This is a genomic window from Ketobacter sp. MCCC 1A13808 (assembly GCF_009746715.1).
In the GTDB taxonomy this organism is placed as follows: Bacteria; Pseudomonadota; Gammaproteobacteria; order Pseudomonadales; family Ketobacteraceae; genus Ketobacter.
In genome coordinates this window covers 1-57,671 of record NZ_VRKW01000012.1, presented here as the reverse complement: position 1 = coordinate 57,671, position 57,671 = coordinate 1, and the positions used below count along the sequence as shown (strand labels likewise).

The 57,671-nt window shown below is 50.9% G+C and carries 53 protein-coding genes and 1 pseudogene (1 of these 54 running past the window's edge); 23 read left to right on the top strand and 31 right to left on the bottom strand.

Going from position 1 to position 57,671, the window contains the following annotated elements:
* Positions 1-337, bottom strand: the start of a protein-coding gene (locus FT643_RS18255) for a dihydrolipoyl dehydrogenase family protein (RefSeq protein ID WP_317622064.1). 1,124 nt of this gene lie to the left of the window's left edge; 337 of the gene's 1,461 nt are visible here — the first part of the coding sequence; the start codon lies at positions 335-337; the stop codon falls past the left edge of the window.
* Positions 334-1,017 (bottom strand): TVP38/TMEM64 family protein, encoded by a 684-nt coding sequence (locus FT643_RS23950; protein WP_317622063.1) that lies wholly within the window; start codon positions 1,015-1,017, stop codon positions 334-336. Before FT643_RS23950 ends, FT643_RS18255 begins: the two co-directional genes overlap by 4 nt.
* 60 nt (positions 1,018-1,077) lie before the next feature.
* On the opposite strand from FT643_RS23950, the gene hemB reads away from it, so the two are divergent.
* Positions 1,078-2,091 (top strand): porphobilinogen synthase, encoded by a 1,014-nt coding sequence (hemB, locus tag FT643_RS18250; RefSeq protein ID WP_156872854.1) that lies wholly within the window; start codon positions 1,078-1,080, stop codon positions 2,089-2,091.
* A gap of 16 nt (positions 2,092-2,107) precedes the next feature.
* Positions 2,108-4,237: a polyphosphate kinase 1 gene (ppk1, locus tag FT643_RS18245; protein ID WP_156872853.1), complete on the top strand. Its 2,130-nt coding sequence runs from the start codon at positions 2,108-2,110 to the stop codon at positions 4,235-4,237.
* A gap of 47 nt (positions 4,238-4,284) precedes the next feature.
* On the opposite strand, the gene FT643_RS18240 is transcribed toward ppk1, so the two are convergent.
* Genes FT643_RS18240 through FT643_RS18225 form a run of 4 tightly spaced genes read right to left on the bottom strand, consistent with a single transcriptional unit; the run spans position 4,285 to position 8,548 of the window.
* Positions 4,285-4,689 carry a GFA family protein gene (locus FT643_RS18240; protein WP_156872852.1) on the bottom strand — a complete coding sequence of 135 codons (405 nt, stop codon included), beginning with the start codon at positions 4,687-4,689 and terminating at the stop codon, positions 4,285-4,287.
* Positions 4,690-4,691: 2 nt separating this feature from the next.
* Complete coding sequence (locus FT643_RS18235) at positions 4,692-5,861, bottom strand: glycosyltransferase family 4 protein (protein ID WP_156872851.1); 1,170 nt, start codon at positions 5,859-5,861, stop codon at positions 4,692-4,694.
* 13 nt (positions 5,862-5,874) lie between these two features.
* Positions 5,875-7,308 carry a flippase gene (locus tag FT643_RS18230; protein ID WP_156872850.1) on the bottom strand — a complete coding sequence of 478 codons (1,434 nt, stop codon included), beginning with the start codon at positions 7,306-7,308 and terminating at the stop codon, positions 5,875-5,877.
* 7 nt (positions 7,309-7,315) lie between these two features.
* Positions 7,316-8,548 carry a polysaccharide deacetylase family protein gene (locus FT643_RS18225; protein WP_156872849.1) on the bottom strand — a complete coding sequence of 411 codons (1,233 nt, stop codon included), beginning with the start codon at positions 8,546-8,548 and terminating at the stop codon, positions 7,316-7,318.
* 369 nt (positions 8,549-8,917) lie between these two features.
* Here FT643_RS18225 and FT643_RS18220 point away from each other — a divergent pair, with 369 nt between their 5' ends.
* Positions 8,918-9,808 carry a radical SAM protein gene (locus FT643_RS18220; RefSeq protein ID WP_156872848.1) on the top strand — a complete coding sequence of 297 codons (891 nt, stop codon included), beginning with the start codon at positions 8,918-8,920 and terminating at the stop codon, positions 9,806-9,808.
* A gap of 53 nt (positions 9,809-9,861) precedes the next feature.
* Here the strand turns inward: FT643_RS18220 and FT643_RS18215 are convergent, their stop codons facing one another.
* Positions 9,862-10,590: an NYN domain-containing protein gene (locus FT643_RS18215; RefSeq protein WP_317622062.1), complete on the bottom strand. Its 729-nt coding sequence runs from the start codon at positions 10,588-10,590 to the stop codon at positions 9,862-9,864.
* Positions 10,591-10,827: 237 nt separating this feature from the next.
* On the opposite strand from FT643_RS18215, the gene katG reads away from it, so the two are divergent.
* Positions 10,828-13,038, top strand: coding sequence for a catalase/peroxidase HPI (gene katG / locus FT643_RS18210; protein ID WP_156872846.1), 2,211 nt, complete (start codon positions 10,828-10,830; stop codon positions 13,036-13,038).
* A 121-nt stretch (positions 13,039-13,159) separates the two neighbouring features.
* On the opposite strand, the gene FT643_RS18205 is transcribed toward katG, so the two are convergent.
* The 4 genes from FT643_RS18205 to FT643_RS18190 form a co-directional block, all read right to left on the bottom strand.
* Positions 13,160-13,993 carry an SDR family NAD(P)-dependent oxidoreductase gene (locus FT643_RS18205; protein ID WP_156872845.1) on the bottom strand — a complete coding sequence of 278 codons (834 nt, stop codon included), beginning with the start codon at positions 13,991-13,993 and terminating at the stop codon, positions 13,160-13,162.
* 193 nt (positions 13,994-14,186) lie between these two features.
* Positions 14,187-14,702, bottom strand: coding sequence for an SRPBCC family protein (locus FT643_RS18200; RefSeq protein ID WP_198043668.1), 516 nt, complete (start codon positions 14,700-14,702; stop codon positions 14,187-14,189).
* A 39-nt stretch (positions 14,703-14,741) separates the two neighbouring features.
* On the bottom strand, positions 14,742-14,915 hold the full coding sequence (locus tag FT643_RS18195) for a hypothetical protein (RefSeq protein WP_156872844.1): 174 nt from the start codon (positions 14,913-14,915) through the stop codon (positions 14,742-14,744).
* A gap of 232 nt (positions 14,916-15,147) precedes the next feature.
* Positions 15,148-16,659 carry a Ppx/GppA phosphatase family protein gene (locus tag FT643_RS18190; protein WP_232340328.1) on the bottom strand — a complete coding sequence of 504 codons (1,512 nt, stop codon included), beginning with the start codon at positions 16,657-16,659 and terminating at the stop codon, positions 15,148-15,150.
* A 240-nt stretch (positions 16,660-16,899) separates the two neighbouring features.
* Between FT643_RS18190 and trxA the strand changes: the two genes are divergently transcribed.
* From trxA to FT643_RS18175, 3 genes are all read left to right on the top strand, one after another.
* Positions 16,900-17,223 (top strand): thioredoxin TrxA, encoded by a 324-nt coding sequence (gene trxA, locus FT643_RS18185; protein ID WP_156872843.1) that lies wholly within the window; start codon positions 16,900-16,902, stop codon positions 17,221-17,223.
* 431 nt (positions 17,224-17,654) lie between these two features.
* A complete protein-coding gene (gene rho / locus FT643_RS18180) occupies positions 17,655-18,914 on the top strand; it encodes a transcription termination factor Rho (RefSeq protein ID WP_156872842.1) in 1,260 nt (419 codons plus the stop codon).
* A 31-nt stretch (positions 18,915-18,945) separates the two neighbouring features.
* Positions 18,946-19,959, top strand: coding sequence for a 2Fe-2S iron-sulfur cluster-binding protein (locus tag FT643_RS18175; protein WP_156872841.1), 1,014 nt, complete (start codon positions 18,946-18,948; stop codon positions 19,957-19,959).
* Here the strand turns inward: FT643_RS18175 and FT643_RS18170 are convergent, their stop codons facing one another.
* The 8 genes from FT643_RS18170 to FT643_RS18135 form a co-directional block, all read right to left on the bottom strand.
* Positions 19,960-23,466 (bottom strand): ATP-binding protein, encoded by a 3,507-nt coding sequence (locus tag FT643_RS18170; RefSeq protein ID WP_156872840.1) that lies wholly within the window; start codon positions 23,464-23,466, stop codon positions 19,960-19,962.
* A gap of 123 nt (positions 23,467-23,589) precedes the next feature.
* Positions 23,590-25,698, bottom strand: a complete 2,109-nt coding sequence (locus FT643_RS18165) for a diguanylate cyclase domain-containing protein (RefSeq protein ID WP_198043667.1) — start codon at positions 25,696-25,698, stop codon at positions 23,590-23,592.
* Between the two features lie 150 nt (positions 25,699-25,848).
* Positions 25,849-27,117: a heme biosynthesis HemY N-terminal domain-containing protein gene (locus tag FT643_RS18160; protein WP_156872838.1), complete on the bottom strand. Its 1,269-nt coding sequence runs from the start codon at positions 27,115-27,117 to the stop codon at positions 25,849-25,851.
* On the bottom strand, positions 27,114-28,391 hold the full coding sequence (locus FT643_RS18155; RefSeq protein ID WP_156872837.1) for a uroporphyrinogen-III C-methyltransferase: 1,278 nt from the start codon (positions 28,389-28,391) through the stop codon (positions 27,114-27,116). The genes FT643_RS18160 and FT643_RS18155 overlap by 4 nt, the downstream gene beginning before the upstream one ends.
* Before the next feature lie 8 nt (positions 28,392-28,399).
* The gene (locus tag FT643_RS18150; protein ID WP_198043666.1) at positions 28,400-29,167 is read right to left on the bottom strand and encodes a uroporphyrinogen-III synthase; all 768 of its coding nucleotides are present in this window, start codon (positions 29,165-29,167) and stop codon (positions 28,400-28,402) included.
* Between the two features lie 16 nt (positions 29,168-29,183).
* Entirely contained in the window at positions 29,184-30,119 is a 936-nt protein-coding gene (gene hemC / locus FT643_RS18145; protein ID WP_156872835.1) for a hydroxymethylbilane synthase, read from the bottom strand.
* A gap of 56 nt (positions 30,120-30,175) precedes the next feature.
* Positions 30,176-30,928, bottom strand: coding sequence for a LytR/AlgR family response regulator transcription factor (locus tag FT643_RS18140; RefSeq protein WP_317622066.1), 753 nt, complete (start codon positions 30,926-30,928; stop codon positions 30,176-30,178).
* A 142-nt stretch (positions 30,929-31,070) separates the two neighbouring features.
* Entirely contained in the window at positions 31,071-32,141 is a 1,071-nt protein-coding gene (locus FT643_RS18135; RefSeq protein ID WP_156872833.1) for a sensor histidine kinase, read from the bottom strand.
* A 115-nt stretch (positions 32,142-32,256) separates the two neighbouring features.
* Between FT643_RS18135 and argH the strand changes: the two genes are divergently transcribed.
* Positions 32,257-33,663: an argininosuccinate lyase gene (gene argH, locus FT643_RS18130; RefSeq protein ID WP_156872832.1), complete on the top strand. Its 1,407-nt coding sequence runs from the start codon at positions 32,257-32,259 to the stop codon at positions 33,661-33,663.
* Between the two features lie 286 nt (positions 33,664-33,949).
* Positions 33,950-35,719 (top strand): SLC13 family permease, encoded by a 1,770-nt coding sequence (locus FT643_RS18125; protein WP_156872831.1) that lies wholly within the window; start codon positions 33,950-33,952, stop codon positions 35,717-35,719.
* 31 nt (positions 35,720-35,750) lie between these two features.
* Here the strand turns inward: FT643_RS18125 and FT643_RS18120 are convergent, their stop codons facing one another.
* The 4 genes from FT643_RS18120 to FT643_RS18105 all read right to left on the bottom strand — a co-directional run bounded on the left by FT643_RS18120 (position 35,751) and on the right by FT643_RS18105 (position 39,486).
* Positions 35,751-36,122 carry a hypothetical protein gene (locus FT643_RS18120; RefSeq protein ID WP_156872830.1) on the bottom strand — a complete coding sequence of 124 codons (372 nt, stop codon included), beginning with the start codon at positions 36,120-36,122 and terminating at the stop codon, positions 35,751-35,753.
* A 251-nt stretch (positions 36,123-36,373) separates the two neighbouring features.
* Entirely contained in the window at positions 36,374-37,078 is a 705-nt protein-coding gene (locus FT643_RS18115) for a spondin domain-containing protein (RefSeq protein ID WP_232340327.1), read from the bottom strand.
* 147 nt (positions 37,079-37,225) lie between these two features.
* Complete coding sequence (locus FT643_RS18110; protein ID WP_156872829.1) at positions 37,226-38,761, bottom strand: sensor histidine kinase; 1,536 nt, start codon at positions 38,759-38,761, stop codon at positions 37,226-37,228.
* Between the two features lie 20 nt (positions 38,762-38,781).
* Positions 38,782-39,486: a response regulator transcription factor gene (locus FT643_RS18105; RefSeq protein ID WP_156872828.1), complete on the bottom strand. Its 705-nt coding sequence runs from the start codon at positions 39,484-39,486 to the stop codon at positions 38,782-38,784.
* A 172-nt stretch (positions 39,487-39,658) separates the two neighbouring features.
* Here FT643_RS18105 and FT643_RS18100 point away from each other — a divergent pair, with 172 nt between their 5' ends.
* On the top strand, positions 39,659-40,261 hold the full coding sequence (locus tag FT643_RS18100; protein WP_156872827.1) for a DUF4136 domain-containing protein: 603 nt from the start codon (positions 39,659-39,661) through the stop codon (positions 40,259-40,261).
* A 25-nt stretch (positions 40,262-40,286) separates the two neighbouring features.
* On the opposite strand, the gene FT643_RS18095 is transcribed toward FT643_RS18100, so the two are convergent.
* A complete protein-coding gene (locus FT643_RS18095) occupies positions 40,287-41,336 on the bottom strand; it encodes a phospholipase A (protein WP_156872826.1) in 1,050 nt (349 codons plus the stop codon).
* 98 nt (positions 41,337-41,434) lie between these two features.
* On the opposite strand from FT643_RS18095, the gene FT643_RS18090 reads away from it, so the two are divergent.
* On the top strand, positions 41,435-44,287 hold the full coding sequence (locus FT643_RS18090; protein WP_198043665.1) for a class I adenylate cyclase: 2,853 nt from the start codon (positions 41,435-41,437) through the stop codon (positions 44,285-44,287).
* Positions 44,288-44,303: 16 nt separating this feature from the next.
* Here the strand turns inward: FT643_RS18090 and FT643_RS18085 are convergent, their stop codons facing one another.
* Positions 44,304-44,930 (bottom strand): glutathione S-transferase family protein, encoded by a 627-nt coding sequence (locus FT643_RS18085; RefSeq protein ID WP_198043664.1) that lies wholly within the window; start codon positions 44,928-44,930, stop codon positions 44,304-44,306.
* A 129-nt stretch (positions 44,931-45,059) separates the two neighbouring features.
* Here FT643_RS18085 and FT643_RS18080 point away from each other — a divergent pair, with 129 nt between their 5' ends.
* The 12 genes and pseudogenes from FT643_RS18080 (at position 45,060) to FT643_RS18030 (ending at position 53,710) form a co-directional block, all read left to right on the top strand.
* Complete coding sequence (locus FT643_RS18080; RefSeq protein WP_156872823.1) at positions 45,060-45,503, top strand: winged helix-turn-helix transcriptional regulator; 444 nt, start codon at positions 45,060-45,062, stop codon at positions 45,501-45,503.
* A gap of 86 nt (positions 45,504-45,589) precedes the next feature.
* A pseudogene (lptM, locus tag FT643_RS24100) lies at positions 45,590-45,673 on the top strand (LPS translocon maturation chaperone LptM); the annotation flags it as partial.
* Positions 45,674-45,856: a hypothetical protein gene (locus FT643_RS18075; RefSeq protein ID WP_232340315.1), complete on the top strand. Its 183-nt coding sequence runs from the start codon at positions 45,674-45,676 to the stop codon at positions 45,854-45,856.
* Positions 45,853-47,097, top strand: coding sequence for a diaminopimelate decarboxylase (gene lysA / locus FT643_RS18070; protein ID WP_156872821.1), 1,245 nt, complete (start codon positions 45,853-45,855; stop codon positions 47,095-47,097). The genes FT643_RS18075 and lysA overlap by 4 nt, the downstream gene beginning before the upstream one ends.
* A gap of 5 nt (positions 47,098-47,102) precedes the next feature.
* A complete protein-coding gene (dapF, locus tag FT643_RS18065) occupies positions 47,103-47,933 on the top strand; it encodes a diaminopimelate epimerase (RefSeq protein ID WP_156872820.1) in 831 nt (276 codons plus the stop codon).
* Positions 47,930-48,625, top strand: a complete 696-nt coding sequence (locus FT643_RS18060; RefSeq protein WP_156872819.1) for a DUF484 family protein — start codon at positions 47,930-47,932, stop codon at positions 48,623-48,625. Before dapF ends, FT643_RS18060 begins: the two co-directional genes overlap by 4 nt.
* A gap of 14 nt (positions 48,626-48,639) precedes the next feature.
* Positions 48,640-49,530 carry a tyrosine recombinase XerC gene (gene xerC, locus FT643_RS18055; protein WP_305047360.1) on the top strand — a complete coding sequence of 297 codons (891 nt, stop codon included), beginning with the start codon at positions 48,640-48,642 and terminating at the stop codon, positions 49,528-49,530.
* Positions 49,523-50,233 (top strand): HAD family hydrolase, encoded by a 711-nt coding sequence (locus tag FT643_RS18050; RefSeq protein ID WP_198043663.1) that lies wholly within the window; start codon positions 49,523-49,525, stop codon positions 50,231-50,233. Before xerC ends, FT643_RS18050 begins: the two co-directional genes overlap by 8 nt.
* Positions 50,234-50,320: 87 nt before the next feature.
* Positions 50,321-50,833, top strand: coding sequence for a sigma-70 family RNA polymerase sigma factor (locus FT643_RS18045; protein WP_317622061.1), 513 nt, complete (start codon positions 50,321-50,323; stop codon positions 50,831-50,833).
* A complete protein-coding gene (locus FT643_RS18040) occupies positions 50,833-51,771 on the top strand; it encodes a FecR domain-containing protein (RefSeq protein WP_156872816.1) in 939 nt (312 codons plus the stop codon). Before FT643_RS18045 ends, FT643_RS18040 begins: the two co-directional genes overlap by 1 nt.
* A 129-nt stretch (positions 51,772-51,900) precedes the next feature.
* Positions 51,901-52,251: an STN domain-containing protein gene (locus tag FT643_RS18035; protein WP_156872815.1), complete on the top strand. Its 351-nt coding sequence runs from the start codon at positions 51,901-51,903 to the stop codon at positions 52,249-52,251.
* Positions 52,252-52,321: 70 nt separating this feature from the next.
* Positions 52,322-53,710 carry a TonB-dependent receptor gene (locus FT643_RS18030; RefSeq protein ID WP_198043662.1) on the top strand — a complete coding sequence of 463 codons (1,389 nt, stop codon included), beginning with the start codon at positions 52,322-52,324 and terminating at the stop codon, positions 53,708-53,710.
* 187 nt (positions 53,711-53,897) lie between these two features.
* On the opposite strand, the gene FT643_RS18025 is transcribed toward FT643_RS18030, so the two are convergent.
* The 6 genes from FT643_RS18025 to tnpB all read right to left on the bottom strand — a co-directional run bounded on the left by FT643_RS18025 (position 53,898) and on the right by tnpB (position 57,544).
* Entirely contained in the window at positions 53,898-54,158 is a 261-nt protein-coding gene (locus FT643_RS18025; protein ID WP_156872813.1) for a hypothetical protein, read from the bottom strand.
* A 220-nt stretch (positions 54,159-54,378) separates the two neighbouring features.
* On the bottom strand, positions 54,379-54,606 hold the full coding sequence (locus FT643_RS18020; RefSeq protein ID WP_156872911.1) for a YjbQ family protein: 228 nt from the start codon (positions 54,604-54,606) through the stop codon (positions 54,379-54,381).
* A gap of 49 nt (positions 54,607-54,655) precedes the next feature.
* The gene (locus tag FT643_RS18015) at positions 54,656-55,471 is read right to left on the bottom strand and encodes a hypothetical protein (RefSeq protein WP_156872812.1); all 816 of its coding nucleotides are present in this window, start codon (positions 55,469-55,471) and stop codon (positions 54,656-54,658) included.
* An 18-nt stretch (positions 55,472-55,489) separates the two neighbouring features.
* On the bottom strand, positions 55,490-55,753 hold the full coding sequence (locus tag FT643_RS18010) for a transposase (protein WP_156872811.1): 264 nt from the start codon (positions 55,751-55,753) through the stop codon (positions 55,490-55,492).
* Positions 55,740-57,335: an IS66 family transposase gene (tnpC, locus tag FT643_RS18005; RefSeq protein WP_198043661.1), complete on the bottom strand. Its 1,596-nt coding sequence runs from the start codon at positions 57,333-57,335 to the stop codon at positions 55,740-55,742. Before tnpC ends, FT643_RS18010 begins: the two co-directional genes overlap by 14 nt.
* A 26-nt stretch (positions 57,336-57,361) precedes the next feature.
* Positions 57,362-57,544: an IS66 family insertion sequence element accessory protein TnpB gene (gene tnpB / locus FT643_RS24095; RefSeq protein WP_411267818.1), complete on the bottom strand. Its 183-nt coding sequence runs from the start codon at positions 57,542-57,544 to the stop codon at positions 57,362-57,364.
* Positions 57,545-57,671: the final 127 nt, after the last annotated feature.

Sequence of the window (57,671 nt, the reverse complement as noted above, 5' to 3'; positions counted from 1 at the left end):
GCTGGGTGTAACGTTCGATGGAATCGTGGGGGGCAATGGTTTCAATTTTCTGCTGCACCCGATCCATCACATCGGCAAAGTCAAAATCAACCGTAACCGGCTTGAGCCCGAAATCCGCTGCACGACCCATTTCATGTATTACCGCAGCGCTTCGCAACAGTGCTTTACTCGGCACACAACCGGTATTCAGGCAATCCCCCCCCATACGGTGTCCTTCGATCAGCGTCACCTTGGCTTTCACCGTTGCCGCAATATAGGACGTCACCAGCCCGGCGGACCCGGCTCCGATCACAATCATGTTACGGTCAAATTTTTTCGGTTTTTTGTGTTCAGTCATGGGTTTCGTCGTGCCCGGATCAGGTTGATGACTTTTTTTGCTACCAACGGCAACAAACCTAACGCAATAAAGGACAGAATCAAATCCGCAGACAGAATCCCTTTTAGCGATTCCAATTGTGACAGTTGCGTGCCTGCATTCACATAGACAACCGTACCCGCAAGCATGCCCAACTGGCTGATCCAGTAAAAGCTCCACAACCGGATCGGAGTCAACGCCATCACGATATTAATCAGGAAGAAGGGAAACGCCGGTATCAAACGCAAACTGAACAGATAAAACCCGCCTTCCTCCTCCACACCCCGGTTAATTGCCTGCAGTTGATCGGAAAATTTATTTTGTACCCAGTCCCGCGCCACAAAGCGCGCCAGCAAAAACGCCAGCGAGGCACCAATAGTACTGGCAAACGACGCTATCAACGTGCCTTGCACCACCCCGAATAACGCCCCAGCCGCCAATGTCATTAGGGCTGCTCCGGGCAAAGAGAGCGCTGTTACCAGCACGTACACAGAAAAAAATATCACCGCCACCTGCAACGGATTTTGTTCCAGCGCCTGAGCCCAGGTCGCCTGCTGCGACTGGATATAATAAAACGTAAAATACTGATTCAAATCGAACGTGTACCAAACACCCACCACGACGATTAACAAAACCAGTAAGATCAATCCCTTCTTTGCCATTACCTCTACTCTTTCAGATTCGGTATTATGAGGACTACCAATACCATTAAAGGTTACAAGATGTCAGATAAAACCCTAATCCGGGGACCTTTCCCTGCAACACGGATGCGCCGTATGCGCCGCGAAGATTTTTCCCGCCGTCTGATGCGGGAAACCACGCTAACACCCGACGATCTGATTTACCCCATGTTTGTGCTGGAAGGCACAGGGCATAGAGAAGCAATTCCTTCCATGCCCGGAGTGGAACGGGTTTCGCTCGACATCCTGCAACAAGAAGCCAGATACCTCAATCAATTAGGGGTGCCTGCCATCGCCATTTTTCCGGTGACCTCGGCCGATAAAAAAACCGAAGACGCCAGCGAGGCCTATAACCCCGGTGGTCTGGCCCAAAATGCTATAAAAGCGATCAAAGACGCCGTCCCCGAAATGGGGGTCATCACCGACGTCGCGCTGGATCCGTTCACCACCCACGGACAGGACGGCATTATCGACAAAGATGGCTACGTTCTGAACGATCGCACAGTAGAAACCCTGATCAAACAAGCCGTGTCCCACGCCGAAGCCGGCGCTGATATCGTCGCGCCATCCGACATGATGGACGGTAGAATCGGCTCTATTCGTGAACAGCTAGAAGCATCTGGTCATATAAATGTCTGCATATTAGCCTACTCTGCCAAGTACGCGTCAGCCTATTACGGACCATTCCGGGATGCAGTCGGGTCAGCGGCCAACCTCAAAGGCGGCAATAAATTCACTTACCAAATGGATCCGGCCAATCGCCTGGAAGCACTTCATGAAGTCGCGCTAGACTTACAAGAGGGTGCTGACATGATCATGATTAAGCCCGGCATGCCCTATCTGGATATTGTTCGTGAGGTAAAAGAACAATTTGGAGCCCCTACATTTGTATACCAAGTGAGCGGTGAATATGCGATGCACATGGCAGCATTCGAAAAAGGATGGCTTAGCAAAGAAACTGTCATATTAGAGTCACTAAAATGTATTAAAAGATCAGGTGCCGACGGCATCCTCACTTATTTCGCGAAATCCGCTGCCGAACTGTTAAATTCATAATGGAATCTGTAGAGCCATGACCACCAATCAAATCGCCGCTACCGACGCGGCCAGTCAGAAAATTTCCGAGACCACTGAGCCGGAAATCGACCTTAATGACAGCGCCTATTACGTTAACCGGCACATCGGTCTGCTCGAATTTAACCTCCGTGTCCTGGCGCAAGCGGAAGACGACACTCTGCCACTGCTGGAGCGGCTCAAATTTCTACTGATTTTCAGTAGCAATATGGATGAATTTTTTGAAGTGCGGCTAGCAGGCCTGCAACGGGACATTGCCTACAACCAGGCGCGACCCGAAGCCGACGGCATGCATCCAAAGGACGTGATGCGCACCATCAGCGATAGTTGCCACCGCGCCATAGAACGTCAATATAACTTACTAAATGACGAGCTGTTACCCTTGATGGCACAGGAGAACATTCGATTCATCGCTCGTGATAGCTGGACTGCGCCGCAGGTGCAGTGGATTAAACATTACTTCCGGCAGCAGGTGGCTCCGGTGTTGACCCCCATCGGCCTGGATCTGGCACACCCCTTTCCACGGCTGGTAAACAAAAGTCTGAACTTCCTGGTCACCCTGGAAGGCAACGACGCCTTCGGTCGAAAACTGGGAATGGCCGTGGTACCCGCCCCCAAATCCTTGCCCCGCATTATTCGCATGCCCGATGAAGTCTGTGAGGGGGGCGATAACTTTATCTTCCTGTCTTCCATTATTCATTACCATGCGGGCTACTTATTCCCCGGCATGAAATCCACCGGCTGCTATCAATTCCGCTTAACCCGAAATTCAGACCTGTTCCTGGACGAGGAAAAAGTGGACGATCTATCAGCGGCATTAAAAGGTGAGCTTTACTCCCGCCGATACGGTGAAGAAGTACGTCTGGAAGTCGCCGACAACATGCCCGATGAACTGATTAGCTTCTTACTGAATAAATTCGGGCTGGAAGAATCACAACTCTACAAAGTCACCGGCCCCGTCAACCTGACTCGGATGATGTCGGTGCTGGATGTGGCGAAGACGCACCAGGAGTTCCCGTCCTTCAAACCCAAACTGCCCAATGACCTGAAGCGCAGCGACCGCATGTTCGAAGCAATGAACAGTGGCGACATTCTGCTTAACCATCCCTATGAATCCTTTCATCCGGTGATCAGCTTTTTACGCCAGGCGGCACGGGACAAAGACGTGGTCGCCATCAAGCAGACACTGTACCGTACCGGAACCAACTCAGAAATTCTGGATCTGCTGGTGGAAGCGGCCCGCAACGGCAAGGAAGTCACCGCGGTTGTGGAACTGCGGGCCCGCTTTGATGAAGAAAGCAATATCGAAATTGCAAGCCGGCTGCAAGAAGCCGGTGCCGTTGTGGTGTACGGCATTGTCGGCCACAAAACGCACGCCAAAATGATGTTGGTGGTACGTCGTGAAGGCGCCAAACTCAGGCGCTATGTGCATCTTGGAACCGGCAACTATCATGCGGGTAATGCGCGCCTGTATTCCGATTACAGCTTGCTTACCTGTAATGAAGAACTGGCCGAAGATGTTCACAAGATCTTCCAGGAACTCACCGGAATGGGCCGACCTGCTACCTTGAAGCATCTGTATCACTCGCCTTTTACCCTGCAGCAGGAGTTGCTGGTTCAGAATATCCAGCAGGAATGCAATAATGCGCAAAATGGCCTGCCAGCCAAAATCATCTTCAAATGCAACTCACTGACCGATCAGAAAACCATCCAGGAGCTGTATAAGGCTTCACAGGCCGGGGTAGAAATTAAACTGATTGTGCGCGGCATGTGCTGCTTGCGCCCGGGCATTCCCGGGGTTTCGGAAAACATCGAGGTGCGCTCGGTAGTGGGGCGTTTTCTGGAACACACCCGCGTGTATTACTTTCACAATAACGGTGACTATTCTATTTATTGCGCCAGTGCCGATTTAATGGAGCGGAACCTCTATCGCCGAGTTGAAATAGCCTTCCCGATCATTGATCCGAAACTACGAAAAAGAGCCTACCGGCAAGGCCTGGAAATCTACTTGCAAGACAACTACCAGGCCTGGATTATGAATTCCGACGGCAGTTACACTCGCCTATCCCCGGGTGAAGGTGAAGAGCGGCGGTCCGCGCAGGCTTACCTGGTGGAAAAGTTGAGTTAAGCGCACAATGACAAACGGCGTCGCCTCTACTTCAGGCAAGGTTATCTTCAGCTCTTGATGTAACCTTGCTCAAAGCTAGGCAAATCATCTTTCATCTCAAACCAATTGGCTTTGTCCCTCGTATAAAAATGACACTGCGCACGGGTTTTCAATTCGCCATTCAGAGTACCCGCCCGGACTCTCACCACACCGGGTAATTTCGCTGTTTTGCTCATCACCGGTGAGCCACAGACCCTACAAAAAACTCTTTGCTTTCCAGGTGAAGATTCGTAGGAAGTCAGCAACACACTGCCACTCAGCAGTTTAAAACGGTCTTCCTGCACCGGAATATTGGTGGCAATCGCCGTGCCCTGAGCCTTCCTGCACTGCGTACAGTGACAAATCTGGATGGGCTCCAGCTCACCTACAATCTCAAAACTCACACCACCACAAAGGCAACTTCCCGTGTACATATTTAACTTCCTTCGATTACTTTCAAGTCCGGGATTTTATCAAGGCACACCGTTTTGTAAAGTGCTTCGATTTTTTTCGTTACATTGACCATATCAAACTGCTCACTTTCCATTTTCGCACTTCTAGTAAGCCGTTGGCGTAATTCCGGGTCACCCAGCAACTTCACGATCGCATCAGCCATAGCAGGACTATCTTTAATCGGAACGATCAACCCATTTTCGTCGTTGCGGATGAATTCTGTGGGTCCACCACAGTCGGTTGTAATGAGTGCACAGCCGGAAGCCATCGCTTCGAGTGCAGCCAACGAGGCAGTCTCACGAAAAGAAGCGACGATGAAAATATTCAGCGCGCGATCAATGATCGCCACGTCATCCCGTATACCTAATAGTTGAATATTTTTAGTTAATCCGAGTGCTTTTATCTGTTTGGTTAACCGAGGCCGCTCTTCTCCTTCTCCGATTATGAGCAGTTTAGCCTGCGGAAATTGGGCTACTACCTTTTCCATCGCTTCAATGACGTATTTGTGGCCCTTGTTTTGCTCCAGCATCCCGACCACACCAATCAGCATCACATCGTCAGTAACCCCGATCTCGGTCCTGAATTCACTCGCCTGCGCTGACGTTGTCTTACCGAATCGATCCAGGGGTATACCATTGCGGATGATCGAAACCTTATTTTCCGGTATCTTTTTGCCTTCCACCAGAGTCTGCTTTGCCACCTCGGAAATCGCAATAGCATGATCCGTTTTATAGGCCAAAACGGATTCGATGAGCGTGATATAAAAAGGCAAATTCGGATCCGCCCAATGCTCATGTACGATTACCGCAGTACCGGTAATACCAGCAGCAATCCTGCCTAACGTGCAAGCGGCGTAACCAGACAAATGCAATAGGTCTATTTTAAGTCTTCGGATAATTCTGGTCACTTTCAGAAACGCCATGAAGTTAAACTTATGGCTGTTCATATAGATAACGGTGTGCCCTGACTTTCGAAACAAATGGTCCGCACCGGTATCCCCTCGCAAGGACACAACAGTGACATAAAAAATATTTTTATCTATATTTTCAAGCATCCATGAATAATATCGAGAAGGCCCGTTGATGGTCGCACCATGGAACACAAACTTATCGACTACGATCAAAATATTGATTTTTCGAGCGACTTCATTCATTAGCAAAGCCTCCTTACCTTGTCCTTGCAAAATCTTGAATATCCCTAGGGGATAACAGCCCGGAAACGTAGATTACCGGCACCATCAACGCACAATACAACAACACGCTTAACCACAAATTCAAACCAACGCCCGAAAACTCACAAATCAATAAAATAACGGCGCCGATAGTGATCGCTTTTAGTAAAGGCATCACAAAATCTCTGACCGGCAACTTATCGGCCAATAAAAAAAGCCCGATCATGAGCACCAACACCTCGCTCAGCACCGTGGTTGCCGCTGCGCCTTCTGCGCCCCAGATTGGTATGACAAAAGCGTTTAACACCAGATTGAATATTAGTCCGCCACAACTCAATTTCCACAGCAATTTTTGCCCGTCTATGGAAACCAGCAAATTGAGAAAATAGATGTTGGTAAATACGAAAAAGAAACCCAATGAAAGAATTTCGAATATCCCGATGGCATGCAAGTAAGCTTCGCCGAACACCCACTCAATTACCAGCGGCGCCAATATGAAACTGGCCCCGGATAGAAACACCGCCACAGCGACACAAATTTTTTGCAGGGTAATACTCAGGCGATTATGTGCAGATGAATCGGCCTGATACAGCCTTGAGAGATGCGGCAGCACTGCCTGACAAATCAGGTTCGGGAAAACAATCATGCCTTCAAGCAGGCGATATGCGGCGTTGTAATATCCAACCGCCTGCATGTCTTTCAGGTAGGACAACATTAACGTATCTCCATACCAATAAATTTCCTGCACGATAATAAACGCGCCAAACGGAATCGCAATTTTCTGCGTTTCTATTTGAAACCCGATATTCCATCCGAATTTAAAAGGATAAAGGTTTTGATGCACAAGCAAATACGAAAGCACCACATCCAGAAATTTAAACAGAAAATAACTGAGAGCAAATGCCGTTAGACCCCCACCAGCAAAAAGAGTTGCAGAACAGACCACCAGCAAACCGATGTTGTGAAAGATCTGTGCGCTGGAAGAAAAACCAAATCGCTCGTTAGCCTGAAACAAACCCAGCACCAGCAACTTGAATGACTTCATTATCGAACCGGCCACGATTAACAATATGCACATCAACGCAGTGGACGTGTCTGCACTAAAATAGGCTATCAGCCAGGCCAAGCCGACACCCAGAATTGCACCTGCAATTTTGAAGGTAGTGATATTGTGCAAATAGATTGCACCCAGCTCAGGCTGTCTCGCCACCGTTCGCTTGATCAGCTCTGTGGTACCCATATCCGACAACAAAGCCAGCGTAGCACCCAGTGCCATCGAATACGTCACCAGACCAAAATCCTGCACCGGCAACAATCTACCAGTAACCAGCAACAAGCCCAACAAGAGCAAATTACTGCCGTTGGCTGCAAATGAAAATAGGGTATTCCGAACAAGATTAACGCCGGTTTTTTGCGGATGCTCAGACATGCGCGGCCTAATACATCCCGGTTCTTTTCTTCACGATATTTAAGTATTTTTTTGCCAGGATTTGCAACAATGATTGGCGCCCCTCACCCGGTAACGCAAATAAATACTCGTCATTCATCCGCCGCACGTAAAACGGATCATCACCCACCGTATTGACGGTCGTATTGTTCAGGATACCCCAATGGCAAGCGCGATAATCTGCCAGTTTAGCTGCCTCAACCGCAATAGCGTCGCCCTGATACCAGGGCAGACAGATTTGATCCACTTTGTTCTCCAGGTTTTGCTCTATTATCCGTTTCGACATCGTCAGATCCTGGACCAGCTCTTCCAGCCGCTGGTGGTAGCTGACGATCGTGCCTTTCTCACTTTCCTGTTCCGCTATATTGGTATAGACGCGCATCAACTCTTTACGCCAGTCGGCCGACTGAAAAAAGTGCTTGCCGCCTCGCTCCGTAACGTAGGCCCGACAGGCGGCACTGACCTGGTGATTCGGTATGAAGCGGCGGCGCGCAGCAAAGGATGCGCGGAAAGGATAAATCGGCTCACCGTAGCAGCGGGCATCCAGATCCCATTCCGCGACCTCGTTCGCACCCAGATTGATCAACGGGTTAAAATCACTGAACATAAATGAGGGGTAACGATCGGGATTAACGAAGTCCACGACCTCACTATCGATATACACCGAATGATGCATTCTGGAATGAGACTGAAACTCCAACGTTCCCGCACGACTCATGCGCTTTATTTCGGCCCAGTTACACAACGGTGCCTTCACCTCTCGCCCCAGTATTTCATCCATCGAACGCGTTCCGGCCCACACGTCTTCCAGGGTCGCGCCAACCCCATCGCCTTGTTCCATTGCATCGGATATTGCAAACGCAACTCCTTGAAGCCCGTATTTCTTCAACAACGGGTGCGCCACCGCCCAAAGCGAACCCCAACAATCATCGAAGGTCAGCAAAACCGCCTTGGGGGGTAACCGCTTTACGCCGGTTAAACAAGAAAGAAACTCATCCCCACTCAGGGTTTTATAGTGATTTTGAGCCAGGTGTTTAAGCTGCGCCTCAAAGCTCACCGGTTCCAATCGATGAAAAGTAAAAACCGGAATCTGATCAGCGCCGGGCAGGGTCAGTTTTCGATAAACAAAGCCGGGGTAGCCGCCACTCGCCAGGGCAGTCAGATCGTCCAGATTTTTCCGCAGCGTTTTGCTTGCGATGTATTTTATTTTTTTCAGATCCATTTTTATTCGTATAAACCACCTGGAAGAGAAGCCTAAAATTCAACCAAAAGAGGTCGAGTATTATACGGCCAGTCCCGGTTAAACCGCATAGGCCACTCACTGATTATTTGTGATTTTTTGTGATGATCCCACCGGTCACAGATCATGCCTGCGCGGTTTTCAGCACCGACGCCAATGCGACTGCCCCGCCAACAACCCTATTTTTACGTTCTTCAGACACTCAAGACCCGGCCAATGTTCAATCCGTGTCACCGCGTAGCCTACGGATTCCCATTTCGATAAAGCGGTCGATTCAGTGGTATCATTCCTTAACGGTCGGCAATGCCACTACAATTTACTTTCCTAAGTGTAGAACACGGATTTTTAGAAATGCAGTATTTACCCCTAAACTACATCGAGCCCGTTTTTCGCCCCCCTTCGGAAGCCCATTCCCTGATTCTGCAGGTCACTAACGGTTGCTCTCACAATCAGTGCACATTTTGTGAAATGTACACTGAAGACCAGAAAAAATTCCGCCCCAAATCCGAAGCCGACATCAAGGCAGAGATCCACAAGGTCGCCAGGCTTTCCGTGCGTAAAATCTTTCTGGCTGACGGCGATGCCATGGTGCTTTCCAGTCGCAGACTGACCACTATCCTGAACACAATTCGCGAATGCATGCCGCAGGTCATCCGGGTATCCGCTTATTGCCTTCCCAGCAACATCAAACACAAATCCGTTGAAGAGTTGATCGCATTAAGAGAATCGGGCTTGGGTATGGTTTATGTGGGTTGCGAGTCGGGAGACAACGAAGTCCTGTCCCTTGTAAAAAAAGGTGAAACATTCGATTCATCCAGAGAGGCTCTGGTTAAATTGAAACGAGCCGGTATAAAGACTTCGGTCATGATTCTGAATGGTTTGGGTGGACGAGTCTATTCGGAACAACATGCACTGAATTCGGCACGCCTAATGAATGACGCGCAACCGGATTACCTGTCTACTCTGGTTGTGTCTTTTCCTCAGGGTGAAGAACGATTTCGCGGCGGTTTTAATGGACAATTTGAGCCCTTGGACACGATGGGACTATTCCGGGAAATGCGCACACTGATTGGACAGCTTGAGCTTGAAAAGACCATTTTCCGTTCTGATCACGCATCGAACTATCTCGTACTCAAAGGCGTTCTTGGAAAGGACAAACAACGATTGCTGGACATGGTTGATACTGCGATTCACCAACCCGGCAGAATCCCGTTACGGCCGGACTGGATGCGGGGATTGTAATCCAGGGTATAGACTGATTTCGTCAGATCCGGGCGCATCCTTAGCCGGAAAAACTACGAACTACGCGAATCCCGGATGTACATGGCCGCCCCATCGTTTCTCATATCTATATCAAATAGTTCGGTTGCCCGGATCAGATCGCCTAATTTCTTATAACCATAATTGACAGCCGAAAACGAACTGTTATTGGAAATATAATGTCCGACTCTACTCATGTGAGCCCAGCCATCGTCTTCCGCTGTTTGTTCCACTGCCACCCGGAGTAATCGCACCAACGACGTATCGCCCCGCAGAGCCTTGCGGTTTTTCTTTTGTGAAACCGGTGTCTTACCGACACTGTCCTCATCTTCTATCAAGTTCTCTGTATAGATAAAAACGGAACAGGCATCGACAAAGGGCTGCGGTGTCTTCTTTTCGCCGAACCCGTACACCGGAAACCCACTTTCCAGAATCCTCATTACCAACGGGGTAAAGTCACTATCACTGGTCATCAATGCAAAGGCTTCTACGTTCTTGCTGTACAACAGATCCATCGCATCGATGATCATCGCGGAATCAGTCGCATTCTTGCCTTTGGTATAAGCAAACTGCTGCATAGGCCGAATGGCATTGGGGTGCAGACGACCGATCCAGCCTGATAATGAAGTACTGTTCCAATCACCGTGCGCGTGCCGAACATTGACCATGCCGTACTTAGCAAGCTCCTCCAACACCCCTTCAATCGAATTATGACTGACATTATCGCAATCAATCAGCAAGGCTATCCGGTTTTGCTCAGGCACCATTTTCTCCCTAATTCTTTTGTGGCTGCGGTGACATCCACAGCGAAAACATCAACCTACCATGTATCCTGCCAACTCGATAGACCAAGGCTATCGTTTTATTCATTATTTAATATTTCACCTATAATCTAATCTTGTTATATGGTTATTCACAAGGGCGACGCTGCAATCCCCCACTTAACACTACTTCGGGCAGCACAAATTAAACGACAACGATTACAATACAAGGAGAGAGTCATGGGCAGCAATAATAATGAAACCGCATCCCGGTGCCCGGTCATCCACGGTTCCCGTACCAAACTGGGTGACAAAAGCAGATCCAACCGAGACTGGTGGCCAAATCAGCTAAATCTTAAAATCCTGCACCAGAACGACACTAAAAGTAACCCGCTGGGCGTCGATTTCAACTACGCAGACCAGTTTAACAAGCTCAACCTTGCCGCAATCAAAAAAGATCTGCATGGGCTAATGACCGACTCCCAGGATTGGTGGCCTGCCGATTACGGACACTACGGGCCTTTCTTTATCCGTATGGCCTGGCACAGTGCAGGCACCTACCGTATCGGTGACGGCCGCGGTGGCGCGGGCAGTGGTACACAACGCTTCGCGCCGCTGGGCAGCTGGCCGGACAATGTCAATCTTGACAAGGCGCGCCGCCTTCTATGGCCGATCAAACAAAAATACGGCAATAAGATTTCCTGGGCAGACTTGTTTATCCTCACCGGCAACGTTGCGCTTGAATCCATGGGATTGAAAACCTTTGGCTTTGCTGGTGGACGGGTTGATGTTTGGGAACCGGAAGAAGACATCAACTGGGGCTCTGAATCGGTCTGGCTGGACGACGAACGCTATTCCGGCGACCGTAACCTGGAAAATCCGCTCGCTGCCGTACAAATGGGCCTCATTTACGTTAACCCGGAAGGGCCTAACGGCAATCCAGACCCGAAAGCCGCCGCCGTCGACATTCGCGAAACCTTCAAACGTATGGCAATGAACGATTATGAAACCGTCGCCCTAATCGCTGGTGGCCACACATTTGGTAAAGCGCATGGGGCCGGCGATGCAGCACAAGTGGGGCCCGATCCGGAAGCCGCTCCTATCGAATTACAGGGACTGGGTTGGAAAAACAGCATGGGCACGGGTTTCGGCGTTAACACCATCGGTGGCGGGCCCGAAGGCGCCTGGACCCCGACCCCGATACGCTGGGATAACAGTTTCTTTGACACATTGTTCGGTTACGAGTGGGAACTCACTAAAAGCCCTGCCGGCGCTCAACAATGGAAACCGAAAGGCGACGCGGGCAGAGACACTGTTCCCGATGCGCACGACCCATCCATAAGACACGCTCCGTTTATGGCCACTACCGATCTTGCACTGAGGGAAGATCCTGCTTATCTGAAAATATCAAAGCACTTCCATGAGAACCCAGCCGAACTGGCCGATGCCTTTTCACGCGCTTGGTATAAATTAACCCACCGCGACATGGGGCCTGTTTCCCGCTATCTGGGATCCGAAGTACCGAAAGAAGAGTTAATCTGGCAAGACCCGGTACCCCCTGTTACCCACAAACTGATTAACAAGCAAGATATCAAGGAGCTGAAAAACAAAATTCTGTCATCCGGACTGTCGGTATCCGACCTGGTCTTCACCGCCTGGGCGTCGGCTTCGACTTTCCGCGGCTCGGACATGCGGGGTGGCGCTAACGGCGCCCGCATCCGCCTGGCGCCACAGAAAGATTGGGCTGTGAACCAACCGAAGCGACTGTCAAAGATACTCAAAGCACTGGATGCCATTAAAAGCGACTTCAACAAGTCTCAATCCGGTAACAAAAAAGTCTCCCTGGCAGATTTAATCGTGCTTGGCGGCTGTGCAGCAATAGAAAAAGCGGCGCTGGATGCCGGGCAAAAAATCAAGGTTCCGTTTCAACCCGGCCGCACAGATGCGTCGCAAGAGCAAACCGACATTGAAGCGTTCGAACCACTTGAACCATGCGCTGATGGCTTCCGCAACTTCCAGAAAACCAAGTATGCGGTTTCTGCTGAAGAGCTGTTGGTCGACAAAGCTCAACTGTTGACGCTGACTGCACCTGAAATGACGGTCTTGGTGGGTGGACTGCGCGCACTTAACGCCAACACAAATAAAACCAAACACGGTGTACTCACCAAGAGGCCCGGCACGCTGAGCAACGACTTCTTTATGAATTTGCTGGACATGAGGACGGAGTGGAAACCCACGCCTGACAACGAAGAGGTCTTCGAGGGTATCGATCGCAAGTCAGGAAAAGTCAAGTGGACTGCGACCCGCGCCGACCTGATTTTCGGATCCAACTCACAGCTAAGAGCACTGGCTGAAGTCTATGGGCAAAGCGACTCACAGAAAAAATTCATTAATGACTTCGTGAAAGCCTGGGACAAAATCATGACAGCCGATCGTTTTGACCTGGTGTAAATTCAACTGAAAAAGGCGGTTGCGTTCCAAATCAGGAGGCAACCGTCTGATCCACTGTTAACACTAGGCACTCGCGCCCAAATCCTTCGGGCAGGTTCTATCTATAACCAGAAAAATGCAATCAATCACTAGCACGATCAAAAGCAGTATTAATCATTTCGAAACGAGTTTGTTGAGACTGTCTGAACTGAGGGTGAGTAAGTATATACAACTCATTATTCAGTAAACCCTCCACAACACGCTCCGCAATGAGTTCAACATCCACACCAGTCACCACCACTTCCTTACTCGCTTCACGGGACGGTTTCTGTTTTACCAGGTCATCAAAATAAACCGGGCCACCGTATTGCGGTTGCCGGTTGCGATAACTGTCGTAAATCCTGGTTTTTGCGAAGCCGGGGCACAGCACGGAGACTTCAATTCCGCTATGAGCCAGTTCGCTGCGCCAACTCTCACTCAAACTCACAACGGCTGCTTTGGTCGCACAGTAGGGGCTGGCAAACTCGACGCCTTGCAGCCCCGCCATTGAGGCCACATTCATAATATGCCCACCTTCACCATGGGATTTCATATGCGGTGCAAATACCTGGCACCCATATATCACACCCATTAAATTCACATCGATAATCCAGCGCCACTCTTGTTCCTCAATATTTTGCTGGCCGCCGATGACAGACACGCCTGCGTTGCTTAGCAAAAAATGAACCCGGTCAAATGCAGACAAGGTTGCATCCAGAGCGGCACCCCATTGCTCGCGCGCTGCCACATCCAGAACAACGCCGTCCACTGCAAAACCCTCACCCTTGAGCACTTCAACAGCTTGCTGCAATGTCTCAGCGTTGATATCCGCCAACATGACATTCATGCCTTGTTTAGCCAGCGCGCGGGCACTGTGAAACCCGATGCCATCAGCAGCGCCAGTGATGAACGCCGTTTTGCCCTCTAAATTCCGCATATTCGGTTTGCCTCAATTAAAACTATTCACCCGACAAAACCCGTACAATAGGCTCCGCCTGCTCTTCAGAAAACGGACCATAGCATAGCGAATTATTGGGCTCTAGCATTTGGCAGGAAGGGCAAAACATTGTCACAAACCGCCATCTGCGTGACGGAAAAATTGAAGAATGGGGGCTGGAACGAAATCTTATCTAACTGGTTTTTTGTTCCAAGACGGCTTTCAATCGAGGCAAGCTTTTTTGGGCGCGCTTGGTGATTTCAGACCGGATCAATGGAAGTAACAATGCACGAAATAGAATACCGTGATTGCGGCTATACATTTTCCACTCGAACCGAGACGACAAACCGCATTCGGTGATAGTGATTTCCATACGCGGCATAACAGGCGAAAAATCACCTTCGGTCACAAACAGGGTGGGCTTACGGGATTCAATCACTTGCAACTTTATTTGACGTGATCCACGTAACTGTATGTTTACGGTTTCCAGATAAGTTTTGCCTAACGTTCCATGCGCCTCATTGGCCACCGCCTCAATCGCTATCACGCCCTGGAACCATCGACCAAAATTTTCCATGTTGGAAACATAATCGAATATGAGCGCAGCAGGCCTGTCTATCGAAATAGTTTCTTTGGCTAACACATTCATTGATTGTCCCGGCGCTGAAAACGCAATGCCGCCGCCCTGTGCCGGGCGAAGGTCCGGCACAGGGTCGTCATATCGACTTGTTAGCTGCTCGCAGAGCGTCTAGCAATCCATTTTTAAGGGTTTTGAAAAGTAAGCAAACGGGATAGCGAAGGGGCCGACCAAGCCAGCCATAACCACCCAGAACTGTGGATTACGGTTTTTCGATTTGGCGATTTTATAACAAACTAAAGCGCTCGCAATCGTTGCAAATACAGTAACCAGCAGCATTCCCATACATTCCGTCCTCGACCCCATCAATACCGGGGTTCATATAGTTTTTGTTATGTTCGGACTCTCAATATAACCCAACATTATCGGCCGATCCAAGCACTAATCTGCGGACCTTTTCCGAAGCTTCCGGCGATCAAAATCAGGGCTCCACACCACCGTACAAACTGTTTTTGAATGCTGCTTTAAATTCAGATAGTTAGCCCCTTTCGCCCGGCGTAGGCGCGGCCCGGAGCACCTATTCAAATTCCAGGGTATGCCCGACTTTACTCCATGCATCCTGCTCCTGCTGCAGCTCTGCCAGCAGCAACGGCTGGCTTTGAATCCAGTCAGAGTCAAAATTGATGGTGACGCCATCCTTATTGGTTTTAACCCGGTAATCCGGCATCACCACATCCCGCCGCGACCGGTTAAATACCACCGCAAGACGCAACACCAGCATCAGACGTCTCACTTTCTCCTGCAGATGAGGAAGGATTGGCTCAAATGCAGTATCGCGAAACTTGCGCCGGTGCCCACCCACCAAAGCCGCTATAATCGCCTGGTCCTGATTGGTAAAACCCGGCAAATCAGAATACGTCAGAAGATAAGCGCCATGCTTATGGAAACCCGAGTGCGACACCATAAGTCCTATTTCATGGCTGAGCGCAGACCAGTTCAACCAATCACGGCAATATTCGCCGAAATCCCAGTCCACCTGCACCTGCCTGAATAATTCCAGTGCTGTTTTTTGTACGCGCTCGGCATGGGCTTCATCGACACCACAGCGTTTCATCAGGGAACGAATGGTGCGCACACGCACGTCTTCCGGCTCGTGCCGTCCCAGCATGTCATACAATATGCCTTCTCGCATCGCGCCTTCGGAAAACCGCAGTTTTTCCACCTTCAGTTGCTCAAAGATGCCAATCAGGATTGCCAGACCACTGGGAAGAACCACCCGGCGCTCGGCTTTGATACCGGGGATATCGATATCCGCAAGGGTATTAAAGCTGAGAATTTTGTCACGCAGCTTATACAAACCATCCAGCTCGATACCATCGGTATACCATGCATTCTCGATCAGCGCTGTTTTGATGGCTTTGACGGTGCCCGACGCGCCCACGGCACTAGACCAACCCAGATCCCGGTATTCTTTTTCGATACTGGATACTTCAACCCGGGTTTTCAGCACCGCTTTTTTGAAGCCCTGCTCGGTAATTTTGCCGTCGGGAAAATACCGCTCCCGATAGGAAACGCACCCCAAGTGCAAACTTTCGGTTAACAACGGTTCGAATTCGCGGCCAATAATAAATTCGGTCGAGCCGCCACCGATGTCAAACACCAGGCGATTCTCAATGCTGCTCGCCAGCGAATGGGACACCCCGAGATAGATCAGACGGGCCTCTTCGCGGCCCGCCACCACTTCCACCGGACATTGCAGGATCTGGCGCGCTTCACGCAGAAAAGCCTCACCATTACGGGCTTTACGCAGTGTGTTAGTGCCCACACAACGAATCCACTTCGGCTCGATCCCTTCCAGGCACTGGGCAAAACGGCGCAAACAATCCAGCCCCCGTTGAAAGGCATCATCATCCAGCACATTGTCCTCTCCCAACCCGGCAGCAAGCATCACCTTTTCCGCCAGTTTCTGGGTCGGGCGCACTTCTTCGGTGTCGGTTCGGGCAATCACCATGTGGAAACTGTTTGAGCCCATATCGATCGCCGCCATCTTCGGCGCATCGGCTACATCTGAGTCCGGTTGTTCAGTCAAAATTGGCTTTCCATCTTTAATTAGCTATAGTGCCAGCCCATAATATCGAGCCACACATGGGTGATTTGGCGTTAATTTTCGATAATAACACCATAACGTCATGACACCAGTAGGAATTCCCCGCACACCGAGATTGAATACTAGCCGATGCTAATTGTACAATCGGAACGATGCGCACATGATTAATGCCCTATACTATCCGCTTAACACAGGTAGTCTGTGGCACAACTGGAGAAATACATGAGCAAACTAGTAAATGTAACTGACAGCAACTTTGAAGCTGAGGTGTTGCAATCAGAAAACCCGGTGCTGGTGGACTACTGGGCCGAGTGGTGCGGACCCTGCAAGATGATCGCACCGATTCTGGAAGAGATCTCCGGCGAATATGACGGCAAACTTACCATTGCCAAGCTGAATATTGACGAAAACCCGGAAACCCCCCCCAAATACGGTATTCGGGGCATTCCGACCTTGATGTTGTTCAAAAATGGCAACGTTGAAGCGACAAAAGTTGGCGCTTTATCAAAATCGCAATTGACAGCGTTCCTAGACAGTAATATATAATTACCCAACCCCGACTCTGCGAGCCGGGGTTTCTTACTTCGATGTTGCGCCTTCAATCAAAACGTAATAAGCGCAACAACGGAGAGCAAATCAAACTGTCTCTTCGATTCCTCACCCCTCAGAACTTTTGAATTAGCATTATGTGAAGGATCGGGCGCGAAGTCGTTTGAAGCAATAACCTGGACGCTTTGGCTAGCGGATGCTAGATTACTTTTAGTGCCTCCCTAAGTCCTGGGAAGCATTTCCCGAATCTAAATATATTTAGGGTCTACGAACCAAAGAAGATCCATCCGAACAGGATCTCTGCCAATCGCTTCTCGCACCATTTTTACGACCCGTTTAGACAGGAAGCTCTACTCGTTCGCTAACAGCCTTTTGGTTGTAGCTCTCCATACCTTTAACGTTAACCTTCAAACATGACCCCCACGGAAATGAATCTCACCGAATTAAAAACAAAACCCATTGCTGAACTGATCGAAGTAGCGTCTTCTATGGGCCTGGACAACATGGCCCGGACGCGCAAACAAGACATCATCTTCAGTATTCTTAAACGACATGCCAAAAGCGGCGAAGATATCTTCGGTGACGGCGTTCTGGAAATTCTTCAGGACGGTTTTGGCTTCCTGCGTTCAGCCGAAGGCTCCTATTTAGCGGGCCCAGATGACATCTATGTGTCACCCAGCCAGATACGTCGTTTTAACCTACGCACCGGCGATAGTATTTCCGGTAAGATTCGCCCCCCCAAGGAAGGCGAGCGCTATTTTGCGCTATTGAAGGTCAATGAAATCAACCTGGATCGCCCGGAGCACGCGAAAAACAAGATCCTGTTTGAGAACCTGACACCGTTATTTCCGCAGCAACGCTTTCTGATGGAAGTCGGCAACGGCAGCACCGAAGACATCACTGCACGCACGATCGACCTGGTCGCTCCCATCGGTAAAGGTCAGCGTGGCTTGATTGTGTCGCCTCCGAAAGCCGGTAAAACCCTGATGCTGCAGAACATTGCACAGTCGCTAACGCGCAATAACCCGGAATGCCATTTAATTGTATTGCTGATCGACGAGCGCCCTGAAGAGGTGACCGAAATGCGGCGTACGGTACGTGGCGAAGTGGTCGCCAGCACTTTCGACGAACCGCCTTCGCGACACGTTCAAGTGGCAGAAATGGTATTGGAAAAGGCCAAACGCCTGGTTGAGCACAAACAGGATGTCGTTATTCTGCTGGATTCGATTACCCGCTTGGCTCGTGCATACAACACAGTCATCCCGTCTTCCGGCAAAGTACTGACTGGTGGGGTTGACGCCCACGCACTGGAAAGACCCAAGCGTTTCTTTGGGGCAGCACGAAATATTGAGGAAGGCGGCAGCCTGACCATACTGGCCACCGCGCTGGTGGACACCGGTTCGAAAATGGATGAAGTGATTTTCGAAGAGTTCAAAGGTACCGGTAATCAGGAATTACACCTGGACCGCCGTATTGCAGAAAAGCGTGTTTTCCCGGCCATTAATATCAACAAATCCGGAACTCGTCGCGAAGATCTGCTGACATCGGAAGACGAACTGAAAAAAATGTGGATACTACGCAAGATCCTTCATCCCATGGATGAGATCTCGGCTATGGAATTCCTGATCGACAAAATGCGTGACACCAAGACTAACGAAGAATTCTTCGACTCGATGAAACGCAAGTAAATCATGCTACCCGGATAAGGCCTGCCTCGTCATGGCTCATACTGTAACCTTTCTGCCCCGCCAGCTGAACCTGACTGTGGCAGAAGGTGAGTCAGTATTACAAGCGGCTTTGCGTCAGGGCTTCCGGATTCCCTGGGGTTGCAGCTCAGGGTCTTGCCGGGCATGCGAAGGACGCCTGAAATTCGGTCGTGTGCAGTTAAAACACTGCGCTGGCGAAGTTAGTGCTTCAGATAGTGCAGCGGATTCGATACTCTGCTGTCTGGCGTATCCGATTGAAGACATTCAAATAGAGGTGCACAAGGTGTTGGCTCCCGGACAGTTCCCCACACAAGAAATTACCGCTCAAATCACGCATATCAAGCAAATTAATCCGGACGTTAAAATTGTCCAGTTCAAGCTGCCTGCAGGCAAAAAGATTGAATATTCTGCTGGCCAGTACCTGGAAATCATCCTGGATTCGGATATCAGTGCTGCGTTCTCTATCGCAAATGCCCCCCGCGATGACCGCACTCTGGAACTGCATATTCGCGCCAGCCAGGACAGCGTCTCCTACCCATTGTTAAAACCGCAACTGAAGGAAGGCGAATTACTGCGCTTGCGGCTGCCTTTAGGGAATACCACCCTGCACCGCCTGGAACACGCCAAAACGCTCATTATGATCGCGGCCAGCACCGGCATCTCACAAATGATCGCTATGCTGCAGGCGCTGATTACTGCCGGTGATGAACGTCCCGTATTTGTGTATTGGGGCGCGCGCCTGGTGCGGGATTTATATCTACACGACGAGATGAAAACCCTGGTAATGCGACATCCTAATTGCCGCTACATCGCCATCGTATCAGACCAACCGGAATGGCCGGCGCGCAAAGGCCTGGTGCACCGAGCGGTACTGGATGATCGCAACGATTTCAAGGATACTGCGATTATTGTCGGTGGATCACCGGCTATGGTCTATGCCACCTACGATGACTTTATTGCCGCCGGTATAGACGCCGGCCAGATTATTTCAGATGTGTTTGATTATGCACCGCGTGAAGCGCAATAGTCAGGCCGCCCCACGCTGCAACACGATCGCTAATTCATCGCAGCTAGCGCTGAGCCGGGCCCAGGCAAGATCGATGGCATTATGATCATTGCTTTTTGCTGCCAGTTCGAGTTGCTCTGAATAATACTGAACCCGCATTCCGCCTAAGCTTGAGGCCGAGCCTTTCAGGGAGTGCGCTATATTGGCAATATCATTGAGTTGCCTGGTCACTACCGCCGCTTCTGCCCGCTGGCGGCGCTCGGGCAACATATCGAGGAATATTTTCACTAATTCAGCCAAACGTGACTCGGATTGGCGCACGCGTTTCAATAACGCGGCTCTATCCCATACCAACTTGTCCGAAACGGGCTCAGCCATGTCTTTGCCAAGGCCTTGCAGAACTTCCAGATCGGGCAGAATGACACCCGCTTTTGATGACTGGCTTCCATGTTCCAGCCAATACAACAACTTCAGCTCCAATGCCTGGGGATCAATGGGTTTTGTCAAATAATCGTTCATACCCACCTGCAAACAACGGTCTGAATCCCCCGCCATGGCATTGGCTGTCATGGCAATCACAACGACGTCTTTATTGGCGACGCCTGCGGCACCGGCACGAATCGCCTGGGTCGCAGTATACCCGTCCATAACCGGCATCTGGCAATCCATAAACACCAACTTGAACGGGTCCCTGATTTGGGCTTCAATAATCTCGAGAGCCTGCTGCCCGTCTTTTGCCCGGCTGATCTCCAAGCCAATATCACTGATCAAACCCTCTGCCACTTCGAGATTGACCTCGTTGTCGTCCACCAATAGGATTCGCGTTCCCGCATAGGGTTCGAAAGCAGCAAGATCAAGATGATGCTCGGTATCGTCCCTCTCAAATTGACCAATATTTTGCCCGCTAAAAAGCGCAGTGCTCAGTCGCCGGCCCAAATCCAACGGCGTTACCGGTTTATTAAGCCACTCAATCGGACATTGCACTGTTTTCAATGCCGGTCCTGCGCCCCCCTCCTTTGCCACCATAATGTTTGGCCTGGCCCCGGTCATCTGATCCAGAATGGTTAAATCCGCACTATCATCCAACAAGGATTGATCCAAGATAATGACATCGGGTGTGATAGCGCCCGCCACCACGTCCTTCAATAACGCATTTAATAACCCGGTGTAGACCTCTACCTTCGCCTTCCAAATTCGCAACTGCAAAGCCATTGTTTTCGCGGCTGTTGGGTTTGGATGGGCAATCATAATCAGGCGCTCACTCAATTCAAGGAAGGGGACTTCATTGCCGGCGCGCTCCGAGTCGCTAAGCCTGAAGTCAAAGCTGAAGGCGCTTCCGCTTCCTTTCTTGCTTACTACGGAAATATCACCCCCCATCAGCCGGCATAATTGCCGGGAGATGGATAACCCCAAACCTGTTCCACCGAAGCGGCGGGTAATGCTGCTGTCCTCCTGAGCGAAAGCATCAAACAGATAACGCTGCCCCTCCTCTGAAATGCCCACACCCGAATCCCTGACGCAGCCTTGTACCAATACCTCACCATTGCTCTGTTCCAGAGTTCTCATGGAAACATACACTTCCCCGTGCTCCGTAAACTTAATGGCGTTCACAATCAGGTTCGTCAGGATCTGACGTATGCGGTGAGAATCACCAACCAAATAGCGGTGTTTAATTTCAGCCACATCGAGTATGTATTCCAGCTTTTTATCCTGCGCTTTTATCGCCATTGTAAGGGCCAGGTCACACATCAAACGCAGTAAATCGAATTCCTCTTGCTCTATATCGAGTTTGCCTGCCTCGATTTTTGAAACATCCAGAATATCGTTGATCAACGCCGATAATATCACACTGCTATTCTCGGCCATTTTAAGATAATGAAGTTGCTGCTCGCTTAAACCACCCCGTCGCAGTAGCCGCAACATACCCGCCACGCCATTCAACGGAGTGCGTATTTCGTGACTGATGTTGGCAACGAATTCGCTTTTGGATTTACTCGCCGACAGCGCTTCGTTTCGGGCCAGTTCAAGCTCACGTGTGCGTTCAGCCACCTGCCTTTCGAGTGATGCATTCATATTCTGAAGCTTCGCTTCAATATCCACTTGATCGGTAATATCACGGATTATCGCCGCGACACCGGGGATGGAATTCTTTGTTCCGGTAATCGGAGAAAGGGTGACCGAAACAGGAAATACACTTCCGTTCCGCCGTTTGGCCTCAATTTTGAACGCAACGACCAGCTGACCGTTCAGCACTTTATTCATGGTCTCCTGCAGTGATGCGGCGGATTCACGAGTCACGAACAACTCGAATACACTACTGCCGATTGCCGCTCGCCTGCTGACACCAAACATATCCTGGGCAGTGTCATTCCAGCTGGTTACAACGGCACTTTTATCCATACCGACGATGGCGTCACTCGAGCCGCTGACGATGGCTTCATACTGGGATAGGGTGTCACTCAAATCAATTTTTTGACTGATATAGTGCTGGTAAGCCGCTATCAAAAAAATTGCCAGAATCAACACTATCCCCGATATAAGCCACAACTTGTTGCGCTGGCTGATCGCTATTTCATTGACGTCGGCAGCCAGCATTCCGATGATCAGCTTCAAATGGCGGCCAGATTCAGCACCGGACAGCTGAATTTCGGAATCCAGAAAATAGAGTGCCTGCGCTGTTTCTATTTCGTTGGCTTGCTTTAATTTTTCGTTGATGCCATTTGAGGCCTGCTCCTGGAAGGTGCCCTCCCAGCTTGGTGCATCGCCAAATTCGAAAGAAAAATTGTTACGTGCGTTAGGATGCAGTATGAAGTTATCTTTGGTATTCAATAAATACAGAACGTATTCTTCATGTAAATTTTGCTCCAGCGGATCGAGCAGAAACTTGGCATCCACATTAATTATAATCAAACCGAAAAACTGGAACTCCCCGTCATACACCGGCATCCCCACTCGGTAAGTGGGTCGATAAGGGTATTCCAATTTACCGTGTTCTTTGTTCAGGTTTAAATCAGAAACGTACACTTCGCCCGGTGGCAGCTTTCGGATCATCTGGAAATACTCCTGATCACCCTTCGACTGCAATAACGCATCCGGCGCCGCTGAGATTTTGCTGTGACGCCGCTCCACCCGGATGAGCTCTTTGCCGGAGTCCGCTTCGCCAATATAGCGTATTTGATAAATTTCAGGATTGTTTTCGAGAAAGCCAATGTATATGGTTTTGAGACGGGATTTCCAGCGCTCGGTGGGGGTTGAGTCTAATGGGTCTATGCCGCCATTTTGCGCTGCACGAACCAGCCCGCTAACGGGCGGCGTACTGAATAGAAAGCGCACCTTTAAGGCGCTCGATTCGATACTGTTCTGGATCATATTGTGGCGCACCACCAATTGATCTCTCAGCTGGTCGCCTGTGGTTTTGAGAATACCGCGCTGGACACTTTGACTCTCATAAACCAGCAAACCGCTACCCACTATCAATATGGCGATCACAGCGATAATAAAAAACCGGGTGTCAGATTGTTTATTCATAACATTATTGCCGCCCTTCAATGAGCTGATGTGGGCTAAAGCGCTTTAATCTCATTCCGCTGTCTCCGTTTAAGGCCGGCAATCCAGCGAGAGAGTGTTCTGCCGGTACGCTTTCTGAAACATTTAATCCTTCTCCGCACCACTTGCTTTTAGAATGGTCAGGCTTTTCGAATACAGCTTAAATCCATCCCGACCTTCTTGCTTGGCATTGTACATAGCAATGTCCGCGTTCTTTATCAGAGCATCCATATCCATGCCGTGGACCGGTGCCACACTCAACCCCACGCTGGTGGTTACATTCAGCAGATGCTCTCCGATAGTCAAAGGAAGCCGTATTGCTTCCACCACTTTATTACAGATCATAACCGCATCATCAACACTGGAGAGGTCGGGTAGAATTATGACAAACTCGTCTCCACCCAAGCGAGAAACCGTATCCGATTCCCGCACCACAGAGCTCATCCTTTGCGCCATTGCTATTAACAATTCATCTCCCACTGCATGACCCAGGGAATCGTTTATCTGCTTAAACCGATCCAGATCCAGTAGCATTATGCCCACTTGCTTGCCAAACCGTTTGATTCGCTTTAGGGAAATGGACAGCCGATCCTGCAATAACGTACGATTGGGCAATCCGGTTAACTGATCATGGTGCGCAATGTGTTGAATTCGTTCATTAGCCCGTAGCTGCTCGGTAATATCATAAGCCACCAACAGATAACCGGTTACGACTTCATCCTCGGTACGCAAAAGAGTTACCGTTAAACTGACCGGGACCACAGAGCCGTCTTTACGGACGTAGCTCCATTTCTGGCTTTCGACTACACCTCTATTGGCTTTTTCCACCAGCACCGAAAAGCATGGCATAATATTTTCGGACAGTTCACTGGAAAGTTCCACCGCTCGGGTTTCAAGTTCGTCCTTCAAATGAAACTGAAGCGCGTTACCTTGGCCGACCAACTCGTCTTTGTTATATAGGAGCAATGCTTCCAGGGCAGGGCTGGCAGCCAGGATGCCGCCTTCAACATCGGTCGCGATAATACTGAATGGGGAATTATCTACGATCGACTGCGTTAACTCATGGGCCCGTGTGAGCGCAGCTTCCGCTTCTTTCCGATGACTAATGTCAACTATGGTGGCAAGCACCCTTGGCTCGTTGAAGGTCTCAATACCGCTGAGCGAGATTTCTACCGGAATCAGTTTTCCACCACGGCCTTTCAACTTCATCTCAAAATGGTTGTGGACCGACTGTGGCGACACGGCATTAAAATAGGATTGCATCAATGCCGGATAACCGGCGCGCGCATCCTCCATTAGCAACTTGTCCAAGCGGGCATTTAATAATTCGGGCTTTTCATATCCACACAGCGCGCAGGCTTTGTTGTTCGCTAACACGATCCGGCCTTCACTGTTCACCGCAATCATCGCAACCGGCGCCCATTCAATCGTACGCGACAATGCGAGCATCTGTTGTTTTTGGTGTGTCACATCGGTAAAGGTCAGCACAAATCCGGTATGATCTAAGCGAGTGGAGCGAATGTCATAGAGGCGTCCGTTATTGAGTTCAAACTCCGCCCGTTTTTGCTCTCCTTTTAGCAGTCGGACCAACAGATCGGCGATGGCCTTCGCATCTGACTCGCCGGATAACACCCCGTTGCCCTGTAATAAAGGGCCAAGACTCTCAATATCGGTTTGCAACTCGGCTATATCAGCTGGCACGCTGAAGGTATCTTTAAAGTGCTGGTTGCAGTACTGAAGTTGATATTCGGTATCCACAACAACGACGCCCTGAATCAGGGTATCCAGGGTAAGGTGGGACAGGTTTTTTTCTTCTTCTAGTTTTTCTGCAAGCAAATCCGCGCGACGTTGCAGCTCGAATTTGCCTAAAGCACGGATCAATATCGGGGCAATAATATCTAAGTAATTACTTTCCGCATCTTTGGTTATAAAGTCAGCCGCCCCGGCGTCCAACGCAGCGAACGCCAAACTGACATCATTGGCGGCGGTCAGTATGACAATGGGGAGATTAATCCGGGCAGCATTGACTTCTTTGATGAGGGTGATGCCGTCCATATTCGGCATTCTATAGTCAGTCAGAATCATATCGAATTGACTGCGCTGCAAGACTCCCAATGCTTCATAGCCATTGGAAACATGGACGACCGCAAACGATTCATCTTCAAGCAGGGGCTTAATCAGCAACGCCTGAACCGGGTCGTCCTCGACGTACAATAACCTGCACCGAACTCTAATCTTATTAGGCAAAAACTCAGCCATAACTCCCTCTAATTATGATGATAAACAGGCAAGCGCACGCCTTAATCATCATTAAAAGATAGGACAAAAACCGAATTTTAGCGGCGTAAATTTGAATAGAACGGGTTATTCCTGGGTTATTTCAGGCTCTTTTGGCTGGATAGTGCCCGGTAGCGGCAAATCCGGTAAACGTTCTGCAATTAATTCCAGTCCGGCCTGAAAGTTTTCATTACTGGATTGGTGATTACCAAGGTGGCTCAACAACCGTCCCAGCTCACCATAGGCCTGGGCACTTTTGCGCGAACGCAGGCTTGCCTCGAAATATTCACGGGCCCGATCCCATTGGTTCAGCCGCAAACTGAGCCGCCCCATGGTCAACAGCAGCATGGGATTACTGGGGCGCTCCTTAAGCCAGTTTTCACACCAGAGCAATTGCTTCTGAACATCGCCCCCGGTAACCCGACCGTAGACCTCAACCAGACTATCGTCCCAGCTTTTCCGCAAAAGATCCGTGATAACACGCTCGGCATCCTCTCCGGCGTTAGCGACCATGAGCGCTTCTGCGTAAATTTTTACCAAACTGGCCTCATTGTGGAATTTTTTTGGTAAGTTATCCCACACGTCTTTCAGATTCTTACGTTTTTCCTCATCAGTACTACCACGAACCGCACGGCGCAATTTACCTTCATAGCACTTTTGTGCCAACTGACTAAAAGCGTCTTCACTCACAACCTTATGCTTTTTTAGCGCCGGTAATAATTCACGCAAGCTATCCCAGTCTTCCAACTCCACATACACCTTGGACAACATTTTAATCACGTACGCATAGCTCGGCGCTTTGGGCTCACGTGACAGCTTCATTAGCGTAGCAAGGCACTCTTCCCAATGTTCGGTTTGGTACTGCAACCGTGCTTTGGTGAGACTCACGGCATCATCGGCGCCTTTGGTGCTTTCGTGGGCCAGGCGCAGATAATTATCACGGCCTTCTGTTTTGCCCTGCTCATGGGCAGCCTGAGCTGCCGTCAGATAGTTTATTAATGGTACTTCGTTGCTTTTTGCCGCTTTTGCCAACTGCTTTTCCGCATTCGCCCAATCGCCCTGCGCCAAAGCGATCAGACCGTTGGTCGTGCGCCGATTGGCATTACGCTGGCTGCGCTTGGCATCAAACAACCACCGCAGCAGCGACCAGGTCCAATACACCACATAACACAGCAAAAGAATGCACAGCACCCCCACCAGTAAACTGGTTTCAAAGGTGTGACGGCCATGGGCCAGCAGCAAATACCCGGGATCTTTTGCAACCGCTTTAAAAAACAAAGCACCGATTAAACTGCCCATCACCAGAAACATGATGGTAGAGGGCTTTAATTTGATGAGATTAAGAAGGCCGGTCACTGAGTTTCCTCCTGCTTCGCTTCCGGTTGCTTCACTTTAGTCTGTGTTTTCGTTTTCTTGTCATTCTCCCGGTGCAAACTCATGGCCTGCTGTTCCCGGAGCAGTTTCTCTTTAGACCAGAACTCGCGAAACACCTGAACCGCTCTCAAGGAGCTTTCGATGGAAGGCACTTTCGGCGCTAATTGCACTTTGAGCAGATCATTCACCTCGGTGACGAATAGTTTGCTCTCGCCACTTTGCTGATGAATAAACAATTGAGCCCGCTGCTTTGCGCCCAGCAAACTCAAGTGATAGGCCTCGTTGTCCCCGCTCAAGAGGGCTAACTGAGCCTGCTGCAATAACAGAATTACGCTTTGCACCAAAAATTCCCGGTCTGCAGTGAGTACTGCAGGGCGGCCTTTTTCGTGTTTCTGGTAATTAAAGAGCGATTTAAGAAAGTGATCAAACCGATAAACGAACAGCGCCATGCCATCATCCGGGATCGCTTCACTGGGTGTTTGCACTGAGCCTTGCTTCAGATCGTAGGAGGGAATCCCCAGCTTGTCGACCCGCTCGGTTAAGGAACTGATCCGAATAAACACGCCATCAACATCGACATTGCTGGCGGATGCCTCTTTCAGTTTGTGAATGTCTTTAAGCAAAGCTTCGCGCAGCCGCCGTGCGGTAGGCTCCTGCATAGCACGCACGATACCGTCTGCTTCGGTCAATAATGCCAGGGCCCCACGGGTGTCCCCCAACAAAGACAAACGCTGCTCGGCGACCGTAACAAAGTGCTCTACTTCCCGGAGCATCCAGTCAATCCGGTTAGTACCGGTGATCGAGGTTATGTTTTCTTCCAGCGTCGACATGCGCGCTTCCAACACTTCCCGGTTTTCATTGGCAGATCGGATCGCCCGTCGCTCCTGGGACCGTTGTCGCGTAATTTCGTCAATCTGTTTTTGTATCTGCTCCAGATGGGTGGTACGCCCCTGCAGCTCGCGGGTTATTTCGTTCCGCTCTTCTAGCGCTACATTACGTTCCAGTTGCTGCTGATAAAACAAATAGCCCACAACCCCCGCTGCGGCTAATGACAGCAACAAAGAAAATAATAAAACCAACCTGGCAGCCCAGGTGAGTTTGGCTTTTGCCGGTTTCGCGTTGGTTTTGGCTTTTCCGGAGGGCGGCGCGCTTGCTGCCACCGGATCCGGGTTGGCAGCGGTCCCGGTGTTCGCTATTGGCGTTTGATCAGATTGGTTATCTGAGGTGTGATTTCCGCCGTTTTTCTTGTCTGTCATTCGGCATCCTAGTCGGCTTGCAGTTGTTCGATAGAGTTGATTACATCCCGGAGCGCCGGGCTTGCAGATTGAATTACGTGCTTAAAACCCAGTCCCGTTGCGAACTGAGCCAATCGCCCACTTATTACAATGAGCGGGTTGTGCAGCAATAATGTCTGTTGCGCTCCCATCAAAGTCATGAGATTACGTAATCCATCACCACTTGTCACGGTTAGAATGACGGTTTCACCCTGTATCAAGCGCCGTTGCAAAGGCCGCGCATCGACGTCCGGTAAAACCCGGCGGTACAATTCCAGGTACTCCACCTTTGCGCCCCGCTGCTGGAGTGTTTGCGCCAGAGTCTCACGGCCACCCTCTCCGCGCAGAATCAGCACCCTGCGATCGACCAGTTGTTGCAGTTCGGACCAATCCAACAGGGTTTCGCTGGTCGCCCCCTGTTGCGCTACCTTCGGGTTCACCTGCCAACGCCTCATTTCCTCGCCGGTAGCCGGCCCTACGGCCATCCACCGTTGCTGCACCGGCCATTGCGGCCAATAATCAGCAAGTGCCGATAGCCCGAGCGCGGCCGCATTGGCAGAAACACAGATAACAAAATCGTAGCGATCCAGTTCCATTATCAGGCTGCGTTGTGCCGGATCGAGTTGAAGGGGCTCAATTTCCAAGGTGGGAAGTACGATGACATCAGCGCCTGCGCCCGCAAGGCACCGGGTAAGCTCGCCGGCTTGCTCCGCAGGCCGGGTAACGAGCACCGTCTTCCCCTGCAGCGGGGTGCTCATAGGTGACCGCATTGCATTATGCGCCCTGCTCATAAAGTCGTTGCAGAATTTGGTCCGCGCCCTGAGATAACAGTTCGTCAGCCAGCTCATATCCCAGCGCTTCTGCCTGTTCCCGGTGGCCACGGACCTCATGGCAAATCAAACGGGAGCCGTCCGGTTCACCCACCAGGCCACGCAACCAAAGTTGATCACCCTCCAGTTCCGCATAGCCGGCAATAGGCACCTGACAACCGCCCTGCAGGCGGGTATTCATGCCTCGCTCCGCCATCACCCGGCAGTGGGTATCCGCATCACTCAACACCGTTAACAGGGATAGGGTGTCGTCATCCTGCAGGCGACATTCAATACCAATGGCACCCTGGCCCACGGCAGGCAGACTTTCCTCCGGGGACATCGCTCGCCGGATGCGCGCCTCAAACCCCAACCGACGCAATCCGGCTGCTGCCAGAATAATGGCATCGAATTGACCGTCGTCCAGCTTTGCTAAACGGGAGTTCACGTTACCGCGCAGATCGACAATTTTCAGATCGGGCCGGCGCGCTTTGATCTGCGCCTGACGGCGCAAACTGCAGGTACCGAGGATGGCGCCCTGAGGCAGGTCTTCAATGCCATCGTATTGATTAGAAACAAAGGCATCACGGGGATCTTCACGTTCACAGATTACCGACAGCCCAAGCCCTTCCGGAAAGTCGACCGGCACGTCTTTCATGGAATGCACCGCGATATCCGCGCGGTTTTCCAGCATTGCCAGTTCCAGCTCTTTTACAAAGAGCCCCTTACCACCCACCTTGGCCAAAGGCGTATCCAGGATCACATCGCCGCTGGTTTTCATGGTAACCAGCTCGACCTTCAAATCCGGATAGAACTGCAACAACCGGGATTTCACTGACTCGGCCTGCCACAATGCCAACGGGCTTTGACGGGTCGCAATTCGCAGGAGTTTTGGGGTCATAAAAGGGTGCCTCTAAAATAAAGGCTGAACCCTATCACATCAGAACAGGGGATTCATCAAAGGCTTTGCAACAGCTTTTTAACCGACGAGGCGTGCCGGCGGCTTACCGCCAGCCGTTCTTCAACACCCTGAATCCGCAGATAAAACTGGTTGCCCTTGTGTTCCAGCGCTTCGATGTAACTGAGCGCAACCAGCGCATTGCGATGTACCCGTAAAAAGCGATCGCCGAACTCGGTTTCCAATTCCTTCAGCGTTTCATCCAGCAGGGTTTCCCCCTGGCTATGACGCACAGTGACGTATTTCTGGTCCGCCAGGAAATAACGAACATCGGCAACCGCAATCAGATCGATGCCCTTGCGGCTTCGCACACTGATATATTCACGTTCTTTGGCATTGGCTTGCTCTGGTTGAGCCACGCCGGTTTCACGTCTTACGGCCAGCATCTGGGCTTTATTCACTCGCCCCGCCTTGCTAAGGGCTTTTTCCAAATCTTCCTGACGCACCGGTTTCAGCAAATAATCAACCGCATTGACTTTAAACGCGGCAATCGCGTGTTCATCATAGGCAGTACAGAAAATAATGGCGGGCGGGCTGTCACTTTCCGACAGTCGCGACGCGGCCTGCAGGCCATCCATTCCCGGCATTCGAATATCCAGTAAAATAATATCCGGGTAAACAGAGGGCACCCGTTCCAACAGCTCCTGACCATTTTCAGCTTCACCGACGCACAAAGTAGCCGGGATACGCTCCAACATACGTCGCATACGGTCGCGAGCCAAAGGCTCATCATCACAAACTAATACTCGGATCATCTGACCTCACTTCTCCTCTTTATTGTTCATTATTGTCGCCGGGAGAGTCAGCAGGGCACATCAAATATTATTACCTTAGCACGATTAGAGCACGAAAATAGCGCATTGCGTCAACCTTTTAAGACCCGGTGTATACGGGCTATGGCGTCGCTTTGAGAGGATATGGATAGGAGAGCCGGGTGATATAACGGCCGCCTTCCGGATAGCCGGTAAGTTTGGCACGCTCTCCATAAAGCGCCGCCAAGCGATTACGGGTGTTCTCCAGCGCCATATGATTGCCCTCAGACGCTCCGGTGTGCAAACCGGGCTCAAACGGGTTAGTAATGGTGAGTTCAAACACGCCATGAGCATAGCCCGCGAAAATTTCCACCAGCCCCCCTTTGGGCACCGGCTGCACCCCATGAAGAAGGGCATTTTCCAGGAGCGGCTGCAAAGTTAATAAGGGGATATTAACCTGCTTAGGCACCGAGCGTATTTCCCAGCTCACTTGCAGGCGTTTGCCCAACCGCAGCTTTTCTATATTCAGATACTTTCTGCACAGCTCAAATTCCTCTTCAATCGGCACCTGATTACCCATATGGTTAAGGCTTGCCCGGAACAGCGCAGACAAATCCTCGACTACGGTTTCCGCCGTACGCGGGTCGGTTTCAATCAGGCTGGCCAGAATATTCATACTATTAAACAGGAAGTGCGGACGTATGCGGGACTGTAATGCCTGAATCCGGTGCAATAATTCCGACTGGCGCCGGGCAATCAACATGGCCTGCAGATAAAAATAACGGATCACCAACCCGCCCACGATGGCGGCGATCGCGACGTTGGTAAGCACCACAGCGGAGTAAAGCACGCTCACCGCCGATGCATCCGGCGGCGGAAAAAACACCCACTGGCTAATGACACTGACAACCCAGGTATTCACCGGGATCAACAAATAACTGATGGCCACGGCACGGGCGGGCCTTAACTTGCGCAGAAAATCACGCATCTGGCACAACAGCGCCGCACTGCTCAAGGCGACCCACTGAACGAACAGCGACACCAGCCCCAGCTTCATCCAGTCGTATTGCACCAGGCTGCTTTCGATCAGCACAATCACCACGGCAAATAATTCGGCGATCAGCACCAGAAAGAATACCGGCTGGCGAGCACACAGATCCGGTAAAAAGAAAGTTTCTTCCGGTTCATCTTGAGGTGGAGTCGGTTTTACCATGCTTACCCGGAACTGCTGTTATGTAATGCATTAAGGTTGGGTGATATAATTCGCGCACTTTTCAGTATAAGCCAAACCTAATTTATATCAGACCAAATTTCTCCGGGACCCTCCTATGTCAGAACAATCCAAAAATAAGCCCACTCAGAACAGTCAGTGGGGCGGCCGCTTCTCTGAAGCCACCGATGCTTTTGTACAGGAGTTCACCGCCTCTGTGGACTTTGATCAAATCATGGCGGACCAGGACATTAACGGTTCCATTGCCCACGCTACCATGTTGGCTCACGTGGGTGTGCTCACCGCAGCGGAGAAAGACACCATCATCGACGGCCTGGAAGCCATTCGGGAGGAGATCCACAACGGCGAGTTTGAGTGGTCTGTGGCGTTGGAAGACGTGCACATGAACATAGAAGCACGCCTCACGCAACGCATCGGCATCACCGGTAAAAAGCTGCATACGGGCCGTTCCCGCAACGATCAGGTAGCAACGGACATCCGCCTGTATCTGCGCGACGCGGTGGATCATATTCTGAGTGAAATCAAACGCCTGCAATCCGGCTTGATCGATCTTGCAGAGCGCGAAGCAGACACCATCATGCCCGGATTCACTCACCTGCAAACCGCTCAACCGGTCACATTCGGGCACCATATGCTGGCCTGGAACGAGATGCTGTTCCGCGACTATGAGCGCCTGCAGGACTGTCGCAAACGCATCAATCGCATGCCGCTGGGTAGCGCCGCCCTGGCGGGTACGACCTATCCCATCGACCGTGCCATGACGGCACAGTTATTAGGCTTTGACGGCATCTGCGAAAACTCTCTGGATGGCGTCAGTGACCGGGACTTTGCCATCGAGTTTTGTGCCGCCAGCTCGCTCATCATGACGCACCTGTCACGTTTTTCCGAAGAGCTGGTGCTGTGGGCCTCGGCGCAGTTCAATTTTGTTGATCTGCCGGATCGCTTCTGTACCGGTTCGTCCATCATGCCACAAAAGAAAAACCCCGACGTACCCGAGCTGGTACGCGGCAAAACCGGCCGTGTCACCGGCCACCTCATTTCATTGCTGACCCTGATGAAATCCCAATGTCTGGCCTATAACAAAGACAATCAGGAAGACAAAGAACCCCTGTTCGATACGGTGCAAACCATTTCGAACTGTCTGCGCGCCTACGCCGATATGATGCCGGCCATTGAAGTAAAAAAAGACAATATGCGCGACGCGGCCCGCCGTGGCTTTTCCACGGCCACGGATCTGGCGGATTACCTGGTAAAAAAAGGCGTCCCGTTCCGCGACTCCCACGAAATTGTCGGCAAAGCGGTGGCTTACGGGGTAGCCCAGGTTAAAGACCTGTCTGAAATGTCGCTTCAGGAATTACGTCAATTCAGTGACATGATTAGCGAAGATGTATTTGATGTTCTGACCCTGGAAGGCTCCGTAAATGCCCGGAACCACCTGGGCGGAACCGCGCCTTCTCAAGTAAGAGCGGCCGCCGGTCGTGCCCGTACCAAATTACAAAGTTAAAGTATTCGCTATCGGGTCTGAGCCGGTTTAAGCTCTGCACAAGGGTTGCAGAGCCAGGCATTTATGCTGTGATCCGTACCCAAAGTACAAATACCGGTATAAATGCCAAAAACTTTTACAATAACTGCTCAATCAAGTTATAGCGCGAAGACGCGGAATTCATTAATCTCGCCAACTTGCTATCTAACATCATACCCCTAAGCTATATTGGTTGCTGTTTGAACAAATCGCAGTCAACATAGCTTGCGTTCCAATACCGACCCGGATTTAAGGAGAAACACCCACTATGACATGGGAAGCGTGGTTTACCCTCGCCCTGTTGGCTGCTGTACTCATTACTTTAGTGGTTAGCGAAATCGCACCCTATATCATTATGATGGGTGCGCTCACCCTGCTCAGTGTTACGGGCGTACTGACCCCCCAGCAGGCGTTGGACGGCTTCAGCAACCCCGGTCTTATGACCGTGGCGGCGATGTTTATTATTGCGGCTGGCATGCAAAGTTCCGGTGCCTTAAACGGTGTTGTCGACAAACTGTTCGGACACCCTAAAAGCGCCCGTGGCGCCCTATTCCGCCTGTGCACACCGGTTCTGATTCTGAGTGCTTTTTTGAACAACACTCCGGTCGTGGCAACCATGATTCCGGCGGTTCGCAGTTGGGCCGAAAAGATCGATATTCCTGCTTCCAAATTATTGCTGCCGCTGAGCTACGCGTCCATCCTGGGAGGCACTATCACCCTGATAGGCACCAGCACCAACCTGATCGTCAGTAGCCAATTCGAGGAACTGACCGGCAAGCCCGGCTTTTCCCTGTTTTCCATCACGGCACTGGGCCTGCCGGTGGCTGTCATCGGATTGCTGATCATGGTTTTTGTTTTTCCGCGCTTGCTGCCCAGTTACGGCGCTACCAAAACCTTCGGTAAAGTCCGCGAGTTTACCCTGGATGTCTTTGTGGACCCCAACGGGCCCCTGGTTGGCAAATCGATTACCGATGCGGGCCTGCGAAACCTGAAACGGCTGTTTCTGGCGGAAATTGAACGCGATGGCAGCTTACTGGCGGCGGTATCACCGCACGTCAAACTGAACGGCGGTGATCGCCTGACGTTTGCCGGTGACACTGACGCATTATCTGATCTGCTCGCAATCCGCGGTATTTTACCGTCTCACCACCGGGATGAAGTGGTGGGCGCGAACCGTCCCGAACGCTACCTGGTAGAAGCCGTTCTGTCGCCCTACTCGGCGGTGCTGGGATTAAGCATTAAAGACAGCCAGTTTCGGGATCGGTATGGCGCGGTGGTATTGGCAGTGGCGCGTAACGGACAACGCTTGCACGGCAGCCTGGGTGCCATTCGCTTACGCGCCGGTGACACGCTGCTGCTGGAAGCGCGCCCCAACTTTGTACGACGTCAGGGTAACAGCCGCGATTTCCTTTTGGTCAACGACCTGGGGCGGGAATCCATCCGCCACGAAAAAGGCACTTTGGCCTGGGTAATTCTGTTGGCGGTGATCGGCAGTGCCGCGTTCGGTCTCACCTCCATCCTGAATGCATCCCTGATCGGTGCAGCCGCCATGATCGGCTTCCGCTGTTGCTCGTTAATGCAGGCCAACCGCAGCCTGGATATCCCGGTTCTGGTGACCATCGGGGCTTCATTCGCCATGGGTACAGCCTTATACGAAACCGGTGCCGCCAATGCGCTGGCCGATCTGGTAATTAAAATCAGCGGTGGAAACCCGGTACTGATGCTGATAGCGATCTACGTTTGCGTTTCAATGCTGACCGAATCCATTACCAACAACAGCGCGGCGATTCTGATGCTACCGGTGGTGTTACAGGTTACGGAACAGATGAACCTGAATCAGACGCCCTTCATACTGTGCATAATGATGGCGGCTTCCGCCAGCTTTGCGACCCCGCTGGGCTATCATACCAATCTGATGGTATTCGGTCCGGGGGGGTATAAATTCAAAGATTTCCTGAAAGTGGGGGTCCCCATGAACATTCTGATGGGTATCACCACCGTCACCATGGCCATTACCCTTTATCCCCTGAGCAATTAATCAGTACGCCACACCGAACGGGCCGACGCACTCACTCCGGCCCGTTCAGCCAAGCGATGGCTTTACTCTCGTCGTAAAATTTTCGGATATTATGTCCGGTGTTGCGCAGCACCGTTTCAACGAAATCATGACTGCGATCCATATGATGCACGAGCAATGCGGACCGCATCGATTTGTCGATATTGATTTCTTTGGAATCCTCGTGAGCAAAATAGAAATTTTCCGATACGCTATCAACGTTTTTCGCCCGCCGAAAGTCGAATAACACACGCTTCAGGTTTTTTTCATCGCAGTATTTCGTTACCGCAATTGCTATTTCCCTGGCCCCCTTCCGGTCGAAATCTTCATTGGCAGTGACGATAAAATACGGGCCACTAAGCACACTTTTAATGCTGAAAAACATGGAAATTCCTTGCATCAGAGACCAGGTCACCGCCCTGAATCCGATCAACTTAAAATTGACATGCAGTCTAATAGCGCAATGTATGCAAGGTTATTAAACTCAATCCTCTCTGCAGCAAAAGCCGCTCCCTTGAGTGTAGACAATCTATTGTTTCCGACAATATAGTTGGCATTCCCTTATCGTCGGCCCTAAAGCAGGGCAAGCTGACACTGAGTCTGCTGTTGCCCTGCCAGTCGATGCCTTTGAGCTGATTAGTACATTCGTGAGATCGTGACCTTTGCTACCGGGCCAGCCCACTGGTAAGCCGCCTGACTCAGCTCACCCTCCCCGTGTATACCCGGGCTGGGATACACATAGCCTTCTCCATCCTCATCCGGAGACAAACCTTCACCCCCACACGCAGGGCCGGGAATCGCACCGCACATCTCACTGTTGGGTTCACTGCCGGCATCGTAGGCATCGGCCAGATAACTGACGCTGCCAATATAGGGCAACACGACTTTATTCAGGCTAACAAAGGTGTCGTTGGTGGGCAGCAACATGGCTGCCAGACTGAAATAACCAAAACGGTTAAACCAGCCGGACGTATCGATTTCAAATGTAACGGTTTCGCCCGGCCCCAGTAGCCCTTCGGTTTGGGCAATTGAATGTACTGAGTCGTCACTTTCAAGCACGGACATCAGCGGGCCGGTGTCACCCGCTTCGGCAATATAAGCGATGCCTTCTGAAGCCGGTTCACCCAAGTTGAATAATTGCAGAGAGCGTTTATGAGTCGCCGCAAGAAACGGTGTAAAGCTGATGCCTTTGGTCAAATTGGTTACTGAAACCGTGAAGTGCATGGATTGACGATGCTTTGATTTAAGATTAGCGCGGGCATCGGATTGAGATTCTGCTTTGACGGGGGCTGCAACGGCGGCCGCAATAAAAACAGCCGCCAAAGAAAGTCCGGTTTTCATAATTTTGTTACCTCGATGTTGGATTATTTTTTTAATGCTCCTTCAGCCTAATTAGGCAACATCACACCGACATCACGAACTTATCACAACTTTGTCACGGACTTCCGAAATTCTCTCAACAGTAGCAGCGGACCACCGTTGCGGATTCTAATTTCCCTGCGCCAGATGAGTATTTAAATGAAACGTAAAACGAGTGCCACAGGATCGCTGCGAGTGAGCTTCCGTTTGGCTTTGATGATTGCTTTGCACGGTAATCTTGCTTAAATGCAAATCCAGTATCCGTTTTACAATAGCCAGACCTAACCCGGTGGACTTTAAATCTTCCTGGTCTTTATTCTGAGCATGGTAAAAACGGTCAAAAATATAAGGCAGGTCCGCCGGTGCAATACCGCTGCCATTATCGGATACCATAATACGCACTCCGTCCGGTTGTGACTGCTTTTCAATGGTAATCTGAATGGTTCCCTGTACCGGGGTATGGCGCAATGCATTTTCCAGCAGATTTTCCATCACCCGTTCCATTAAATGGATGTCCGCATAAACCTGCGCATTCTGCAGATCGCCCTCCAGCTCAAGCCGGATTTGCTTGCGCTCTGCCTTTAAACGGAAATCCTGCACGATATCCTGAATCAACTCAGCAATAGAAAATGTTTCCAAAACCGGTTGCACTGCATTACTGTCCAACTTGCTCAGCTCAAACAAGTCCGCGACTAAACGCTGCAAGCGCACACCATGATTGCGGGTAATCGTCAGATATTGTTGGCGAGTGTCCGCATCCAGTTGCGGGAACTTCAACTGCAAGGTTTCAATGTAGCCCAGCATACTGGTGAGCGGCGTCCTCAGATCGTGAGATATATTTGAGATCAACTCCCGCCGCATCGCGTCGGATTCCTGAATCTGTTTCATTTGTTGTGCAATCCGTTGCTGCATGGAATCAAACGCGCGGCTGAGCCGTTCAAGCTCGTCTTTGCGTCCGTGCAAATCCGGCTGCCGAACCGGCTCGACCGCAGAATTCCCCGATTCAAGACTGCTCTGGTAGAAGTGATCGGCTTTATCGGTCAATGCTTGCAGACGCCGGCTAAGACGGGCAAAAATCAGCAGCGCAGTAACCAAACCGAATGCAAGGCAGCCTACCAATGCCAGAGCACTTAAGCGAAATACCTGACTGCTAAAAACGCTGGACGCCAACTGCTCCTGCTTATGCCCTTCCAACACCACATAAACATAGCCTTCCAACCGATCACCCTGCCGCACTTCCGCTGCGCTGAACACCTTCTTTCTTTGGGAATTGCGCGGATCATCCCCCGCAATCGGAAAGCGGGCGTTGGCCGCAAGAAACTGTTTTACCGGTTTCAGATCCACTTTGCCTAGCACCAAAGAGCCGTCACCCAGGGCGTGACTGATAATCGTACCTTGGGGGTCGAGCAGATAAACTTCGATAGCAGGATTCACCACCATGGCGTGATGTGCCAACGTTTTTAGCGCATCAACATTGGCTACCCCTTTTGAAATCAACTGCAGCTCATTGGTCACATACATCGCCACGGAAGCGTTCAGGCGCTGCATTACCTCTTCTGAATACCGATCCATTGAACTACGGGTTAATGCCAGCACGGCGACGCCGATCAGGGCAAATAACACCACCAATGTCAAAGATAGTTTTACGTACAACCGGTTAAACATGGATACCCCGCCACAACAGATTATTGTCCGAACCGATAACCGACACCCCAAACCGTGAGAATATAGATCGGGTGCGCAGGGTCGGGTTCGATCTTGGAACGCAAACGATTGATATGGGAATTCACGGTATGTTCGTAACCGTCATGACCGTATCCCCAAACGCAATCCAATAATTGGGCACGACTGAATACCCGTCCGGGGTGACTGGCAAAGTGGAACAGCAAATCGAATTCCCGTGCTGTCAATTCCACTGCATCACCCTGTCGCCGGGCTTGTCTTTTATCCGCATCCAGCTCCAAATCCTGGTACCGGATTAGACGTTGTTGTGTGGTATCTTGCTGAACCTTCCGCATCGCTTCACAACGGCGGAAAATCGCTTTTACTCTCGCCACTAATTCCTGCACGCTAAACGGTTTGGTCAGGTAGTCGTCGGCGCCAATTTCCAGCCCTAATACCCGGTCCAGCTCTGACGATTTCGCGGTTAACATCAATATCGGCACATACGATTGCCGACTGCGCAGCTGTTTACAAATATCCAGGCCGTTCATCCCCGGCAGCCGCAAATCCAGCAAAATCAGATCCCAATCACGGGATTGCGCCAGCTTCAGCCCGTCCAGGCCATTATCAGCCAGCTCGACCTGATCACAGCATTCCAACAGGTGCAGGCGTATTAAGCGGGCGATATCCAGCTCATCCTCTATAACCAATACCGATTTGGTTTCCATTGTTTCATCCTGTGTAGGCCCGAAACCGGGGCTGAGAGAACCTTTTTACCTCAAACATGTCACAAAATCCTCACACAGCAGCAAACCACGCCCGGTTAGGTCCGACTTGTCATTTTGCACTGATCGTCGGATCATAGAGACTGTTATTTCAGGCCCACAAGAGTGCGTTCTCATGACTTATTACAGATTACTTATACTCAATATGATCGGTTTTACATTGTTGGCCAGCGGGTGCGCCACCTCACTGCGGGTCAGCACCGACTATGACGAGCAGTACTCATTTGAAAACAAGCGACAATACGCCCTAACACAACCGGACGACATAAAAACCACCCGCAACGACATCACGAAAGGCCGTATAGAGAAAGCGTTAAGAGCACAACTGAAGCTGCGTGGGTTTGTGGAAACAGACAAAGATAAAGCCGATATCTGGATCAGCTTTTTTGCGACCACAGAGGCGCAGCAGGATTATCGAACTTATAGTACCTATAACTCGTTCTACGGTTATGGCGGCTGTTATCGCTGTTTCTATGCGCCAATGATGATGAGCAGCACCGAAGTCGTGGAATACACCAAAGGCACATTGATGATTGATGTTATCGATCCCGCTACCAACACATTAAAATGGCGCGGCTCCACCAGCAGTAAAATCACCACCACCGCAGCCGACAGCATGACGGTAACGGAACGCACAGAGAAAGCGTCAGCAGCAGTCGCGGCTATCCTGGCAAATTACCCGCCCGGAGTCACGCCACCAACCGCCGAGGAAAACTAGACGGGTTGTCTTTAAAGCAAGCTGCTTACAGCATCTCTGTCAGCAGCACACCAATGCCCAGACGTTCAACCCGGTGATTATAATCAATCATGCTCTCACCGTAGCCATTGAAATACTGCACCAGCCCGCGTAAACGACCCCACAACGGAAAACTGGCATTTAATTCCACGGCACCGTAATTCGGTGAGTTCATATTATTACGCAACATCAACGAGAACTCGTATTCATTCTGCTCCCAGGTACCGGTCAACTCAAAGTAACCCATGTATTTATAAATGTCCGGATTATCATCCCCTGAGGCCTGCAATGGGTCCTCTTTCTCATCTTCGGGCAGGCGGTACCACGGTCTGAATTGAATCAGATAATTGTCTTTAGCGTAGATATAATTTAGAAACACCTTATTCCAACTGCGGCTCAGCAACTGGGTGCGGCCATTCGATTGGTGCTCAAGACCCACGGCTAAAAACGTATCGGCACCCGTAAAACTGGACGTTAACGGCGTTAAGTAAAAGAATTCGGGGTTGTAATTGGTCTCACGGAACGGCGCTGAAATATCGTCGTTGTATACCTGCCAGAAAGCGGTGAGGGTAAATGCAAAATAGATCGCATCCCCACTGAAAAACAGATCTTCATAATTTAGCGGTACTTTCAGGCTGACCTGTAATTTGGCTTCGGCATTATCAATTTCACCGAATTCCGATGCAGCGCTGTAGGCCTGCTGATTGGGTTCCTTCATATAGGTGTAGGGCAAAATGTAATTGCTGCGGTGTGGCGTGATGACAAACGGATTCCATTCTGTTCGCTGCTCCATCGCCATGCGCTTTTTCGCTTCAGACACGTCTGGTTGGGCCTCCTGCACGGCTTCCAGATGCTCGGCCTGATCCGGCTTATCGGCATTTTCCAGCGCCTCCACCTGCATCTGCTCGCACTCCGCCTTCATCTCCCCTACGGTCATTGTGGGAATAGCCGTCTTCAATTGCTCCTGCATACATTCTGCCAAAGGCTGAGCGTATGCCGTCCCCGTCAACGTGCTTATCACCACTGCCCAACCGAATTTGTTTAGTACCCGTAGCATTGTCCCACCTAAGCCGACTTGTCTTTGTGGTGCACACAATAGCCCAGCGTATTTGGCCTTTTCAAGCAAATTCGAAAACTCCCCCTATACTAATAAACATGACGCAACCAAAAGAAATTGCGCCGGATCTGCAGGAAGGTATAGACCGCAAGTTACTGAAACAATTAAGAGAACGCTTCTTAGAGGTCAATCACGGTCGTTTGGAGCGGATGCTGTCTACGCTGAGCGTGCGGCACCGTATGTTCCTGGAGTCACTGCCGCTACTACTACATATCAACCACCCATCATTACCGGGCTACGTTTCAGGTAGCACACCGAATGGTGTGTGCGGCTTCACCCCCAACAAAGCCAACCTGCGTGCCGCCAGCAGCATTTCCCGAAGTTTTGCCTACCGCAAACGCCCACTGCAGCAAGAACGAATTTTCAGTATCTTCTTAATGGGCAGCACCGGCACCGTTGCCCATTCGGATACCAGTGATATGGATATCTGGATCTGCTATGACCCGGCCTTAAGCCAGGGAGCCGTTGATGAGTTGCAGGACAAGTTACATGGCATTGAAGTCTGGGCTGACTCCATCGGCTTGGAAGTGCATTTCTTTTTGATGGATCCAATCAAGTTCCGCAACGGTGTGCGCAGCGATTTGTCCGGTGAAGACTGTGGCAGCGCCCAGCACTACCTGTTGCTGGATGAGTTTTATCGCACCAGCATCATGGTGGCCGGTCGCTATCCTTTATGGTGGATGATCCCGGCCTACGATGAAAACAGATACACAGAAATTGCCGACATGCTGCTTAGGAAGCGCTTTTTAAAGCCTGACGACTGTGTTGACTTCGGCGGTATCTCCGATTTTCCAGCTGGAGAGTTTATCGGCGCCGGTATGTGGCAACTGTATAAGGGCATTGATTCGCCTTATAAATCCGTTATCAAAATAGTGCTAACGGAAGTCTACGCCAGCGAATACCCCAATGTAGAAAGCCTGAGCATCGTCTATAAAAAGAAAGTGTATGCCGGCAACCTGGACCTGGATGAACTTGATCCTTATGTAATGCTGTACCGTAAAATCGAGAATTATTTGATCGAACGTAAGGAGCTACGGCGCCTTGAGCTGATCCGCCACTGTTTCTATTTCAAGGTCAATGAAAGTCTTAGCCGAACCCCCAATCAGGTTATGACCAATTGGCGACGTCAAGTGATGCTGCGCCTGGTGCGGGAGTGGGGCTGGAACGAGAATTACATTCAGCAACTGGATGATCGACGCTATTGGAAAGTAAACCGCGTCAGCATGGAACGCCAGGAGCTGGTACAGGAGCTAAACCACAGCTATCGCTTTCTCTCCAGTTTTGCGCGTGAAAATAACATCGAAGCCTTAATCAAACAGGAAGACATGAACATTCTGGGGCGGAAGCTGTACGCCGCATTCGAGCGCAAAGGAGGCAAAATCGAACTGGTTAACCCTGGTATTACAGCCAGCCTGGTAGAAGAACATTTATCGTTTCATTACGTGCGCGATGAAGAACATGGCATCAATAATTACTGGGCGGTGTTTTCAGGTTATCTCAAAGAGCGCGAAGCCCGTGGTCGCGAGCCAACCAAGAAAGGCCGTAGTATTATCGAATTAATCTCCTGGTGCTATTTCAATAAACTGCTGGATCAAACCACTCGCTTATCGGTAGAAGACAACGACACCGATATGACTGAGCACGAATTACAACAAACCGTACAATCTTTCTTTCAGATTCACGGTGAAACGCTGCCTTACGCACCGCAGCAAAATTTTGATCACTCCGCGTTTCCCACCAAAATCACCCTGTATATCAATGCCGGTATCGACCCGATGCGGCCCATGACCCTAAAAGGCATCCACCGCCTGTCGGATCAAAGTGACGCACTCAGTTACAGCGCCTTTCATCACAACCTGGCCATCACCGTCGATCAGGTGACTTTTAATAGCTGGGGTGAAATTATTTGCAGTCACTACTCCGGGGAAAACGCGCTCATCGATTGCCTGGTTCATTATATGCGCCAAATCCCCCCCGATGGTTCGATTCCGTTGCCGCGACTGGACGTTCGCTGCTACTGCCCCAGCCGCGCCAGCGCCATCGCACTGCGAGTGGAAGAATTATTTCGGGATATAATCTCATGCTATTACAGTGGCACCCGTAGCCTGGACACCCGTTACATTCTGGAAATCGAACAGTTTATTTATATGCTGCAGTTCCGCCGTAACACACCTTATGTGCGGGGAATGCGCAATTATAAAGACCTGATTGAAGCGCTGGGCGAGTCGCAACCCCAATACAGCCAAATCGTCGTGGACCGTAATGCCTTGGTGAAACACCCCTTGCGCATGGTGGCCAAGATGGGGGCGCCGGGCCGTATTCAAGCGTTCTATCAAAGCAATGGTGATCAGGCCGATATATTTATACACGACGAACTGGGGTCTATTTTCTTTACCCAGAAAAACTATTTTGATGAAAAAACCGTACTTAACCCGATTCGGCATTTTCTGGAAAACATACAACTCAGGCGCAGCACGCTGGACCGCAAGGACGACATCCCTTCACAAAAAGTGGCCTATTACTACATCTCCCGTAACCGTCGTGGCGATATGCAAACCAGGCGCAAAGAATTTAAAGCCCTGGAGCATGACGAGGAGCATCACAGTATTCAAGCCATTGCCCAGACCGGCACCTTTGGCGATGTGTTCTACACCATCTATTGTGACAACCAGGAATTCTCGCAACTGGAGTACGGTGATGCGTTGTTTGCCGCCGTGGCCGGTTACATCGCATCCCTGCGACGCAACCGTGAACAATACCCCTGCTACATCACTGACCTGGACCTCAGTCAGCTGGACTTACCCCAGGGCGAGCAACTGCAAACCGTTCAGTTTCTACAGCACAAAGAAAAGCTGGAAAGCGCAATCAACTCCGCCTTGCGACTGGCGTGAGTAAGGCCCTGCCGGCTTACTTCATTTGTCCGATCTGTTGTTTCGCTCGCTGTAACGCCGGACGCGAACTGATTTCACCGTACCAACGTTGAATATGCTGGTAAGGCCCGAGATCGACACTGGTGATCTCCGAGGTATTGAGCAGCGGAAAGGCAAAGGTATCAGCAATACTGAAACGGCTACCACCCAGGAAGGCTTTCTTTGCCAGAATGTCGTCGATCACCGGTAATTGTTTATCCAGCCACCCCTTGGCTTCGGCCAATACCGCCTGATCCGGTTGCTGTTTCATCATTGGCATTACGATTTCCTGCCAGAAGAATGCACCCAGCCATCGGCCTATGTGGGTTTGCATCAAATCCATAACCTGATCGATTTGCGCGGCTGCCACCGGGTCCTGAGAATACAATTGCTGACCACTGCAATTTGCCATATACCGGCAGATACTGGCACTCTCGATAAACGTATTACCGTTGTGCTCCAGGGCCGGAATCTTTCCCAATGGATGAATTGCCAGATAGTCCGGGTGCCGGTTTTCGCCTTTCGCCAGATCCACCGGGTGGAATTGGTATTCCAGGCCCAATTCCTCGGCAGTGAAAACCACTTTAAGCGGGTTAAAAGTGCCGAATCCGTATATGTTGTACATTGTCGTTCGCTCCATGTTTATCGCTGGCCAATGAAACCGTTACTTGCATTATACAAGCTGAATTGAAGGCTACTTCCATCGATTGCATTTTGCAAGTAATATGACGCCTTTCATCAATCGGGACGGCCCATGGCTTCAAAAAAAGAGCATAGAATGCGCTCCGAATGTCCGATCGCCTGTGGGTTGGATATCGTCGGCGATCACTGGACGCTGCTTATTGTGCGGGATTTGCTGATTTTCGGACGCCATGAATACAACGAGCTGCTGCAAGGGAACGAAGGCATCGCCAGCAATATACTCAGTGACCGTCTGCAGAAACTGCAGAATAATGACATCGTCCGCTCCATCCCCCATCCGCAGAACAAGCGCCGCAAGCTGTATTACCTCACCGGGCGCGGCAAGGATCTGATCGGGCTGATTATGGCAATCGGCGATTGGACCCAAAAGCATCTCGGCAAACCGGTGCGGCTGCCCGTCAGTCACCCGGCTGCCGCAAGCGCGAGCCCGGAACAATTTAAGGAGCGGGTGCTGCATACGCTGCAACAATGGGAAATTGAATACGGCATTCACTGACAGTCAAATCGTTTAAACCCGGCATTCGCGCCCGACCCCGGCGCTGGGTATAATGGCGCAAATTTTACCACTCACGGAACCCTGAAATGCTTAACTTCGCTACAAGGCTCGCACTACTGGCCTTCGGCATATGGTTGATTTCTGCATGTGGCCAAAAGGGGCCGCTGTACATGCCCAATAACCCGCCTCCGACAAAAGCTGAGAAGCTGTGCCCGACCTGTGCTGCGATACACGCTGATTCGAAAGCTGATGCGGCAGCAACCAACGATGAGAAGCCGGGTGATTCATCCGAAGTCCTGCACGACAGCCAGCAAGAATCCCGTGAGACAACGCCAGATGAGATCACTGAATGAGCCAATTTCACTACCAGAACCAAACGCTTTTCGCTGAACAGGTTGCCGTTAACCGCATCGCAGATGCCGTAGGCAGTCCTTGTTACGTCTATTCCAGGCAAGCCCTGGAAAACCACTGGCAGGCGTTCGACGAAGCCTTTGGCACGCATCCACACCTGATCTGCTACGCAGTCAAAGCTAACTCCAACCTAGCGGTGCTAAACGTGCTGGCGCAACAAGGCGCGGGCTTCGATATCGTATCTCAAGGAGAACTGGAGCGGGTACTCAAGGCGGGCGGCGATGCAGGCAAAGTGGTCTTTTCCGGAGTCGGAAAATTACCGGAAGAAATGCGCCGCGCGCTGCAAGTGGGGGTCTACTGCTTTAACGTGGAATCCGAAGCCGAACTGGAAACACTCAATGGGGTAGCGGGTGAGATGGGCAAAATCGCGCCGGTTTCCCTGCGCGTAAACCCGGATGTCGATGCTCAGACCCACCCCTATATTTCCACCGGCCTGAAAGAAAACAAATTCGGTATCGACATCGACCGCGCCATTACTGTATTCGAACGCGCGGCGGAATTACCCAACATTAAAGTCACCGGCATTGATTGCCATATCGGCTCTCAGCTCACCTCCGTGACCCCGTTTATGGATGCGCTGGACCGATTGCTGGATCGCATCGACGAACTCGGCGCCAAAGGCATTCAGCTGGAACATATGGATATCGGTGGTGGTCTCGGTGTGCGTTACCGCGATGAACAGCCGCCGACTCCCGGCGACTACGTCAGTGCTTTGCTGGAAAAACTGGGGTCGCGCAAGATCAAAATACTGATGGAACCAGGCCGGGCTATCGCTGCTAACGCCGGTATTATGCTCACCCGAGTGTTACTCCTGAAATCCACCGAGGCGAAACACTTTGCGGTGGTGGATGGGGCAATGAACGATCTGATCCGGCCTTCACTGTACAGTGCCTGGCAAAACATCATCCCGGTGACCCCCCGCGCAGGGCAAACACAATCCTACGATATTGTGGGGCCGGTATGTGAAACCGGAGATTTCCTGGGTAAAGACCGTGAACTGTCCATTGCGCCAGGAGATTTACTGGCGATCTGTTCCGCCGGAGCCTATGGTTTTGTAATGAGTTCGAATTACAACTCCCGCAACCGGGCTGCCGAAGTCATGGTGGACGGAGACGCTTTTTATACGGTACGGCGGCGGGAAACCTACGAAGATCAACTTGCCCTTGAATCTCTGGTACCCTGAGCCTTATGAAACTGGAATTTACCAAAATGCACGGCCTGGGTAATGACTTTATGGTGATCAACCAGGTCACCCAGAATATACAGCTCAACAGCGATCAGATACGGCGTTTGTCGGACCGCCATACTGGCGTGGGCTTCGATCAGCTTTTGTTAGTCTCGCCGCCGACCTCGCCGGATGTTGATTTCACTTACCGTATTTTTAATGCTGACGGCAGCGAAGTGGAACAGTGCGGAAACGGAGCCCGCTGCTTTGCCCGTTTTGTGCGGGACAAGGGCCTGACCTATAAAGACGTGATTCCCGTTAAAACCAATACCGGTAAAATTGAATTGCGCCTACTCAGTGGGAACCTGGTTACCGTCGATATGGGCGCACCGGTTTTTGAGCCGGATCGAATTCCACTGCAAGCTGAAAAACGCCATCCAAAATATAAATTCAATGTGGAAAGCAACATCATTGAACTGGCCTGCCTGTCCATGGGCAATCCCCACGGCGTATTGCAGGTATTTGATGTGGACAGCGCGCCGGTCAACGAGCTTGGGCCGAAACTGGAGGCCCACCCCCGCTTTCCGAACAAAGCCAACATTGGCTTTTGCCAGGTGGTCGACCGGCAGAATATTCGTTTGCGCGTTTACGAACGGGGGGTCGGAGAAACCCGTGCGTGCGGTACCGGCGCCTGCGCTGCTGCAGTTGCGTCAATAGCTGCTAATCTTGTTGATAATAACGTCACTGTCAGCTTGCCGGGGGGTGAGCTGCAAATCGAATGGCAAGGTGAAGGCCACCCGGTACTGATGACCGGTCCGGCTACCACCGTGTACGATGGAACCTACTTTCTATGACTGAATCAACTGCAGAACGACAACAACAAGAAATTGAACTGACCGCTGCCGACGTCGCAAATTACCTGCGCAGCCACTCTGACTTTTTTGTCAATCGACCCGACATTCTTTACGACATGGAGCTGCCCCACGCGCCCGCCAATGCGGCGTCGTTGTTGGAACGTCAGGCCAGCGTTCTGCGCTCTCGCAACACCGAGCTGCGCCACAAACTCAACGAGCTGGTGGGCATAGCCCGCGACAATGATAAATTGTTCGGCCAAATTAAAAACCTTGGCCTAAGCCTGCTGGAAGCCAACAGTCTGAACGAATTGGGTGCCAATCTGAAACAAGTATTGGCGCTGGAATTCGAGCTTGAGCATGCCAATCTGTTTGTCTATAAATCCGCTGCAACGCCTGCAACCCACATCACCCTGAGCAGTCCGCGGGATCTTCAGGTATCGTTGCGGGATTTGCTGCGCGGCAATCGCATAATCTGCACCACACTCCGTAAAACGGAAATGTCTTTTCTATTTCCGGGTTACTCCCAAAGTGAGGGCTCGGCCATTCTGATCCCGTTGCATTACAATCAGGATTTAGGGCTACTTGCCATTGGCAGCACCGATCCGGGCCATTTTAATTCCAATATGGACACCGCATTTGCCCGCTACATCGGCGATATACTGAGCCGACGCCTGCTCCACCTGCTGGCCTAATCCGCATGCCCATGCTGCAAGCAAGCATTGACCGGTATCTCAATCACTTGCAGCTGCAGCGCATGCTGTCTGAACACACCGTTCTGGCTTATCGCCGGGATCTTCAACACCTGGTTGAATTTGCCAACAAACAATCCCTCCCTGACGTGAATGAAATTACACCGCAACACATTCGCATGCTGGTTGCAGAACGTCACCGCAAAGGCAGTAAGAGCAAAAGTTTGCAACGACTGCTGGCCAGCCTGCGCGGACTCTATCGCTATTTGATACAAAACAAGCAGGCGCAGCACAATCCCGCTCAAGGTATTCGGGCACCCAAAGGGGAAAAGAGACTACCGCACACGCTGGATGTGGATCAGGTACAACAACTAATGCAAATTGATGAACGCGATCCGTTGTCGATCCGGGATCGTGCCATCCTGGAATTATTTTACTCCTCCGGCTTACGTTTAAGTGAGTTGCTGCAACTAAAAATAGAACATCTGGATTGGTCCGAGGCCACCGTGAGAGTATTGGGAAAAGGCAATAAAGAGCGAGTGGTTCCGGTTGGGCGTTTGGCTCTACAAGCTTTGCAAGACTGGCTCGCACTCAGGGATCAGTTCGCACCGCAAGACACCAGCCTATTTGTCAGCAAGCGTGGCACACCACTGCACCCGTCCACCGTGCAGAAACGATTTAAACAGTGGGGTATTAAGCAGGGCATCGACCGAAACCTGCACCCACACCTATTGCGCCATTCTTTCGCCAGTCATATTCTGGAATCCAGCGGTGATCTGCGCAGCGTGCAGGAATTACTGGGCCACGCCGACATTTCCACCACCCAAATTTATACCCACCTGGATTTTCAACACCTGGCCAATGTGTATGACCAGGCCCACCCACGAGCCAAGAAACGCGATGATTAAACTACTCACCTTCGATCTGGACAATACGCTATGGGAAATTGACCCGGTTATTATCGAAGCAGAAAAAGCCATGCGTAACTGGGTCCAACAGCATGTACCGGAAGCCGTTGCACTGTTGGAAATGGATCAGTTAAAAGGCACCTACAAGCGGGTACTGGAGCAATTCCCCGACGTGCGTAATCACCCAACCAACATGCGCAAGAAACTGTTATACGAAGTGTTTATTCAGGCTCGGCTTGAACATGCCCACGCCCTGGAAATGTCCGATAAAGCGTTTGCGGTGTTTTATAAAGGGCGCAATCAGATAACGCTGTTCCATCAGGCAGAGCAAATATTAAAAACCCTGAGTGACCAATACCCGCTGATCGCCCTCACCAACGGTAACGCGAACCTGGAAATGATCGGCATTGAAGGCTATTTTCAAGCCCACTTCTCATCGGAAACCGAAGGTAAACCCAAACCGCACCGTGCCATGTTTTTACGCGCACTCAGTACACTGGGAGTCCGTCCCGAACAGACCATACATATCGGAGACAACCCCGAAGAGGATATAGAGGCCGCCGGGGTGTTAGGGTTTCACACCATCTGGTTTAACGAGAATCAACGCCTTCCTGCTGACCGCTGTCAGCCCAGCGTTGAAATCCACTCTCTTGATCAATTACCGGAAGCAGTACACCGCATTGCCGCTCTGTCGTTGAATTGACACCGTCCCACCCTATTTGCGTTTGTCCCCCTGGCCATCATACAATGAGATCCATTCTCATTTACTCAAACCAATCAGGAACACGACGTGTCAGGTATCGAAGTAACCCGGCAGACCGAAATCCATAACCTGTATAACAACCATCACCGTTGGCTGCGCGCCTGGATTCGCTCGCGTTTTGACTGTTCGGAAACCGCCGCGGATCTGGCTCAGGATACCTTTATCCGCATTCTGCAAAAAGAGACTATCCCGCAACCACAAAGCCCGCGCCCCTATCTCAGCAGCATTGCACGCAACCTTCTGATAGATCTGTTTCGGCGCCGCAGCATCGAGCGCGCCTACCTGGACACGCTGGCGCTGCAGCCGGAAGCAGTCCATATTTCACCGGAAGCCCGTCACACTATTATTGAAACCCTGGTGCAAATTGATAGCTTATTGGATGACATGGGCGAACGTCCTAGAGAGGTTTTTCTACTGGCGCAGATAGACGGTTTGAGTTTCGTAGCCATTAGCCGTCGACTGGGCATATCCGTCAATACGGTACGTAAGCACTTTATCCGGGCGATGAGCCAATGCCTGTTGCTGGTCGGGGATGACTGATGGCGAATGTTCACCCCACCATTATTGAAGCCGCCGCGACCTGGTATGTAGACTTGCAAAATGCAGGCACCGACGAGTCCGCACATCAAGCCCATCAGCAATGGTTGCTCGCTCACCCCCAGCACCGGCAAGCCTGGGCCCGGGTGGAAAAACTGCAACACACGCTCAGCCAGTTGGAAGGCGATAGCAGCACATTGCGCAACGCCCGCAATAATCGCCGGCAAACGATCAAAGCGCTAAGCCTCCTCCTCATGGTTGGCGGTACAGGGCTGGCGTGGCAGCAAAAAGACGGTATTGAAAGACTCACCGCGCAGTATCACACCAATACCGGCGAATTGCGCACCCTTGCTCTGGCTGATGGCGGTGAACTTTTACTCAACACCAACAGCCATGTCGACATCAACTACAGTACAACCCAACGTGAGATTAGGCTCCATGGCGGCGAAATCCTGGTCACCACCGCCCAGGATGCCCTCAACCGCCCATTTATCGTTCGAACCCGTCACGGCCGTGTCCGCGCCTTGGGCACCCGATTCAGCGTGCGCGATGTCAACGATCAAACCCGAGTGGACGTTTACGAACAGGCTGTGGAAATTCAGCCAGCCGACTCAACAACATCCGCCTTACGCCTGGAAGCGGGCCAGCGTTCAGAATTTACCCGGCAACACATTCCTTCCCCCTACCCCCTGCCCGCCAACAGCGATGCCTGGCGACAAAAACTGTTGATTGTGAGTGACTGGCCGTTACCGCAGTTTCTGACCGAATTGTCCCGCTACCGGACCGGCCACCTGGGCTGCAATGATGCCGCAACCGGGCTGCGTATCTCCGGCGCCTTTAACCTCACCAACACCAGCGCCGTGTTGGATAATCTGGCCAATACCCTACCGATCAAAATTCGCTACTTCACCCGCTATTGGGTCCAGGTTGAGTTAGCGTAGCCACAACATCCTACTCCGGCTCAAAAAACAAATATTTTTGCTCAAGGGGTTGTCGATTTCGATTCTCATTCGACTTGATACAGAGACGCGACTTTACAGCGCACAAAATAACCCGAAGGAATTGAGCAAATGAAGCCGACACCCACTACGCTAGCGCTGAGTATTACTCTGCTGCTTCCTATTGCAACCCTACCCCGAGCAGGGCTAGCTCAACCAGAAACGCCACCGAAGCAACTCGATACACCCCAAACAGTGGCGCTGTCCATCCCCGCCAGCTCGCTCGAAGCGGCACTGGTCCGGTTTTCCACACAAACCGGGATCACCGTTTCCTTTACACCGGAAATAGTAGAAGGACAGCAGGCCCAGGGCTTGACCGGCTCTTTCACACCGAGCGAGGCCCTGGAACGGTTATTAGCGAGCAGCGGATTGCAAGCACAATGGCTGGGCACTGCGTGCGAATTTTGCAACCGAACAAGGTGACGCCTACAACGCCAGCGAAATCGACCGTAGCGTCGCCTCCATTGCACTGGATAAGCAATTCGGTAGCTCGTTGCTGTGGCAAACCACATTGGTTTATGAAGACAGCAACAATACCGGCGAACCTTTTCAGTTTTACCTCGACCGCTACGATGTCTCCGGCAGTGGCGGCCGCTTGCCCACGCCAACCTACGATTACGACAATATGAACGTGGATAACGCCTACTACAAGTCCGAAACACTGCTGGCTTCGACCGGTTTCGAATGGCACCTGGACGACCAATGGATGCTGCGTTACCAGCTTGGTTTTTCGCGCAAAGATCACAGCTCAAACAAAGCGTTTGCGGATCTATTAAACGCGGCAGGCGACTACAGCGGAGCCATCTATAACTTTGCCGGCCGACTTGACACATTCTTCACCCAGGCGATGTTGCAAGCCACACTATCAGCGCTCGGAATGAAGCATGAACTCGTCGCCGGTCTGGGTTTGCAGCGCAACAAAACCCAATACAGCGACTTCGACTATCGTGCGGATGAATTCCCGGGCAACATCTATGAACCCGAGCCATATCGGGTGCTCCACACACCTGATTTCGCTCTCAATGCAGCCCGACCCGAAATAGTCCAGCGCAGCGCTTTTGTCAGCGACACCGTCCACTTTAGCGAACGTTGGCAGGCCATTGCCGGCCTGCGTTTCACCGACTACGAAAACAAGCCTGATTACCAAACCCGTGAGCTCAGTCCGACGCTGGCGCTCATCTATAAGCCGGACTTACAAACCAGCCTTTACGCCAGTTACGTCGAAGGATTGGAGCCGGGCAGTCGTGTCGCAGACCGTTACGCCAATGCCGGCGAAGTGCTGGATGCAACCGTTTCCAAGCAGACCGAATTCGGCTTCAAGCGGCAACAGGACGCGTTGGATTACAGCGCTGCGATTTTCCGGATTGATCGCGTCAATGAGACGGACATCACCAGAGATGCTGATCTCTATCTCACCCTGGATGGGCTGGTACAGTATCAAGGCGCCGAAATGTCCGCGGCCTATCAATTTACCCGTAATCTTAATATGGGTCTGGGTGCCACCTATCTTGACGCCACTATTGAAAAAACGTCCTCCGACAGTGCGGACCTGGAAGGCAACACACCCGGCAACGCGCCCGAATGGCAGGTGGTCGGCACCGCACAATACTCCATACCGAATATCCCCAGCCTATCTGTACACGGTGCAGTGCGGTATTTTGGTGACACCTATATCAGTGACGACAACCTATTGTCCGTACCGGGTCGCACCGTGGTCAACGCAGGTTTTAGCTACGATTTTGATATGCAAGGCAAAGCCTGGACGCTGGTCGGCAACATCAACAACCTGTTTAACGAAGAGTACTGGGCCAGCGGAGGATACACTGCGGGTAATATCGGCGAGGCACGCAATGCATCGTTAACGCTGAAGGTTCTGCTCTAACCTTAGCAGGCAGGTCTGCGTCTGCGTATATGGTTTTCGTGAAAACACCAGTAATCCATATGCACCATGAGGAAACTGCACGATCAATGGACGCTTTTGACCAAGGAGAAATAAAAAAGCCCCGGATAACCGGGGCTAAAAAGAATTAACAAAAATATATTCAACAAGAGTAAAGGCTTAAAACTGTTTAGATCGGGCGGCTACCATAATTGGATTCAGGCCTGCGTGGTGGATCCATTCGCACGTTACGATCAATCTGCTTGATTTGACCACCGCTAGTTAAATAACGTTCCATGTCCTGTTGCAATTTCTGACGCTCCGCATCCCTGGAGCTCAACGAACGATCGCGTCCGTCGTCATAGGTGATCATACCGGCGTCTTTAGAGCGGCTGGAAGAATCACCGGATTGTTCATCATTTGTATCGTGATTTTCATCGTAGTCAGACATGTTTGAGTCCTCAAAAATAATACCAACGTCAAGAGGTATCACTATTTATAGTCGACGCAGAACAGTTTGCTAATTTATTTTTGATTTTTTCAATTGCGTTTTTTTCTATCAAATTAACGATCTATGATGATTTTTTCTAATTAACTTAGGATTCAAACCTTTGGCTATCAATGTTGCGCCTCTTATGTCGAATAGAACACAAAACGATTGATTTTTATGCTTATTTTCTTATAAGGGCACCATTGAGCGTCACAATGAGACGGCGGCTGCCCGCGTGGTTGCGATGTTCGCAAAGGTAGATTCCTTGCCACAGGCCTAACGCCAATTCACCTTTTTGCACAGGTACCGTAAGACTGCTATCCAGCAAACTGTGCTTGATATGCGCCGGCATATCACGGATACGGATGATGTGTCCATATGGCCTCGCCCTTAACCCCACACAGCTCATGGCCAGTGTCCAATAGCACCTGTCCACATCTTAAAACGCCTGTATGGACTCAACTGTCCATACCTTCAGAAGTATACATCTTGTGTTGGAACCCCCGAACTCCTGACTCTTTCAAAATGTCATCAACCTTAGCTAACTCTAAGGCCGTACGCATAACATCAAAAGGATCATGAGAATTAAGTATTCCCATCTTCTTGCCTGCTTCCATGGCCCATATTGGAATCTTCGTCTCGAGGACATTATTCAGATCCGGGTGCCTCTTCTTCAAATATGCAACTATTGACGAATAAAATATGTACTGCCTGGCATTGGCATCAGGGTGAACAGAGCCTTTTGCTCCTAAAGACATCTGCTGTAAAAGTGCTGACAGTGACGTTAATGCATAAACCACAAACTCATATACAGCCAAACGGTTCGGAAACCGGATATGACTTCCCATTCCATCGTTTCCCAAAGCTCCTTCCAAGAACGCCATTAGAAACTCGACTGATTGACGATCAGCTTCAGCTTCAAACGCGTACCGAACCATCAAATATTTTTTAGCAATTTCATTTTCATCAGGAAACTCATTCAAAGCCTCTGAACTATTTTTTGACCTGAGAAAGTCAGTATGCCCAAGGTAAATATGAGAGAGCTCATGAAGAATTATTGCATAGCTACAAAGATAATATGCAAAATCAGCAATTAACCTCTTTCGCCCATCTTTCCTTAAATTTTTATCCCTGATTTTGATACTCTTTAACCATGGCAAAAAGTCATAATCTGTTTCAAAAATCCGAGAGGCTAGCCATACGTGATATGACAAACCTGCCGACATTTCAACGTAGTATGTTCGTAACCGGTCATTCCACCACGTAGTTGCCAACTCAACGAACTACCTGAATTAGATATCCTTAACTATGGTCAGCATGCCCGGCGGTAATTTCCACCGGCGCTTATCTTCTGATAACACCACCACAGTCTTGCGATTTTTCTTGATGACGACACCGAATATCCTGCCTTCATCCGTTTTGAAGGAGACCTGGTTACCGATATGCATCTGAGCCAGTACGTTTTGATCTTGCTTCGCCCTTAAATAATCAATGCGCTCACAGATGATTTCATTCAGTTCCAGTAATTGTTCAATGGTCATGTCATTGATCAGCATTGCGGGCCTCATTGGATTTGTAAAGCGGGCAACGCAGTGGTTTACCTGCAAACTTTTCTTTCCAGATTCGGGGTGTTAATTCAATGATCTGGCTTGCCGGGTGTTGGCTGACACGCTGGAGCACATCAATCAAATAGGTTTGCGGATTGATGTCGTGCAGTTTGCAGGTGCTGATCAGGCTTTGGATCAGGCCAACGTGCTCTGCACCCAACTCGGTCCAGCAGAACAGCCAGTTCTTTCTTCCCATCGGGATGGTACGGATTTCTCGTTCCAGATGATTGGTATCTAACGGGACATCCGGATCAGCTAAAAACACACGCAGTTGGGTTTCCCGGGCCATCACATAGTTAAGTGCTTTGGTTAAGGGGTGTTTGGGTGTCAGATCATGACGCTGGCATTGTGTCTGGCACCAGGTAAAAAAGCCATCCACGACAGGCTTACTGTGCTCGAGTCGGTATTGATGCTTTTTATCGCCGGTGAGCTTTTGTTCCTGAATCGCCCGTTCGACCTGATATAACCCGCCGATCTGGTTCAGCGCCTGTGCCACCGCCGGCGGATCGCGTTCTTGCGCCTCAACGAAGTAACGACGACTGTGTACCCAGCACTGTGCGTGAGTGACGTCTTGGGTTTTCTCTGCATAACGGGCATAAGCACTGTGACCGTCGGTGATCAGGGTGCCGTTGAATTGGCTTTTCAGGGTGTTTTCAATATGCTGTCGGCCACGGCTTTCGCTGTAGGTAAATACCACTTCATCATCTTCGCCATAAAGGGGCCAGAACCAACCTTGCTTGAGCTTGCCCTTGTGTTGTCGCCCGGCTTTAATCGGCGTTTCGTCCATAGCCAACACCCGGCTAAGCAGAATATGCCGGCATTGCGCTTCGACAATGGGGCGCAGCAATTCTATCGAGCGTTTAACCCAGTTGGTTAAGGACGATCGGGCTACGATGATGCCCTGTTGCGCCATTCTCTGGTGTTGCCGATACAGGGGTAGATGGTATTGGAACTTATCCACCAGCAATCCGGCTAGCAGACTGACGTCGGCAATGCTGCGCTCCAACACCTGATCCGGCAACGCGGCGGTCTGGATGGATTGGTCTGCCTTGTGCTTAAACACCGGCATTTCATAACGCAAGACCACATAGCTGGCCGATTGCTGGGCCAGTTTAAAGGTAATGTGAGTGTCGATAATCTCGTATTGATCAGCGTCAGAACCGGACAGCTCGGGAGGCATCACCGCAATGACCTCCACCGGGACGTCTTCACTAAATCGTAAACCCGTATCAGTGGCACAATCGTCCGAGCGCTGCTTTTTGGCTTTACCTCGTTTGAAGGACGAGACGGTGACGGTGTCTTCCGGTTCAGGCAGGGTTTGGGTGGGCTCACCCAGCAGGTTGATCTGGTCCGGCGCATCAACAATACGCTTCTCGGATTTACGACCAAATAGCTGACGCTCGAACCAGGCCACGCGATCTTTTAGATACCGGACTTCTTCATGCAGCAACGCGACTTCTGCCTCAGTAGAAGCCGGTGTAGATTCAGGTTGTGATGGCGCGTGATTGGCCGAACTGGATGGGGAATTCATGGGGTTGGATTATACCAACCGGAACCCTAAGCTGCATGAATATAACGCTTATATTGGCGACTTTTTTTGACCTCCAGCCCATCCAATAACAATTTCAAATGGGTCCAGCTCAACATTTTTTTATTAGCACCGGAAGCGCGGAAATTGAATTGTCCTTGTTCCAGGCGCTTGAACCAGATACAAAATCCGGCGCCGTCAAAATACAACACCTTAAGAGTAACCGCTCATTCTACCGCGTTCTTTCCCCATCCGAAATCGCGCGATAGGCTAACTCCATCTGATCACTGATGGAGTCATATCAATGCCAACCCAAAAATACATTCGACGATCCGCCGC

What these genes read in the sequence shown, in the direction of transcription:
- FT643_RS18220 (WP_156872848.1), top strand. Translation starts at nt 8,918, where the DNA reads ATGCAGTATTTACCCCTAAACTACATCGAGCCCGTTTTTCGCCCCCCT.
- FT643_RS18100 (WP_156872827.1), top strand. Translation starts at nt 39,659, where the DNA reads ATGACTTATTACAGATTACTTATACTCAATATGATCGGTTTTACATTG.
- FT643_RS18050 (WP_198043663.1), top strand. Translation starts at nt 49,523, where the DNA reads ATGATTAAACTACTCACCTTCGATCTGGACAATACGCTATGGGAAATT.
- argH (WP_156872832.1), top strand. Translation starts at nt 32,257, where the DNA reads ATGTCAGAACAATCCAAAAATAAGCCCACTCAGAACAGTCAGTGGGGC.
- FT643_RS18225 (WP_156872849.1), bottom strand. Translation starts at nt 8,548, where the DNA reads ATGGATCTGAAAAAAATAAAATACATCGCAAGCAAAACGCTGCGGAAA.
- FT643_RS18060 (WP_156872819.1), top strand. Translation starts at nt 47,930, where the DNA reads ATGACTGAATCAACTGCAGAACGACAACAACAAGAAATTGAACTGACC.
- FT643_RS18175 (WP_156872841.1), top strand. Translation starts at nt 18,946, where the DNA reads ATGGCTCATACTGTAACCTTTCTGCCCCGCCAGCTGAACCTGACTGTG.
- FT643_RS18125 (WP_156872831.1), top strand. Translation starts at nt 33,950, where the DNA reads ATGACATGGGAAGCGTGGTTTACCCTCGCCCTGTTGGCTGCTGTACTC.
- FT643_RS18235 (WP_156872851.1), bottom strand. Translation starts at nt 5,861, where the DNA reads ATGAATGAAGTCGCTCGAAAAATCAATATTTTGATCGTAGTCGATAAG.
- FT643_RS18095 (WP_156872826.1), bottom strand. Translation starts at nt 41,336, where the DNA reads ATGCTACGGGTACTAAACAAATTCGGTTGGGCAGTGGTGATAAGCACG.
- FT643_RS18090 (WP_198043665.1), top strand. Translation starts at nt 41,435, where the DNA reads ATGACGCAACCAAAAGAAATTGCGCCGGATCTGCAGGAAGGTATAGAC.
- FT643_RS18110 (WP_156872829.1), bottom strand. Translation starts at nt 38,761, where the DNA reads ATGTTTAACCGGTTGTACGTAAAACTATCTTTGACATTGGTGGTGTTA.
- rho (WP_156872842.1), top strand. Translation starts at nt 17,655, where the DNA reads ATGAATCTCACCGAATTAAAAACAAAACCCATTGCTGAACTGATCGAA.
- FT643_RS18010 (WP_156872811.1), bottom strand. Translation starts at nt 55,753, where the DNA reads ATGCTGATCAATGACATGACCATTGAACAATTACTGGAACTGAATGAA.
- FT643_RS18080 (WP_156872823.1), top strand. Translation starts at nt 45,060, where the DNA reads ATGGCTTCAAAAAAAGAGCATAGAATGCGCTCCGAATGTCCGATCGCC.
- tnpC (WP_198043661.1), bottom strand. Translation starts at nt 57,335, where the DNA reads ATGAATTCCCCATCCAGTTCGGCCAATCACGCGCCATCACAACCTGAA.
- FT643_RS18195 (WP_156872844.1), bottom strand. Translation starts at nt 14,915, where the DNA reads ATGGGAATGCTGCTGGTTACTGTATTTGCAACGATTGCGAGCGCTTTA.
- FT643_RS18135 (WP_156872833.1), bottom strand. Translation starts at nt 32,141, where the DNA reads ATGGTAAAACCGACTCCACCTCAAGATGAACCGGAAGAAACTTTCTTT.
- FT643_RS18120 (WP_156872830.1), bottom strand. Translation starts at nt 36,122, where the DNA reads ATGTTTTTCAGCATTAAAAGTGTGCTTAGTGGCCCGTATTTTATCGTC.
- katG (WP_156872846.1), top strand. Translation starts at nt 10,828, where the DNA reads ATGGGCAGCAATAATAATGAAACCGCATCCCGGTGCCCGGTCATCCAC.
- FT643_RS18085 (WP_198043664.1), bottom strand. Translation starts at nt 44,930, where the DNA reads ATGTACAACATATACGGATTCGGCACTTTTAACCCGCTTAAAGTGGTT.
- FT643_RS18230 (WP_156872850.1), bottom strand. Translation starts at nt 7,308, where the DNA reads ATGTCTGAGCATCCGCAAAAAACCGGCGTTAATCTTGTTCGGAATACC.
- FT643_RS18040 (WP_156872816.1), top strand. Translation starts at nt 50,833, where the DNA reads ATGGCGAATGTTCACCCCACCATTATTGAAGCCGCCGCGACCTGGTAT.
- FT643_RS18155 (WP_156872837.1), bottom strand. Translation starts at nt 28,391, where the DNA reads ATGACAGACAAGAAAAACGGCGGAAATCACACCTCAGATAACCAATCT.
- FT643_RS18025 (WP_156872813.1), bottom strand. Translation starts at nt 54,158, where the DNA reads ATGTCTGACTACGATGAAAATCACGATACAAATGATGAACAATCCGGT.
- FT643_RS18205 (WP_156872845.1), bottom strand. Translation starts at nt 13,993, where the DNA reads ATGCGGAATTTAGAGGGCAAAACGGCGTTCATCACTGGCGCTGCTGAT.
- FT643_RS18105 (WP_156872828.1), bottom strand. Translation starts at nt 39,486, where the DNA reads ATGGAAACCAAATCGGTATTGGTTATAGAGGATGAGCTGGATATCGCC.
- FT643_RS18035 (WP_156872815.1), top strand. Translation starts at nt 51,901, where the DNA reads ATGAAGCCGACACCCACTACGCTAGCGCTGAGTATTACTCTGCTGCTT.
- FT643_RS18075 (WP_232340315.1), top strand. Translation starts at nt 45,674, where the DNA reads ATGCCCAATAACCCGCCTCCGACAAAAGCTGAGAAGCTGTGCCCGACC.
- hemB (WP_156872854.1), top strand. Translation starts at nt 1,078, where the DNA reads ATGTCAGATAAAACCCTAATCCGGGGACCTTTCCCTGCAACACGGATG.
- lysA (WP_156872821.1), top strand. Translation starts at nt 45,853, where the DNA reads ATGAGCCAATTTCACTACCAGAACCAAACGCTTTTCGCTGAACAGGTT.
- dapF (WP_156872820.1), top strand. Translation starts at nt 47,103, where the DNA reads ATGAAACTGGAATTTACCAAAATGCACGGCCTGGGTAATGACTTTATG.
- FT643_RS18020 (WP_156872911.1), bottom strand. Translation starts at nt 54,606, where the DNA reads ATGAGCTGTGTGGGGTTAAGGGCGAGGCCATATGGACACATCATCCGT.
- trxA (WP_156872843.1), top strand. Translation starts at nt 16,900, where the DNA reads ATGAGCAAACTAGTAAATGTAACTGACAGCAACTTTGAAGCTGAGGTG.
- FT643_RS23950 (WP_317622063.1), bottom strand. Translation starts at nt 1,017, where the DNA reads ATGGCAAAGAAGGGATTGATCTTACTGGTTTTGTTAATCGTCGTGGTG.
- ppk1 (WP_156872853.1), top strand. Translation starts at nt 2,108, where the DNA reads ATGACCACCAATCAAATCGCCGCTACCGACGCGGCCAGTCAGAAAATT.
- FT643_RS18115 (WP_232340327.1), bottom strand. Translation starts at nt 37,078, where the DNA reads ATGAAAACCGGACTTTCTTTGGCGGCTGTTTTTATTGCGGCCGCCGTT.
- FT643_RS18240 (WP_156872852.1), bottom strand. Translation starts at nt 4,689, where the DNA reads ATGTACACGGGAAGTTGCCTTTGTGGTGGTGTGAGTTTTGAGATTGTA.
- FT643_RS18170 (WP_156872840.1), bottom strand. Translation starts at nt 23,466, where the DNA reads ATGAATAAACAATCTGACACCCGGTTTTTTATTATCGCTGTGATCGCC.
- FT643_RS18150 (WP_198043666.1), bottom strand. Translation starts at nt 29,167, where the DNA reads ATGAGCACCCCGCTGCAGGGGAAGACGGTGCTCGTTACCCGGCCTGCG.
- hemC (WP_156872835.1), bottom strand. Translation starts at nt 30,119, where the DNA reads ATGACCCCAAAACTCCTGCGAATTGCGACCCGTCAAAGCCCGTTGGCA.